At 74.0% G+C, this 56,289-nt stretch carries 51 protein-coding genes (1 of these 51 running past the window's edge); 38 read left to right on the top strand and 13 right to left on the bottom strand.

Annotated features, from left to right (window positions below):
- From allB to ACFQ8T_RS07300, 7 genes are all read left to right on the top strand, one after another.
- Positions 1-723, top strand: partial view of an allantoinase AllB gene (allB, locus tag ACFQ8T_RS07330; RefSeq protein ID WP_430545884.1) — the 3' portion only. 609 nt of this gene lie to the left of the window's left edge; only the last 723 of its 1,332 coding nucleotides appear in the window; the start codon falls outside the window, past its left edge; it ends in the stop codon at positions 721-723.
- 88 nt (positions 724-811) lie between these two features.
- Positions 812-1,288 carry a thioredoxin-dependent thiol peroxidase gene (bcp, locus tag ACFQ8T_RS07325; RefSeq protein ID WP_430545883.1) on the top strand — a complete coding sequence of 159 codons (477 nt, stop codon included), beginning with the start codon at positions 812-814 and terminating at the stop codon, positions 1,286-1,288.
- Between the two features lie 121 nt (positions 1,289-1,409).
- Positions 1,410-2,996, top strand: a complete 1,587-nt coding sequence (gene aceB / locus ACFQ8T_RS07320; RefSeq protein ID WP_430545882.1) for a malate synthase A — start codon at positions 1,410-1,412, stop codon at positions 2,994-2,996.
- A 159-nt stretch (positions 2,997-3,155) separates the two neighbouring features.
- Entirely contained in the window at positions 3,156-3,452 is a 297-nt protein-coding gene (gene gatC / locus ACFQ8T_RS07315) for an Asp-tRNA(Asn)/Glu-tRNA(Gln) amidotransferase subunit GatC (RefSeq protein WP_429731461.1), read from the top strand.
- A 1-nt stretch (position 3,453) separates the two neighbouring features.
- Complete coding sequence (gatA, locus tag ACFQ8T_RS07310; RefSeq protein WP_430545881.1) at positions 3,454-4,959, top strand: Asp-tRNA(Asn)/Glu-tRNA(Gln) amidotransferase subunit GatA; 1,506 nt, start codon at positions 3,454-3,456, stop codon at positions 4,957-4,959.
- An 18-nt stretch (positions 4,960-4,977) separates the two neighbouring features.
- A complete protein-coding gene (gene gatB, locus ACFQ8T_RS07305) occupies positions 4,978-6,483 on the top strand; it encodes an Asp-tRNA(Asn)/Glu-tRNA(Gln) amidotransferase subunit GatB (protein WP_430545880.1) in 1,506 nt (501 codons plus the stop codon).
- Positions 6,483-7,067, top strand: coding sequence for a GNAT family N-acetyltransferase (locus ACFQ8T_RS07300; protein ID WP_429763818.1), 585 nt, complete (start codon positions 6,483-6,485; stop codon positions 7,065-7,067). The genes gatB and ACFQ8T_RS07300 overlap by 1 nt, the downstream gene beginning before the upstream one ends.
- A gap of 28 nt (positions 7,068-7,095) precedes the next feature.
- On the opposite strand, the gene ACFQ8T_RS07295 is transcribed toward ACFQ8T_RS07300, so the two are convergent.
- A complete protein-coding gene (locus tag ACFQ8T_RS07295) occupies positions 7,096-7,830 on the bottom strand; it encodes an aspartate/glutamate racemase family protein (protein ID WP_430545879.1) in 735 nt (244 codons plus the stop codon).
- Positions 7,831-7,847: 17 nt separating this feature from the next.
- Positions 7,848-9,392, bottom strand: a complete 1,545-nt coding sequence (locus tag ACFQ8T_RS07290; RefSeq protein ID WP_430545878.1) for an NCS1 family nucleobase:cation symporter-1 — start codon at positions 9,390-9,392, stop codon at positions 7,848-7,850.
- Between the two features lie 269 nt (positions 9,393-9,661).
- Here ACFQ8T_RS07290 and ACFQ8T_RS07285 point away from each other — a divergent pair, with 269 nt between their 5' ends.
- The gene (locus ACFQ8T_RS07285; protein ID WP_430545877.1) at positions 9,662-10,501 is read left to right on the top strand and encodes a bifunctional allantoicase/(S)-ureidoglycine aminohydrolase; all 840 of its coding nucleotides are present in this window, start codon (positions 9,662-9,664) and stop codon (positions 10,499-10,501) included.
- Positions 10,502-10,516: 15 nt separating this feature from the next.
- Here the strand turns inward: ACFQ8T_RS07285 and ACFQ8T_RS07280 are convergent, their stop codons facing one another.
- On the bottom strand, positions 10,517-11,893 hold the full coding sequence (locus tag ACFQ8T_RS07280; protein WP_430545876.1) for a cryptochrome/photolyase family protein: 1,377 nt from the start codon (positions 11,891-11,893) through the stop codon (positions 10,517-10,519).
- A gap of 67 nt (positions 11,894-11,960) precedes the next feature.
- Between ACFQ8T_RS07280 and ACFQ8T_RS07275 the strand changes: the two genes are divergently transcribed.
- Positions 11,961-13,481 (top strand): peptide MFS transporter, encoded by a 1,521-nt coding sequence (locus tag ACFQ8T_RS07275; protein ID WP_430545875.1) that lies wholly within the window; start codon positions 11,961-11,963, stop codon positions 13,479-13,481.
- A 31-nt stretch (positions 13,482-13,512) separates the two neighbouring features.
- Here the strand turns inward: ACFQ8T_RS07275 and ACFQ8T_RS07270 are convergent, their stop codons facing one another.
- Positions 13,513-14,088, bottom strand: a complete 576-nt coding sequence (locus ACFQ8T_RS07270) for a DoxX family protein (RefSeq protein ID WP_430545874.1) — start codon at positions 14,086-14,088, stop codon at positions 13,513-13,515.
- Between the two features lie 245 nt (positions 14,089-14,333).
- Here ACFQ8T_RS07270 and ilvD (ACFQ8T_RS07265) point away from each other — a divergent pair, with 245 nt between their 5' ends.
- Genes ilvD (ACFQ8T_RS07265) through ACFQ8T_RS07230 form a run of 8 tightly spaced genes read left to right on the top strand, consistent with a single transcriptional unit; the run spans position 14,334 to position 22,959 of the window.
- Positions 14,334-16,196 (top strand): dihydroxy-acid dehydratase, encoded by a 1,863-nt coding sequence (gene ilvD, locus ACFQ8T_RS07265; RefSeq protein ID WP_430545873.1) that lies wholly within the window; start codon positions 14,334-14,336, stop codon positions 16,194-16,196.
- 33 nt (positions 16,197-16,229) lie between these two features.
- Positions 16,230-17,144: a tryptophan 2,3-dioxygenase gene (locus tag ACFQ8T_RS07260; RefSeq protein WP_430545872.1), complete on the top strand. Its 915-nt coding sequence runs from the start codon at positions 16,230-16,232 to the stop codon at positions 17,142-17,144.
- Complete coding sequence (locus tag ACFQ8T_RS07255; protein ID WP_430545871.1) at positions 17,141-18,154, top strand: hypothetical protein; 1,014 nt, start codon at positions 17,141-17,143, stop codon at positions 18,152-18,154. Before ACFQ8T_RS07260 ends, ACFQ8T_RS07255 begins: the two co-directional genes overlap by 4 nt.
- Positions 18,151-19,419 carry a kynureninase gene (locus ACFQ8T_RS07250; RefSeq protein WP_430545870.1) on the top strand — a complete coding sequence of 423 codons (1,269 nt, stop codon included), beginning with the start codon at positions 18,151-18,153 and terminating at the stop codon, positions 19,417-19,419. The genes ACFQ8T_RS07255 and ACFQ8T_RS07250 overlap by 4 nt, the downstream gene beginning before the upstream one ends.
- A complete protein-coding gene (locus ACFQ8T_RS07245; RefSeq protein WP_430545869.1) occupies positions 19,416-20,258 on the top strand; it encodes a PaaX family transcriptional regulator C-terminal domain-containing protein in 843 nt (280 codons plus the stop codon). Before ACFQ8T_RS07250 ends, ACFQ8T_RS07245 begins: the two co-directional genes overlap by 4 nt.
- The gene (ilvD, locus tag ACFQ8T_RS07240) at positions 20,255-21,979 is read left to right on the top strand and encodes a dihydroxy-acid dehydratase (RefSeq protein ID WP_430545868.1); all 1,725 of its coding nucleotides are present in this window, start codon (positions 20,255-20,257) and stop codon (positions 21,977-21,979) included. Before ACFQ8T_RS07245 ends, ilvD (ACFQ8T_RS07240) begins: the two co-directional genes overlap by 4 nt.
- A 59-nt stretch (positions 21,980-22,038) precedes the next feature.
- Positions 22,039-22,605, top strand: coding sequence for a pyridoxamine 5'-phosphate oxidase family protein (locus tag ACFQ8T_RS07235; protein WP_430545867.1), 567 nt, complete (start codon positions 22,039-22,041; stop codon positions 22,603-22,605).
- 39 nt (positions 22,606-22,644) lie between these two features.
- On the top strand, positions 22,645-22,959 hold the full coding sequence (locus ACFQ8T_RS07230; RefSeq protein WP_430545866.1) for a 4a-hydroxytetrahydrobiopterin dehydratase: 315 nt from the start codon (positions 22,645-22,647) through the stop codon (positions 22,957-22,959).
- Here ACFQ8T_RS07230 and ACFQ8T_RS07225 read toward each other — a convergent pair.
- Entirely contained in the window at positions 22,907-24,388 is a 1,482-nt protein-coding gene (locus ACFQ8T_RS07225) for a PLP-dependent aminotransferase family protein (protein ID WP_430545865.1), read from the bottom strand. The two genes, ACFQ8T_RS07230 and ACFQ8T_RS07225, sit on opposite strands and share 53 nt — an antisense overlap.
- A 45-nt stretch (positions 24,389-24,433) precedes the next feature.
- On the opposite strand from ACFQ8T_RS07225, the gene ACFQ8T_RS07220 reads away from it, so the two are divergent.
- From ACFQ8T_RS07220 to ilvC, 7 genes are all read left to right on the top strand, one after another.
- Positions 24,434-24,976 carry a carboxymuconolactone decarboxylase family protein gene (locus ACFQ8T_RS07220; protein WP_430545864.1) on the top strand — a complete coding sequence of 181 codons (543 nt, stop codon included), beginning with the start codon at positions 24,434-24,436 and terminating at the stop codon, positions 24,974-24,976.
- Between the two features lie 110 nt (positions 24,977-25,086).
- Positions 25,087-26,415 carry a VOC family protein gene (locus ACFQ8T_RS07215; RefSeq protein ID WP_430545863.1) on the top strand — a complete coding sequence of 443 codons (1,329 nt, stop codon included), beginning with the start codon at positions 25,087-25,089 and terminating at the stop codon, positions 26,413-26,415.
- 132 nt (positions 26,416-26,547) lie between these two features.
- Entirely contained in the window at positions 26,548-27,579 is a 1,032-nt protein-coding gene (locus tag ACFQ8T_RS07210; protein ID WP_430545862.1) for an ABC transporter ATP-binding protein, read from the top strand.
- Complete coding sequence (locus ACFQ8T_RS07205) at positions 27,576-28,664, top strand: ABC transporter permease subunit (RefSeq protein ID WP_430545861.1); 1,089 nt, start codon at positions 27,576-27,578, stop codon at positions 28,662-28,664. Before ACFQ8T_RS07210 ends, ACFQ8T_RS07205 begins: the two co-directional genes overlap by 4 nt.
- 289 nt (positions 28,665-28,953) lie before the next feature.
- Positions 28,954-30,792 carry an acetolactate synthase large subunit gene (locus ACFQ8T_RS07200; RefSeq protein ID WP_430545860.1) on the top strand — a complete coding sequence of 613 codons (1,839 nt, stop codon included), beginning with the start codon at positions 28,954-28,956 and terminating at the stop codon, positions 30,790-30,792.
- Between the two features lie 5 nt (positions 30,793-30,797).
- Positions 30,798-31,319: an acetolactate synthase small subunit gene (ilvN, locus tag ACFQ8T_RS07195; protein ID WP_429763835.1), complete on the top strand. Its 522-nt coding sequence runs from the start codon at positions 30,798-30,800 to the stop codon at positions 31,317-31,319.
- A gap of 86 nt (positions 31,320-31,405) precedes the next feature.
- Positions 31,406-32,434, top strand: coding sequence for a ketol-acid reductoisomerase (ilvC, locus tag ACFQ8T_RS07190; RefSeq protein ID WP_429763836.1), 1,029 nt, complete (start codon positions 31,406-31,408; stop codon positions 32,432-32,434).
- A 155-nt stretch (positions 32,435-32,589) separates the two neighbouring features.
- Here ilvC and ACFQ8T_RS07185 read toward each other — a convergent pair whose 3' ends face one another.
- Positions 32,590-33,024, bottom strand: a complete 435-nt coding sequence (locus ACFQ8T_RS07185; protein ID WP_430545859.1) for an NUDIX hydrolase — start codon at positions 33,022-33,024, stop codon at positions 32,590-32,592.
- Between the two features lie 26 nt (positions 33,025-33,050).
- Between ACFQ8T_RS07185 and ACFQ8T_RS07180 the strand changes: the two genes are divergently transcribed.
- From ACFQ8T_RS07180 to ACFQ8T_RS07165, 4 genes are all read left to right on the top strand, one after another.
- Positions 33,051-33,578, top strand: coding sequence for an ASCH domain-containing protein (locus ACFQ8T_RS07180; protein ID WP_430545858.1), 528 nt, complete (start codon positions 33,051-33,053; stop codon positions 33,576-33,578).
- Positions 33,579-33,672: 94 nt separating this feature from the next.
- Positions 33,673-34,716: a 3-isopropylmalate dehydrogenase gene (locus ACFQ8T_RS07175; RefSeq protein ID WP_429763839.1), complete on the top strand. Its 1,044-nt coding sequence runs from the start codon at positions 33,673-33,675 to the stop codon at positions 34,714-34,716.
- Between the two features lie 219 nt (positions 34,717-34,935).
- On the top strand, positions 34,936-36,108 hold the full coding sequence (locus ACFQ8T_RS07170; RefSeq protein ID WP_430545857.1) for a branched-chain amino acid aminotransferase: 1,173 nt from the start codon (positions 34,936-34,938) through the stop codon (positions 36,106-36,108).
- 24 nt (positions 36,109-36,132) lie between these two features.
- On the top strand, positions 36,133-37,311 hold the full coding sequence (locus ACFQ8T_RS07165; RefSeq protein ID WP_430545856.1) for a winged helix DNA-binding domain-containing protein: 1,179 nt from the start codon (positions 36,133-36,135) through the stop codon (positions 37,309-37,311).
- On the opposite strand, the gene ACFQ8T_RS07160 is transcribed toward ACFQ8T_RS07165, so the two are convergent.
- Positions 37,262-37,846: a hypothetical protein gene (locus ACFQ8T_RS07160; protein WP_430545855.1), complete on the bottom strand. Its 585-nt coding sequence runs from the start codon at positions 37,844-37,846 to the stop codon at positions 37,262-37,264. The genes ACFQ8T_RS07165 and ACFQ8T_RS07160 overlap by 50 nt on opposite strands.
- 277 nt (positions 37,847-38,123) lie before the next feature.
- On the opposite strand from ACFQ8T_RS07160, the gene cimA reads away from it, so the two are divergent.
- Complete coding sequence (cimA, locus tag ACFQ8T_RS07155) at positions 38,124-39,773, top strand: citramalate synthase (protein ID WP_430545854.1); 1,650 nt, start codon at positions 38,124-38,126, stop codon at positions 39,771-39,773.
- Positions 39,774-39,779: 6 nt separating this feature from the next.
- Here the strand turns inward: cimA and ACFQ8T_RS07150 are convergent, their stop codons facing one another.
- Both ACFQ8T_RS07150 and ACFQ8T_RS07145 read right to left on the bottom strand, forming a co-directional pair.
- Positions 39,780-40,664, bottom strand: a complete 885-nt coding sequence (locus tag ACFQ8T_RS07150) for a MurR/RpiR family transcriptional regulator (RefSeq protein ID WP_429763844.1) — start codon at positions 40,662-40,664, stop codon at positions 39,780-39,782.
- Complete coding sequence (locus tag ACFQ8T_RS07145) at positions 40,661-41,719, bottom strand: BadF/BadG/BcrA/BcrD ATPase family protein (RefSeq protein WP_430545853.1); 1,059 nt, start codon at positions 41,717-41,719, stop codon at positions 40,661-40,663. The genes ACFQ8T_RS07150 and ACFQ8T_RS07145 overlap by 4 nt, the downstream gene beginning before the upstream one ends.
- Before the next feature lie 91 nt (positions 41,720-41,810).
- On the opposite strand from ACFQ8T_RS07145, the gene ACFQ8T_RS07140 reads away from it, so the two are divergent.
- The 7 genes from ACFQ8T_RS07140 to ACFQ8T_RS07110 all read left to right on the top strand — a co-directional run bounded on the left by ACFQ8T_RS07140 (position 41,811) and on the right by ACFQ8T_RS07110 (position 50,113).
- Positions 41,811-42,887: a lipoate--protein ligase family protein gene (locus ACFQ8T_RS07140; protein WP_430545852.1), complete on the top strand. Its 1,077-nt coding sequence runs from the start codon at positions 41,811-41,813 to the stop codon at positions 42,885-42,887.
- Between the two features lie 327 nt (positions 42,888-43,214).
- Positions 43,215-44,519, top strand: a complete 1,305-nt coding sequence (locus tag ACFQ8T_RS07135) for a sugar ABC transporter substrate-binding protein (RefSeq protein WP_430545851.1) — start codon at positions 43,215-43,217, stop codon at positions 44,517-44,519.
- Between the two features lie 3 nt (positions 44,520-44,522).
- Positions 44,523-45,494, top strand: coding sequence for a carbohydrate ABC transporter permease (locus ACFQ8T_RS07130; protein WP_430545850.1), 972 nt, complete (start codon positions 44,523-44,525; stop codon positions 45,492-45,494).
- Positions 45,491-46,318 (top strand): carbohydrate ABC transporter permease, encoded by an 828-nt coding sequence (locus tag ACFQ8T_RS07125; RefSeq protein WP_430545849.1) that lies wholly within the window; start codon positions 45,491-45,493, stop codon positions 46,316-46,318. Before ACFQ8T_RS07130 ends, ACFQ8T_RS07125 begins: the two co-directional genes overlap by 4 nt.
- Positions 46,315-47,877, top strand: coding sequence for a glycoside hydrolase family 3 N-terminal domain-containing protein (locus ACFQ8T_RS07120; RefSeq protein ID WP_430545848.1), 1,563 nt, complete (start codon positions 46,315-46,317; stop codon positions 47,875-47,877). Before ACFQ8T_RS07125 ends, ACFQ8T_RS07120 begins: the two co-directional genes overlap by 4 nt.
- On the top strand, positions 47,874-49,142 hold the full coding sequence (locus ACFQ8T_RS07115; protein WP_430545847.1) for an anhydro-N-acetylmuramic acid kinase: 1,269 nt from the start codon (positions 47,874-47,876) through the stop codon (positions 49,140-49,142). Before ACFQ8T_RS07120 ends, ACFQ8T_RS07115 begins: the two co-directional genes overlap by 4 nt.
- The gene (locus tag ACFQ8T_RS07110) at positions 49,139-50,113 is read left to right on the top strand and encodes an N-acetylmuramic acid 6-phosphate etherase (RefSeq protein WP_430545846.1); all 975 of its coding nucleotides are present in this window, start codon (positions 49,139-49,141) and stop codon (positions 50,111-50,113) included. Before ACFQ8T_RS07115 ends, ACFQ8T_RS07110 begins: the two co-directional genes overlap by 4 nt.
- 135 nt (positions 50,114-50,248) lie before the next feature.
- Here ACFQ8T_RS07110 and ACFQ8T_RS07105 read toward each other — a convergent pair whose 3' ends face one another.
- Complete coding sequence (locus ACFQ8T_RS07105) at positions 50,249-51,022, bottom strand: YggS family pyridoxal phosphate-dependent enzyme (RefSeq protein ID WP_430545845.1); 774 nt, start codon at positions 51,020-51,022, stop codon at positions 50,249-50,251.
- Positions 51,023-51,156: 134 nt separating this feature from the next.
- Here ACFQ8T_RS07105 and ACFQ8T_RS07100 point away from each other — a divergent pair, with 134 nt between their 5' ends.
- Complete coding sequence (locus ACFQ8T_RS07100; RefSeq protein ID WP_430545844.1) at positions 51,157-51,555, top strand: YccF domain-containing protein; 399 nt, start codon at positions 51,157-51,159, stop codon at positions 51,553-51,555.
- A gap of 16 nt (positions 51,556-51,571) precedes the next feature.
- Here ACFQ8T_RS07100 and ybaK read toward each other — a convergent pair whose 3' ends face one another.
- Complete coding sequence (ybaK, locus tag ACFQ8T_RS07095) at positions 51,572-52,072, bottom strand: Cys-tRNA(Pro) deacylase (protein ID WP_430545843.1); 501 nt, start codon at positions 52,070-52,072, stop codon at positions 51,572-51,574.
- 31 nt (positions 52,073-52,103) lie between these two features.
- Between ybaK and ACFQ8T_RS07090 the strand changes: the two genes are divergently transcribed.
- Positions 52,104-52,859, top strand: coding sequence for a TSUP family transporter (locus ACFQ8T_RS07090; protein ID WP_430545842.1), 756 nt, complete (start codon positions 52,104-52,106; stop codon positions 52,857-52,859).
- 11 nt (positions 52,860-52,870) lie between these two features.
- On the opposite strand, the gene ACFQ8T_RS07085 is transcribed toward ACFQ8T_RS07090, so the two are convergent.
- Together ACFQ8T_RS07085 and ACFQ8T_RS07080 are read right to left on the bottom strand one after the other, a co-directional pair.
- On the bottom strand, positions 52,871-53,347 hold the full coding sequence (locus ACFQ8T_RS07085) for a hypothetical protein (RefSeq protein ID WP_430545841.1): 477 nt from the start codon (positions 53,345-53,347) through the stop codon (positions 52,871-52,873).
- Positions 53,348-53,435: 88 nt separating this feature from the next.
- Positions 53,436-56,171, bottom strand: coding sequence for a DEAD/DEAH box helicase (locus ACFQ8T_RS07080; RefSeq protein WP_430545840.1), 2,736 nt, complete (start codon positions 56,169-56,171; stop codon positions 53,436-53,438).
- Between the last annotated feature and the right edge of the window lie 118 nt (positions 56,172-56,289).

Genomic DNA, 56,289 nt, shown 5'->3' with positions numbered 1-56,289 from the left:
AAGAACTTCCTCGCCTCCCGGCCCGCCAAGGCCGAGTCCACGGCGATCGCCGCGCTCATCGACGCGGCCCGCGCCACCGGCGCCCGCGCCCACGTGCTGCACCTGTCCGACGCGGACTCGCTGCCGATGATCGCAGCCGCGCGCGCGGAGGGCGTGCGCCTCACCGTCGAGACCTGCCCGCACTACCTGTCCCTGGACGCCGACCACGTGCCCGACGGCGCGACGGCCTACAAGTGCTGCCCGCCGATCCGCGAGCACGACAACCAGGACCGCCTCTGGCAGGGTCTGCGCGACGGCCTGATCGACGTCGTCGTCACCGACCACTCGCCGGCCACCGCAGAGCTCAAGCAGCCGGCGTCGGGCGACTTCGCCGAGGCCTGGGGCGGAGTCTCGTCGCTGCAGCTCGGCCTCGCCGTCGTCTGGACCGAGGCGCGCCGCCGCGAGGTGCCGCTCGCGGAGGTCGTCGGCTGGATGTCCTCCGGCCCGGCCGCGCTGGTCGGCCTGGAGCGCAAGGGCGGCATCACGGTGGGCAAGGACGCGGACCTCGCGGTCTTCGCGCCCGAGGCGACGTTCGTCGTCGACCCGGCCCGACTCCACCACAAGAACCCGGTCACGCCGTACGCCGGCCGCGACCTCACGGGCACGGTCCGGCGCACGCTGCTGCGCGGGCGTCCCGTGGGCGACGAGCCCACCGGCACCCTGCTGCGCCGCGGCGAGGCCTGAGCAGGGCCCACGACGGGACCGACGACGAGACCGACGACGAGACCGACGACGAGACCGACGACGAGAACGACCACGAAGGACGACTGACATGACGCGACTCCAGCCGGGCGACACCGCTCCCGACTTCACCCTCCCCGACTCCGCCGGCACGCCGGTGTCCCTCGCGGACGTGCGCGCCGGGGCGGACAAGGGCGTGGTCGTGTACTTCTACCCGAAGGCGGGCACCCCCGGGTGCACCACCGAGGCCTGCGACTTCCGCGACAACCTCGCGTCGCTCGCGGGCGCCGGGTACGCCGTCGTCGGGGTCTCCGCGGACCCGGTCGAGGACGTCCGCGCCTTCGTGGAGGCCGAGCACCTCACCTTCCCCCTGCTGAGCGACGCGGACCACGCCGTGGCCGACGCCTACGGCACGTGGGGCCCGAAGACGATCGGCGACCGGACGTTCGACGGGGTGCACCGCTGCACCTTCGTCGTCGAGCCGGACGGCACGCTCCGCAGCGCGGAGTACGACGTCGAGGCCACCGGGCACGTGGCCGCGCTGCGCCAGCAGCTGGTGGGTGCCTGAGCACCCGTGACCCGGTAGGGTCGGCCTGGCAGGTTTCCGCTAGGCGTAATACGAATTCCGCTGTGCAAGGAACGCACGGCCGCAGCACACCCCCGTAGAACGAGAACAAGGAGGGACTGTCGTGGAGCTCCCCGACGGCCTGACCATCACCGCCGAGATCGGTGAGCGCGACACCGAGGTGCTCACCCCGGCCGCCCTCGACCTGATCGTGACCCTGCAGCGCGAGCTGGGCGCTCGCCGCCTGGAGCTGCTGGAGGCGCGGCAGCGTCGCCGCCAGGCGCTCGCCGACGGCGGCACGCTCGACTTCCTCCCGGAGACCGCGCACCTCCGCGCCGACGACTCCTGGAAGGTCGCGGAGCCCGCCCCCGGGCTGGTCGACCGCCGCGTGGAGATCACCGGCCCCACCGACCGCAAGATGACCGTCAACGCGCTCAACTCGGGCGCGAAGTGCTGGCTCGCGGACCAGGAGGACGCGAACACGCCGCAGTGGCGCAGCGTGGTCGGCGGCCAGCTCAACCTGCTCGACGCCATCGAGCGCCGGATCGACTTCACCAACGAGGCCGGCAAGTCCTACGCGCTGAAGCCCGACGACGAGCTCGCGACGATCATCATGCGGCCCCGCGGGTGGCACATGAGCGAGAAGCACATCCTGGTCGACGGCCAGGAGACCTCGGGCTCCCTGGTCGACTTCGCGCTCTACGTCGCCACGGCGGGCCTGCGGCAGATCGCCAAGGGCCTCGGGCCGTACTTCTACCTGCCGAAGATGGAGTCGCACCTCGAGGCGCGCCTCTGGAACGACGCGTTCGTCCTGGCCCAGGACGCGCTCGGCATCCCGCGCGGCACCATCCGCGCCACCGTGCTCATCGAGACCATCCCGGCCGCGTTCGAGATGGAGGAGATCCTCTACGAGCTGCGCGAGCACTCCGCGGGCCTGAACGCCGGCCGCTGGGACTACCTGTTCTCCGTGGTGAAGAACTTCCGCACCCGCGGGTCGGAGTTCCTGCTGCCCGACCGTAACCAGATCACCATGACGGTGCCGTTCATGCGGGCCTACACCGAGCTGCTGGTCCGCACCTGCCACAAGCGCGGCGCGCACGCCATCGGCGGCATGGCCGCGTTCATCCCGAGCAAGGACGCCGAGGCCAACGAGCAGGCCTACGCCAAGGTGAGCGCCGACAAGGCGCGCGAGGCCGGCGACGGCTTCGACGGCTCCTGGGTGGCGCACCCCGGCATGGTCGCCACGTGCAAGGAGGCCTTCACCGCGGTGCTCGGCGACCGGCCGAACCAGATCGACCGCACGCGCGAGGACGTGCGCGTCACGGCCGCCGACCTGCTGTCGGTCGACAAGACGCCCGGCACCGTCACCGAGGCCGGCCTGCGCAACAACGTCTCCGTCGGCATCCAGTACCTCCAGGCCTGGCTGGGCGGCCTCGGCGCCGTCGCCATCTTCGGCCTCATGGAGGACGCCGCGACCGCGGAGATCTCCCGCTCCCAGGTGTGGCAGTGGCTGCACAACGACGTCGTCCTCGCCGACACCGGCGAGAAGGTGACGCGGGAGCTCGTCGACCGCATCGTCGAGGAGGAGGTGGCCAAGCTCCCGGGCGGCGCCGCCGCCTTCGACGAGGCGCGGACCACCTTCATGGAGGTCGCCGTGGCCGACGAGTACATCGACTTCCTCACGACGGCCGCCTACGAGCGGATGGACTGAGGAACCCGGCACCGCTCGGCTGCGACGGGGGCGCCGAGCACCGCCGGTGCGTGACGGCCGGGACCACGTCCTGTGTGGCGTGGTCCCGGCCGTTCGTGTGCCCGCACCGTCATGCGGGGACAACCTCCCCGACACCTGCCGCCCACTAGACTGGCGGCCATGTCCACCATCTCCCGAGACGAGGTCGCGCGCGTCGCCGCCCTGGCCCGGATCGACCTGCGCGACGACGAGGTCGACCGGCTCGCCGGCGAGCTCGACGTCATAGTCGACTCCATCGCCCGCGTGCGCGAGGTCGCGACCCCCGACGTGCCGGCCACCAGCCACCCGCTGCCCCTGACGAACGTCTTCCGCGAGGACGTGCCCCAGCCGGCGCTGCCCGTGGCCGACGTGCTGGCCGCCGCGCCCGACGCGCAGGACGGGCGCTTCGCCGTCCCGCAGATCCTCGGGGAGGAGTGAGATGACGGACCTGACCCGCCTCAGCGCGGCCGAGCTCGCCGAGACCCTCGCGCGCCGGGAGGCCTCCAGCGTCGAGGCCACGCGCGCCCACCTGGACCGCATCGCGGCCGTCGACGGCGACGTGCACGCGTTCCTGCACGTGAGCGAGGACGACGCGCTGGCCACGGCCGCCGACGTCGACGCGCGCCGCGCCGCCGGCGAGGGGCTGCACCCGCTGGCCGGCGTGCCGATCGCCGTCAAGGACGTCGTCGTGACGAAGGGCCTGCCGTCCACGGCCGGCTCGAAGATCCTCGAGGGCTGGATCCCGCCGTACGACGCGACCCTCGTCGAGAAGCTCCGCGCCGCGGGCCTGCCGATCCTCGGCAAGACGAACATGGACGAGTTCGCGATGGGCTCCTCCACCGAGCACTCCGCGTTCGGCAACACCCACAACCCGTGGGACCTCGACCGCATCCCCGGCGGCTCGGGCGGCGGCTCCGCCGCGGCCGTCGCCGCCTTCGAGGCGCCGCTCGCGATCGGCACGGACACCGGCGGCTCGATCCGCCAGCCGGGCGCCGTCACCGGCACGGTCGGCGTGAAGCCCACCTACGGCGGCGTCTCGCGCTACGGCCTCATCGCGATGGCCTCCTCGCTGGACCAGGCCGGCCCCGTGACGCGCACCGTGCTCGACTCGGCGCTGCTGCACGAGCTCATCGGCGGCCACGACCCGCGTGACTCGACGTCGATCCCCGAGCCGCTCCCGCCGCTGGTCGAGGCCGCGCGCCAGGGCGCGCTGGGCGACCTGTCGGGCCTCAAGGTCGGCGTCGTCACGCAGCTTCAGGGTGAGGGGTACCAGCCCGGCGTGCTCGCGCGGTTCCACGAGTCGCTCGAGCTGCTGACCAAGGCCGGGGCCGAGGTCGTCGAGGTCTCCTGCCCGAGCTTCGACTATGCGCTCGCCGCGTACTACCTGATCATGCCGGCGGAGGCGTCGAGCAACCTCGCGAAGTTCGACGGCATGCGCTTCGGCCTGCGCGTCGAGCCGACCGACGGCCCGGTGACGGCCGAGCGCGTCATGGCCGCGACCCGCGGCGCCGGCTTCGGCGACGAGGTCAAGCGCCGCGTCGTCCTCGGCACCTACGCCCTGTCGGCCGGGTACTACGACGCCTACTACGGCAGCGCGCAGAAGGTCCGCACGCTCATCCAGCGCGACTTCGCCGCCGCGTTCGCGCAGGCGGACGTGCTGGTCTCGCCCACGGCGCCCACCACGGCGTTCAAGCTGGGGGAGAAGCTGGACGACCCGCTCGCGATGTACCTCAACGACGTCGCGACCATCCCGGCCAACCTCGCCGGCGTGCCGGGCATCTCGGTGCCCAACGGCCTGTCCGACGACGGCCTGCCCGTCGGGTTCCAGATCCTCGCGCCGGCGAAGGCGGACGACCGCCTCTACCGCGTCGGTGCCGCGCTCGAGTCGGCCCTCGAGTCCACGTGGGGCGCGCCCCTGCTGTCGCGCGCACCCGAGCTCGGCTGAGAACAGGAGACCATCACAGTGACCACCACGACCCCTGCTCTCGTCGCCTACGACGACGCCGTGCGCCGCTACGACCCGGTGATCGGCATCGAGGTGCACGTCGAGCTCGGCACCCGCACCAAGATGTTCTGCCCGGCCGAGCAGTCGTTCGGCGCCGAGCCGAACACGCAGACCACGCCGGTGTCGCTCGGGCTGCCGGGCGCGCTGCCCGTCGTCAACGGCACCGCCGTCGAGTACGCGATCCGCATCGGCCTGGCGCTCAACTGCCAGATCGCGGAGAGCTGCCGGTTCGCCCGGAAGAACTACTTCTACCCGGACGTGCCGAAGAACTTCCAGACGTCGCAGTACGACGAGCCGATCGCTTTCGAGGGCTGGCTCGACGTCGAGCTCGAGGACGGCACGGTGCACCGCGTCGAGATCGAGCGCGCGCACATGGAGGAGGACGCCGGGAAGAACACGCACGTCGGCGGCTCCGCCGGCCGCATCCACGGCGCCGAGTACTCGCTGGTCGACTACAACCGCGCCGGCGTGCCGCTGGTGGAGATCGTCACCAAGCCGATCACCGGCGCGGGGGAGCGGGCGCCCGAGGTGGCCCGTGCCTACGTGCAGGCGCTGCGCGACATCTTCCGCGTGCTCGACGTGTCCGAGGCGCGCATGGAGCGCGGCAACGTCCGCGCCGACGTCAACCTGTCGCTGCGCGCGACGCCCGAGTCGCCGCTCGGCACGCGCACGGAGACGAAGAACGTCAACTCGTTCCGGTCGGTGGAGCGGGCGGTGCGGTACGAGATCTCGCGCCAGGCCGCGCTCCTCGACGCGGGTGAGACCGTGATCCAGGAGACGCGCCACTTCCACGAGGAGGACGGCTCGACGTCGCCCGGCCGCGTGAAGTCGGACGCCGAGGACTACCGGTACTTCCCGGAGCCCGACCTCGTGCCCGTCGCGCCGTCGCGCGAGTGGGTCGAGGAGATCCGCGCGACGCTGCCCGAGCTGCCGCAGGCCCGGCGCCGCCGCCTGCACGACGAGTGGGGCTTCGCGGACGCCGAGATGCGCGACGTCGTCAACGCCGGCGCGCTCGACCTCATCGAGGCGACCGTCGCCGCCGGCGCCACGCCGGCCGCCGCGCGCAAGTGGTGGATGGGCGAGCTGGCCCGCCGCGCCAAGCAGGACGAGGTCGAGCTCGCGGACCTCGCGATCACGCCCGCGCAGATCGGCGAGCTCCAGCGGCTCGTCGACTCCGGCCGCATCAACGACAAGATCGCCCGGCAGGTGCTCGACGGCGTGCTCGCCGGCGAGGGCGAACCGGAGGCGGTCGTCGTGGCCCGCGGCCTGGAGGTCGTCTCCGACGACGGGCCGCTCCTCGAGGCCATCGACGCGGCGCTCGCGGCGCAGCCCGACATCGTGGAGAAGGTCCGCGGCGGCAACCAGGGCCCGGTCGGCGCCATCATCGGCTCGGTCATGAAGGCCACCCGGGGCCAGGCGGACGCCAAGCGCGTGCGCGAGCTGGTGCTGGAGAGGATCGGCTGATGCGGTCGCCCGTCCTGCACGGGGAGCTCGTGCGGCTGCGCCCGGTCGAGGCGCGGGACGCCGAGCGGCTGTGGGCGTCGCTGCGCGACCCGGAGGGCGGGCGCCTCACGGGCATGGGCACGAACGCCGCGTCGTCCCGGGCCGAGGTGGACGCCTGGGCCGCGAGCGCGGCCGACCTGCCCGGCCGGTACGACTGGGCGATCACCTCGGCCGCCGTGCGGGACGGGGAGCTCGTCAGCGACGACCTGCTCGGTGAGATCTCCCTCGACCGGGTGGACCTCGAGCTGCGGTCGGCGAACCTGCGCCTGCGGATGATGCCGGACTACCGGGGCCGCGGGTACGGGCGCGAGGCGATCGGGGAGGTGCTGCGCTTCGCCTTCGACGGCGGCGCCGGCCCGGGGCTCCACCGCGTGAGCCTCGCGGTGATCAGCATCAACCCGCGGGCGCGGGCGCTGTACGACTCGCTCGGCTTCCGCGAGGAGGGGCGCCTGCGCGACGCCTTCCGCGACGGGCAGGGCTGGGCGGACGCCGTCGTCATGAGCATCCTCGAGGACGAGTTCCGCGCCGGGGCCGGCACGGACTGAGGCGCAGCTCGCGCCGCGCCCGCCGCGATCACACCGCGGCGGGCACGGCGAACGGCCACCCGACGACGACCTTGGGCCGCGGCGGCGCGTAGGTGCGCACCTTCGAGGTGGACAGGCCGAGGCGTACGAGGCCCTCCGCGACCGCCACCGCCGCGCGCACGCCGTCGACGACGGGCACGCCGGTGGCCGCCGCGACGCGATCCTCGAGCTCCGCCATCCCGCCGCACCCGAGGCAGATCACCTCGGCCCGGTCCACCTCGACGGCGCGCCGGGCCTCGGCGACGATCGCGGCGACGGCCCGCTCGGGGTCGGCCTCGAGCTCCAGCACGCCGAGCCCGCTCGCGCGCACGGAGGCGCACCGCGCGTCGAGCCCCGCCAGGCGCAGCCGGTCCTCGATCAGCGGGACCGCGCGGTCGAGCGTCGTGACGACGGAGTACCGGTGCCCCAGGTACATCGCGGTCGACGCCGCCGCCTCGGTGATGTCGACGACCGGCACGTCGAGCAGCTCCTGGAGCCCCTCGCGCCCGTGCTCCCCGTACCCGGCCTGCACGACGGCGTCGAACGGCTCCGGGTAGGAGGTCACGGCGTCCATCACCGCGAGGGCGGCGAGATAGCTCTCGAAGTTGCCCTCGCAGGAGTCCGGGCCGAATCGCGGGGTGATCCCCACGATCTCGGTGCCGAGGGAGGCGACGGACCGTGCCGAGGCGGCGATCGCGTCGGTCATGGACGACGTGGTGTTGACGTTGGCGACGAGGATGCGCACGGGGTCTCCGGGTGGGGCTAGTGGGTGCTCGGCACGGCGAGGTGCTCGCCGTCCGCGTCGTGGAAGGTCTGCCGCCGGTCGGCGACGAGGAGGTACAGGACGACCCCCAGGCCTGCGCCGAGGAACCACGAGAACGACGAGACGACGGCGAACGCGGGGACGAAGGCGAGCAGCAGGGCCACGACGGCGGTCGGCACCAGCGCGAGCACGGCCCGCCGGTTGAACCCGCGGGCGTAGTGGTAGCTGCCGTCGGGGTCCTCGCGGTACAGGTCGGGCACGTGCACCCGGGCCCGGCGCAGCAGCCAGTAGTCGGCCATGATGATGCCGAACAGCGGACCGAGCAGGGCGCCGAGGCCGCCGAGGAAGTACGTGATCACGGCGGGGGAGCCGTACAGGTTCCACGGCAGGATGACGAGGCCGAGCGCGCCGGACAGCAGGCCCGCGCGGCGGAAGTTCAGCCTCCGCGGGAAGAGGTTGGTCAGCGCGTAGATCGGCGCGACGAAGTTGGCCATGAGGTTCACCGCGACGGTGAGCACCAGCAGGGCCAGGCACGCCAGCACGAGGAGCGGGGTGCTGGGGATCGCCCGCACCACGTCGGACGGGGACTCGATGATCGTGCCGTCGATGGCGAACTGGGCGCCCGAGAGCACCACGACGATCGCGCCGAAGACGGCCATGTTGAGCGGGATGCCGAGGAAGTTGCCCCGCACGATGGACCGGCGCGAGACGGCGCCGCGGGTGAAGTCGCAGAAGTTCAGCACGAACGTGCCGTAGATGGCGACCCACATGGCCGCCCCGCCCACGACGGCGAGCCACATGTCCGCGCCGTGCTTGGTGTCCGGGGTGCTCCAGGCGATCGTGGCGTCGGCCTGGAGGAACATCCAGACGGCGAGGGCCGCCATCGTCACCAGGATGACGGGCCCGGCGAACGCCTCGTACCGGCGGATCATCTCCATCCCGTAGCTGACGATGAGCAGCTGCACGCCCCACAGGGCGAGGAAGGTGATCCAGCCCAGCGTCGACAGACCGAGGACGGAGTTCCGGTCGAGGCCGGCGGCGGCGGGCACCAGCGCGACGACCAGGATCCGTAGCACCACGGAGGCGAGGAACGTCTGGATGCCGAACCAGGCGACCGCGACGGAGCCGCGGACGAGGGCGGGGATCTGGGCGCCCCGGATGCCGAACGCGATGCGGCTCATGACCGGGAACGGCACGCCGGTCTTCTCGCCCATGAAGCCGGACAGGGTGAGGAGGCCGAAGAGGAGGGCGCCGCCCAGCACGAGGGCGAGGAGGATCTGCCAGCCGCCGAGCCCGAGGGCGAAGAGTCCGATGGCGAACGCGTAGTTCCCGAGGGAGTGCACGTCGTTGGCCCACAGCGTGAAGATCGAGTAGGTCCGCCAGGTGCGACCGGCGCGCTGCGTCGGGGCGAGGTCGTGGTTGTAGAGGCGGGGGCTGAGCCCGGGCGGCGGCGTCGTCGCCGTGGCGCGGGGGGAGGTCGCGACCGTCGTCGGTGCGGCCAGGGCCTGCGGCGTCGCTGCCGCGGCCCGGTCGAGGGTGCTCATGGAGTTCGTCCTCCAGGTGCCGTACGGGCGGGTTTCGTCGAGCGAAAGCGCGCTTCCGTAGCGCGTTGGTATACCAATTTGGGCGGAGGTGATCCGCTTGTCAAGCCCGTCACGCGCGGCGTCGGGTCGTCGGCCGCGGCGGGCGCGGGCAGGATGAGGCTGCCGCTTGACCGCCGGGAGGCGGGCGCACTAATCTCACATCGCAGAAACTGAATTCCGTCTCACGAAAGACAGATGTTCAGCCGTCCATCACCACAAGGAGCGTGCCGATGACGCAGCCAGGTCCCCAGACGACCCGCTACTACACCCCGCAGGGCGGCCTGCCCGGGCAGGAAGAGCTGCTCACCGACCGGGCGATCGTCACGGAGGCGTACACCGTCATCCCGCGCGGCGTGCTGCGCGACATCGTCACCTCCAACCTGCCCGGCTGGGAGAAGACCCGCCTGTGGGTGCTCGCGCGCCCGGTCGAGGGCTTCGCGACCACGTTCGCGCAGTACGTCGTCGAGGTCTCCCCGGGCGGCGGCGCCGACCGCGGCGAGGTCGAGGACACCGTCCAGTCCGTCGTCTTCGTCACCGAGGGCACGCTGACCCTCACGGTCGGCGGCGAGGAGCACACCCTCGAGCCCGGCGGCTACGCCTACCTCGCCGCCGGCGACCAGTGGTCGCTGCACAACCGCTCGGACGCCAAGGCCGCGTTCCAGTGGGTCCGCAAGGTCTACGAGCGCATCGACGGCTACGCGGCGAAGACCTTCGTCACCCGCGAGCAGGACATCGAGCCGCGCCCCATGCCGGACACCGACGGCGCCTGGGCCACGACGCGCTTCGTCGACCCCGACGACCTGGCGCACGACATGCACGTCAACATCGTGACGTTCCAGCCCGGCGGCTCCATCCCGTTCGCGGAGACCCATATCATGGAGCACGGCCTGTACGTGCTGGAGGGCAAGGCCGTCTACCGCCTCAACGGCGACTGGGTCGAGGTGCAGGAGGGCGACTTCATGTGGCTCCGCGCCTTCTGCCCGCAGGCCTGCTACGCCGGCGGCCCGAAGCCGTTCCGCTACCTGCTGTACAAGGACGTCAACCGCCAGGTGAGGCTCGACCGCCGCTGACCCGCCCGGTCCCGCTCAGCGGCGCGCGCGCTCGAAGTCGTCGAGCGCGACGCGCCGCTCGTGCGCGTGGTCGACGATCGGCGCGGGGTAGCCCTCCGGCGGCGGGTCGAGGCGCCAGGGCTCCTGCACGCGCTTGCCCTCGACCTCGCGCAGCTCGGGCACCCAGCGGCGCACGTAGTCGCCGTCCGGGTCGAACCTCTTGCCCTGCGTCACCGGGTTGAACACCCGGAAGTAGGGGGCGGCGTCGTGGCCGGTGCCGGCCACCCACTGCCAGTTGAGCTGGTTCTGCGCGACGTCGCCGTCCACGAGGTGCGCCATGAAGTGCGCGGCGCCCCGCTGCCAGCGCACGTGCAGGTCCTTGACGAGGAACGACGCCACCACCATCCGCACCCGGTTGTGCATCCATCCGGTGGCGAGCAGCTGGCGCATGCCGGCGTCGACGAGCGGGAACCCGGTGCGGCCGGCGGCCCAGGCGTCGAACGCGTCCCGCTCCGCCGCCCCGTTCGCCCACGCGTCGTCGGGCACGACGGCGCGCAGCGACCGGCGCCGGGCGTCCGGCCGGTGGTGCAGGACGTCGGCGTGGAACTCCCGCCATGCCAGCTCCGAGCGGTACGTGGCGACCGCCTCGGCCGGGAGGCCGGCGGCCTCCGCGGCCGCCAGGTCGGCCAGCATCGTCCGCGGGTGGATCTCGCCCCAGCGCAGGTGCGCCGACATCTCCGAGGTTCCCGCCAGGTCGGGGCGGTCGCGGCCCTCGGCGTAACCGGCCAGGCCCGCGCGCACGAACTCGTGCCAGCGGCGCCGGGCCGCCGCCTCGCCCGCCCTCGGCAGGCGTGCGTCGCACGGCGGGGCCGCAGGGACGCCGTCGGACGGCAGCCGGGCCCACGGCACCTCGCGCGGCCGCGGCGCGGGGGCCCGCCAGCCGTGGGCGAGCCAGGCCCCGCGGAACGGGGTGAAGACCTGGTAGGGCGACCCCTGCCCGGTGCGCAGCCGCCCGGGGGACACGGCGTACGCCGAGCCGGTCCTGGTCAGGACGGCGCCCGCGTCGGCCAGGTTCTCCTCGACCGCGCCGTCGCGCCGGCGGCCGTAGGGCTCGTGCCCGGCCGCGACGTGCACGCCGCGCGCGCCCACCGACCGCGCGACCTGGGGGACGACCTCGCGCGGGTCGCCGCGCCGCACCACGAGCCGGCCGTCGCACGCGTCGTCGAGCATCGCCAGGGAGCCCGCCAGGTAGGCGAGGCGCGCCGCGCCGGCCCGCCGCCACAGCGCGTCGTCGAGCACGTAGAGACCGACGACGTCCCCGCCCGCGTCGCGCGCCTCCTCGATCGCGGCGAGGAGCGCCGGGTTGTCGTGCAGCCGCAGGTCTCGCCGGAACCACATCACGCTCGCCGCCATGCCGTCACCGTACGTGGCCCCGTGTTCCCCGGTCGCCGTCGTCTTCCGCCGGTGCGAGAGTTTTTTCATGACCGATCAGGCAGCGCCGCCGTCGCACCCGGAGCACGAGGGCGACCGCGCGTTCTTCGGGCACCCGCGCGGCCTCATGACGCTGGCCGGCACGGAGCTGTGGGAGCGGTTCAGCTACTACGGGATGCGCGCCATCCTGCTCTACTACCTGACCGACACGGTGGCCAACGGCGGCCTCGGGATGGACGCGACCACGGGCGCGGCGTTCGTGTCGATCTACGGCACGTCGGTCTACCTGCTGTCGGTGGTCGGGGGCTGGCTCGCCGACCGGGTGATCGGGGCGCGGCGCGCGGTGCTCTACGGCGGGATCGTCATCGCGGCCGGGCACGTGTCGCTCACGCTGCCCACGTACGGCTTCTCGATGCTGGGGATCGGGCTGGTCGCGTTCGGCACCGGCCTGCTCAAGCCGAACGTGTCGTCGATGGTCGGCGAGCTGTACTCGCGCGACGACGAGCGCCGGGACCCGGCCTTCTCGATCTTCTACATGGGGATCAACCTCGGGTCGTTCTTCTCCCCGCTGATCGTCGGCGTCGTGGAGCAGGCGTGGGGCTACCACGCGGGCTTCGCGGTGGCCGCGATCGGGATGGCGTTCGCGCTCGTCTTCTTCGTCGGCGGCTACCGGTACCTCGGCGCCGCCGGGACGGACGTGCCGAACCCGATCACGCCCGAGGACCGCCCCGCCGTCGTGCGGCTGGGGCTCTACGTGGTCGGCGCCATCGTCGTGGCGGCCGCGCTGGCCGCCGTCGTCGCCGGGGGCTGGGCCGTCGAGACGTTCATCGACGCCGTGTCGTACCTCGCGCTCGTGACGCCGGTCGTGCTGCTCGTCGTGATGTACCGCTCGAAGCGCGTGACGGCGGCCGAGCGGCCGCGCGTCGTCGCGTACGTGCCGCTCTTCGTCGCGGCGATGCTGTTCTGGATGATCTTCGAGCAGGCGGCGACGACGCTCGCGGCCTTCGCCGCCGACCGGACCCAGCTGCAGCTGTTCGGCATCGACCTGTCGCCGGCGTTCTTCCAGTCGGTGAACCCGGCGTCGATCATCCTCCTGGCGCCCGTGTTCGCGTGGATCTGGACGAAGACGGGGGACCGGCCGCCCACGGCGTACAAGTTCGTCATCGGCCTGACGCTCGCGGCCCTGTCGTTCCTGTTCCTCGCGGGGATGTCGGAGGTGTTCGCGGACGAGCTCGCCCCGCCGTGGGTGCTCATCGGGGTCTATGTGATCCAGACGCTCGGCGAGCTGTGCCTGTCCCCGGTGGGGATCGCGGCGACGACGCTGCTGGCGCCGCGCGCCTTCCGCGGTCAGGCGATGGCCCTGTGGTTCCTGTCGTCGGCCGCCGGCCAGGCGATCACGGCGCAGACGATCGAGGCGACCGAGGGGGCCTCCGACACCGCGTACTTCGGCGGGATCGGCCTCGTCGCCCTCGTGTTCGCGGGGATCCTGCTGCTGCTCGCCCCGTGGGTGACGCGGCACATCCGCCACGCCGACGAGCTGGAGCACACCCACAGCGCCGGCGCGGCCTGACCGCGCCGGCGCCGTGGGGTGCCCGGGCGCGTCAGCGCAGCCAGCTCGCGCTGCCGGGCACCGGCGACGCCGCCCAGGCGCGGCCGAGGCCCCAGGTGTCGCCGGCGCGGGTCAGCGCGAGGGCCGCCAGCAGCGCCGTGAAGACGAGGTGCTGGTCGACCAGCGGGTTCTGCGAGCCCGCGGCGAAGGGCCAGGTCGACAGCCACAGCGTGAGCATGAGCAGCCCGCCCGCCACGGCGGCCGCGCGCAGCCCGATCCCGAGCAGGAGCGCGAGCCCCGTCCCGAGCATCCCGAGCATGAACAGCCAGTCGACGACGGGGCCGCTCAGCGCGGCGAAACCGCCGGCCAGCGGGCTCTCGATCGAGCTCAGGTAGCCCTCCGTCGGCGAGCTGCCCGCCACCCAGGCCCGCTCGTCCGGCGTGGCGTACCCGAGGCCGAAGGTCTTGTCGGCCACCGGCCAGAGGAAGACCACGGCCAGGAGGATGCGACACAGCGCGAGGGCGCGCCGGGCGCCGGGCCGGGTGACGACGTCCTCGGCGTCCTCCCCGCTCCGGGCGCGGTCGGTGACGGTCGTGCCGGTCGTGCTGCCTGCGGCGGTCGCGGTCATGAGTGAGCTCCCTGATCGTGGTGCGCTGCGTGGGGATGGTTCGTCCGGTTTGAACGGATAACGGTTGAACCGTGGACAACATGCACACGTCGCCCGGGGCACCGCAACCGATCCGTGACCTTCGGAACGTTTCACCCGACAAACCGACCAGTGGGCGGACGGATGCCCGCGATGCGGGACGGCGGGCGTAGCGTGCTCGTGCGCGTCGTTCGCGACGCGCGGCAGAACTCGTCGAAGGAGCTGACATGAGCCGTCCCCTGCGCTCTCGGACGTCCACCCACGGCCGCAACATGTCCGGTGCCCGCGCGCTCTGGCGCGCGACCGGCATGGGCTCGGAGGACTTCGGCAAGCCGATCGTCGCGATCGCGAACTCGTACACGCAGTTCGTGCCGGGCCACGTCCACCTCAAGGACATGGGGGACCTCGTCGCCTCGGCGATCCGCGAGGCGGGCGGCGTCTCCAAGGAGTTCAACACCATCGCGGTGGACGACGGCATCGCGATGGGCCACGCCGGGATGCTCTACTCGCTGCCCAGCCGCGACCTCATCGCGGACTCGGTCGAGTACATGGTCAACGCGCACTGCGCCGACGCCCTCGTGTGCATCTCCAACTGCGACAAGATCACGCCGGGCATGCTCAACGCGGCGCTGCGCCTCAACATCCCGGTGATCTTCGTGTCGGGCGGGCCGATGGAGGCCGGCAAGGCGGTCGTCGCCGACGGCGTCGCGAAGACGCCCCTGAACCTCATCAACGCGATCAACTACTCGGCCGACGACAACGTGTCCGACGCCGCGCTCGCCCAGGTCGAGGAGAACGCCTGCCCGACCTGCGGCTCGTGCTCCGGCATGTTCACCGCCAACTCGATGAACTGCCTCACGGAGGCGCTCGGGCTGTCGCTCCCGGGCAACGGCTCCACGCTGGCCACGCACGCCGCCCGCAAGGAGCTCTTCCTCGAGGCCGGCCGCACCATCGTCGACCTCGCGAAGCGCTACTACGAGGACGAGGACGACTCGGCCGCCCCGCGCTCGATCGCCACGAAGGCCGCGTTCTCGAACGCCATGGCGCTCGACGTCGCGATGGGCGGCTCCACCAACACGGTGCTGCACATCCTGGCCGCGGCCCAGGAGGGTGAGGTCGACTTCGACCTCACGGACATCGAGGCGATCAGCCGCCGCGTGCCGTGCCTGAGCAAGGTCGCGCCCAACCACCCGGACTTCCACATGGAGGACGTGCACCGCGCCGGCGGCATCCCCGCGCTGCTCGGCGAGCTGGACCGCGCGGGGCTGCTCGACCACGACGTCACGTCCGTGCACACGCCCACGCTGCGCGCGTGGCTGGACGACTGGGACGTGCGGGGCGGCAAGGCCACCGAGCGGGCGCAGGAGCTCTTCCACGCCGCCCCCGGCGGGGTCCGCACCACCCAGGCCTTCTCGACGTCCAACGTCTGGGAGAGCCTCGACACCGACGCCGCGAACGGCTGCATCCGCGACCTCGAGCACGCGTACACCGTGGAGGGCGGCCTGGCCGTGCTGCGGGGCAACCTCGCCGAGGACGGCGCGGTCTTCAAGACCGCGGGCGTCGACCCCGACGTCTTCCACTTCGTGGGGAAGGCCCTCGTCTGCGAGTCGCAGGACGACGCCGTCGAGAAGATCCTCACCAAGCAGGTCCAGCCGGGCCACGTCGTCGTGGTGCGCTACGAGGGGCCGGCCGGAGGCCCGGGCATGCAGGAGATGCTCTACCCGACGTCGTTCATCAAGGGCCGCGGTCTGGGCAAGGTCTGCGCGCTCATCACCGACGGCCGGTTCTCCGGCGGGTCGAGCGGCATCTCGGTCGGGCACGTCTCGCCCGAGGCCGCGGCCGGCGGCACGATCGGCCTGATCGAGGACGGCGACGAGATCGAGATCGACGTCGACACCCGCCTCATCCGGGTCAACGTGCCCGACGAGGTGCTCGCCGAGCGCCGGGCCAAGATGGAGGCGCGGGAGAACCCGTGGCAGCCGCTGAACCGTGACCGCTACGTCTCCCCGGCACTCCAGGCGTACGCCGCGATGGCGACGTCGGCCGACCGCGGCGCCGTGCGCGACGTGTCGCTCATCGCGCGCCGCTGACGGGCGTCACGTTCGTGACATAAGCTCCGGGGCATGGTCGACCAGCCCGGGCCCGCCGTCGCGCGCGCCGAGACGAACGAGCGCGAGCTCGAGCCGGAGATCGTCACCGACCTGCGGGAGCGGATGACGTACGGCTCGTACCTGCACCTGGACACGCTGCTCGCGGCGCAGGAGCCGATCAGCGTTCCGGCGCACCACGACGAGATGCTGTTCATCGTGCAGCACCAGACCACCGAGCTGTGGCTCAAGCTGGTGCTGCACGAGCTCGTCTCCGCGCGCGACCTGCTCGCGGCCGACGAGCTCGGCGCGGCGCTCAAGCGCATCGCCCGCGTCAAGCACGTGCAGCGCACGCTCACCGAGCAGTGGTCCGTCCTGGCGACGCTCACGCCCAGCGAGTACGCCCAGTTCCGCGGCTTCCTCGGGAACGCGTCGGGCTTCCAGTCCTGGCAGTACCGCGCCGTGGAGTTCCTGCTCGGCAACAAGAACGCGCGGATGCTCGCGGTGTTCGACGCCGAGCCCGCGGCGCGCGCGGAGCTCGCGCGGCTGCTCGCCGAGCCGAGCGTGTACGACGAGTTCCTGCGCTACCTCGCGCGGCACGGCCACGACGTGCCGCGGCGGGTGCTCGACCGCGACGTCACGACCGCCCACACGCTCGACGACGACCTCGTCGAGGTGTTCCGCCGCATCTACACGGACCCGGAGTCGGACTGGTCGGCGTACGAGACGTGCGAGGAGCTCGTCGACCTCGAGGACAACTTCCAGCTCTGGCGCTTCCGCCACATGAAGACCGTGCTGCGCATCATCGGCACCAAGCGCGGCACCGGCGGCTCCAGCGGCGTCGGCTTCCTGCAGCGCGCGCTCGACCTCACCTTCTTCCCCGAGCTCTTCGCCGTGCGCACGGAGCTCGGCGCGACCGCGGGACCGAGCTCGACGACGGGCCGGTCATGACCGGTGCGCTGGCGGTGCCCCCGGGCGTCGCCCCGGTCGTCCTCCCCGCCGGCGTCCCGCCGGAGGTGCGGCGCCGGCTGGGGGAGTCCGGCACGCTGCTGCCGCCGTTCACCGACGCGCACGTGCACCTCGGCCTCGTGGACCCCGTGCCGCTCCGGGCCCGCGGCGTCGCGGCGGTGCACGACCTGGGCGGCACCCCGGCCGACGTCGCGGCCCTGGCCGGCGACCCCGCCCTCCCGCGCGTCGCGTACGCGGGCGCGTTCCTCACCGCGCCCGGCGGGTACCCGAGCGACCGGCCGTGGGCCCCCGCGTCCTGGGTCGAGGAGGTCGCCGACCCGGCGTCCGCCGTCGCCGCCGTGGACCGCCAGCTCGCGGCCGGGGCGTCGTTCGTCAAGGTCGCGCTGCACGCCGACGCCGGGCCGACGCCCGACGACGCCACGCTCGCCGCCGTCGTGGCGCGGGCCCACGCTCGGGGCCGCGCCGTCGTCGCGCACGCCGAGGGCGGCGGCCAGGCGGCCCGCGCGTCCGCGGCCGGCGTCGACCGGCTGGCGCACGCCCCGTTCAGCGAGCGCCTCGACGACGACCTGCTCGTGGCCATGGCCGCGCGGGGCACGACGTGGCTCAGCACGCTCGACATCCACGGCTGGGGCGACCCGACGCCCGAGCTCGAGGTCGCGCTCGACAACGTGCGCCGCTTCGTCGCCGCGGGCGGACGCGTCCGGTACGGCACCGACCTCGGCAACGGCCCGCTGCCGGTGGGGCTGAACGGCAGGGAGCTGGCGGCGCTCGCGGCCGCCGGTCTCGGACGGCGGTCGCTGCTGGTCGCGCTCGTCGGCGACGAGCCGCCCGCCGGCCTCGTGTCGTTCGTGCCGGGCCCGGCGCCGGCCCCGGCCGACCCCGGCGCCGTCCACGCCGCCTGGCTCGCCCGCGCCACGGTCCTCGCCGTGACCGACCTCGGCGACCCCGACTTCGTCCCGCCGACCGAGACTCCCTCCGGAGGATCCGCATGATCACCGACGCCCCCACCCGCCGCGACCGCGCCGCCGCGCTGGACGCCGCCGACCCGCTGGCCCGGTTCCGGTCGGCGTTCGTCGACTCGGACGAGGTGACGGCCTACCTGGACGGCAACTCGCTGGGCCGGCCCACGCGGGCGTCGGCGGAGCGCCTGGCCCGCTTCGCGACCGACGCCTGGGGCGCCCGGCTGATCCGCGGCTGGGACGAGGAGTGGTACGAGCTGCCGCTGCGCCTCGGCGACCGGGTCGGCGAGGTCGCGCTGGGCGCGGCGCCGGGGCAGACGTTCGTCGGGGACTCGACGACCGTCATCCTCTACAAGCTCGTGCGGGCGGCCCTGTCCTCCCCGCGGGTGGCCGGGCGCGACGAGATCGTCCTCGACTCGGGCAACTTCCCGACCGACCGCTTCGTGCTCGAGGGCGTGGCGCGCGAGCACGGCGCCACGCTGCGCTGGATCGCGCCGGACCACGACGGCGGGGTCACGCCCGAGCAGGTGTCCGCGCTCCTGTCCGACCGGACGGCGCTCGTCGTGCTGAGCCACGTCGCGTACCGCTCCGGGTACGTGAGCGACGCCGCGGAGATCACGCGGCGCGCGCACGACGCCGGCGCCCTGGTGCTGTGGGACCTGTGCCACTCCGCCGGGGCGGTGCCCGTCGACCTCGACGCGTGGGGCGCGGACCTCGCCGCCGGCTGCACCTACAAGTACCTCAACGGGGGACCGGGGTCGCCCGCGTTCGGCTACGTGCGCGCCGACCTCCAGGGGGAGCTCGTCCAGCCGATCCAGGGGTGGATGGGCAGCGACCGGCCGTTCGAGATGGGCCCCGCCTACGCGCCGCACTCCGGGGTGCGGCGGTTCCTGTCGGGCACCCCCGCCATCGTCGGGATGCTCGCGATGCAGGACATGCTCGACCTGGTCGCCGAGGCGGGGCTCGACGCCGTGCGCGCGAAGTCCGTGGCGCTCACGCGGTTCGCGCTCGAGCTGGTGGACGACCTGCTGGTGCCGCTCGGCGTGCGCGTCGCCTCGCCGCGGGACGACGACCGACGGGGGAGCCACGTCACCGTCGACCACGACGCGTTCGCCGACACCCTGCCCCTGCTGTGGGAGCGGGGTGTGATCCCCGACTTCCGCCGCCCGAACGGCCTGCGCCTGGGCCTCTCGCCGCTGTCGACGTCGTTCGACGAGGTGCGCGTCGGCGTCGAGGCGGTGCGGGACGCGCTGGTCGAGGTGACGGGGCACCAGGGGCCGGAGCACGGGGCCGCGTGATCCTCGACGACCTCGACGCCCGGCCCGGGAGCGCGACGTCGCTGCTGCGGACGGTCGTCGGCCTGTACGCCCGCGGCCTCGGCGGCCGGCTGGCGGCCGGCGACCTCGTCGCGCTGCTCGGCGCGGCCGGCGTCGGGCCGGGGGCCGCGCGCTCGGCCGTGTCGCGGGCCAAGGGCAAGGGCCTGCTCGAGGCCGAGGACGTCGGCGGCCGGGCCGGGTACCGGCTCGCGGCGGGCGCGGCCGCGATGCTCGAGCGCGGCGACCGGCGGATCTTCGGCTACCGGCAGCAGGGCGACGACGACCCGTGGTGCCTGGTGTCGTTCTCCATCCCCGAGGAACGCCGCGACGCCCGTCACCAGCTGCGGCGGCACCTGGCCGGCATCGGCTGCGGCACGGTCGCGACCGGGCTGTGGATCTGCCCCGGCCACCTCGCCGACGAGGTCGAGGGCGTCCTCGACGGGCTGGGGCTGCGCGACGCCGCGACCGTGTTCGTCGCGGGGACGCCGCGCGTCGCCGGGTCCCTCGCGGACGCCGTCGCCCGCTGGTGGGACCTCGACGGCCTCGCCGCGCGGCACCGCGGCTTCCTCGCGGCGCACCCGGACCCGGACGGGGACGCGGAGACGGCCGCCCGCGCACCGGACGAGGCGTTCGCCCGGTGGGTGCGCGCCGTCGACGACTGGCGCCCGCTGCCGTACGCCGACCCGGGGCTGCCGGCCGCCGTCCTGCCCCCCGACTGGCCCGGGACGGCGGGCGTCGCCCGGTTCGCCGCCCTGCGCGCCGCGTTCGCCGGCGCGGCCGCCGCGCACGTGCGCGGCGTCGTCCCTACGCTCGGGGCATGAGCGCCGACGCCCCAGCCAACCCGGACCTCGCCCCTGATCTGAAGCCCCGTTCCCGCCAGGTCACCGACGGCCTGGAGGCCACCGCCGCGCGCGGCATGCTGCGCGCCGTCGGCCTGGGCGACGACGACTTCGCGAAGCCGCAGATCGGCGTCGCGAGCTCGTGGAACGAGATCACGCCCTGCAACCTGTCGCTCGACCGGCTGTCGCAGGCGGTGAAGCACGGCGTGCACGCGGGCGGCGGGTACCCGCTCGAGTTCGGCACCATCTCCGTCTCCGACGGCATCTCCATGGGGCACGAGGGGATGCACTTCTCGCTCGTCTCCCGCGACGTCATCGCCGACTCCGTGGAGACGGTCATGCAGGCCGAGCGGCTCGACGGCTCCGTGCTGCTCGCCGGGTGCGACAAGTCGCTCCCGGGGATGCTCATGGCCGCCGCGCGCCTCGACCTCGCGAGCGTGTTCCTCTACGCCGGGTCGATCATGCCCGGCTGGGTGAAGCTGTCCGACGGCACCGAGAAGGACGTCACGATCATCGACGCGTTCGAGGCCGTCGGGGCCTGCGCGCGGGGTCTGATGAGCGAGGAGGACGTCGGCCGCATCGAGCGGGCGATCTGCCCGGGCGAGGGCGCGTGCGGCGGCATGTACACCGCGAACACGATGGCGTCGGCGGCGGAGGCGCTGGGCATGTCGCTGCCCGGGTCGGCCGCGCCGCCGTCCGCCGACCGCCGCCGCGACGCCTTCGCGCACGCGTCCGGCGAGGCGGTCGTGGAGCTGCTGCGGCGCGGCATCACCGCGCGCCAGATCCTCACCAAGGAGGCCTTCGAGAACGCGATCTCCGTGGTGATGGCGTTCGGCGGCTCCACCAACGCGGTGCTGCACCTGCTCGCCATCGCGCACGAGGCCGAGGTGGAGCTCACCCTCGACGACTTCTCCCGCGTCGCCGACCGCGTGCCGCACCTCGGCGACCTCAAGCCGTTCGGCCGGTACGTGATGAACGACGTCGACCGCATCGGCGGCGTCCCCGTGGTGATGAAGGCGCTGCTCGACGCCGGGCTGCTGCACGGCGACCAGCTCACCGTCACCGGGCGGACGGTCGCCGAGAACCTCGCGGACATCGCCCCGCCCGACCCGGACGGGAAGATCCTGCGGGCACTCGACCGGCCCATCCACCCCACGGGCGGCATCACGATCCTGCACGGGTCGCTGGCGCCCGAGGGCGCGGTGGTGAAGTCGGCGGGCTTCGACTCCGACGTCTTCGAGGGCACCGCCCGCGTCTTCGAGCGCGAGCGCGGCGCCCTGGACGCGCTGGAGGACGGCACGATCACGGCGGGGGACGTCGTCGTCATCCGGTACGAGGGCCCCAAGGGCGGGCCGGGGATGCGCGAGATGCTCGCCATCACCGGTGCGATCAAGGGCGCGGGCCTGGGCAAGGACGTGCTGCTCATCACCGACGGCCGGTTCTCCGGCGGCACCACCGGGCTGTGCGTCGGGCACATCGCGCCCGAGGCCGTCGACGCCGGGCCCATCGCGTTCGTGCGCGACGGCGACCGCATCCGCCTCGACGTCGCGAGCAAGACGCTCGACCTGCTGGTCGACGACGCCGAGCTCGCCGCGCGCCGGACGGCGGACTGGGCCCCCGTGCCGCACGGCTACACCCGCGGCGTGCTCGCCAAGTACACGAAGCTGGTGCAGTCCGCCTCCAAGGGCGCCGTGCTGGGCTGAGCGCCCACCACCCGGGCGTCCGTCGACCGGGGAGCGGGCCGGGCGGCAAGATGGCGCCCATGGGGAAGGTGCACGAGCGTATCGACGGCCGCCTGCGGAGCTTCGTCGAGTCCCAGCACGTCTTCTTCGTCGCCACCGCCCCGCTCGCCGGGGACGGGCACGTCAACGTCTCGCCCAAGGGGGTCGACGGGTCGTTCGTCGTGGTCGACGACCACACCGTGGCCTACCTCGACCTCACGGCGTCGGGCGCGGAGACCATCGCGCACCTGCGCGAGAACGGCCGGGTCACCCTCATGTTCTGCGCCTTCGACGGGCCGCCGAACATCGTCCGGCTGCACGGCCGGGGGCGCGTCGTGACGCTGTACGACGAGGAGTACGCGGCGTGGGAGCCGCGGTTCACCGAGCGCCGTGGGGCCCGCGCGGTGATCGTGGTCGACGTCGAGCGGGTGTCCGACTCCTGCGGGTACGGCGTGCCCCTGCTCGACTACGCGGGGGAGCGCGACCTGCTGCCGCCATTCATGGACCGCAAGGGCGCCGAAGGGCAGGCCGACTACCGCCGGCAGAAGAACCGCACGAGCATCGACGGCCTCCCGGCGTTCGACGACGACCCCCTGCCCGCCGGCTGACACCGGGCGAACGGTGCTCGGTCGGGCCATGCTGGGCGCATGACCGACTCGATCACGCCGCGACAGTTCGCCCGCTCCGACGGCGTCGGCGACTGGCACGCGGACGAGGGCTCCGCCTGGGCCGTGTTCCGCACCGGGTCCTTTGCCGCCGGGGCGCGGTTCGTGGACGCGATCGCGGAGATCGCCGACGCGGTGAACCACCACCCCGACGTGGACCTGCGGTACGGCACCGTCCTGGTCCGCACCTCGTCCCACGACGCCGGCGGCCTGACGACGCGGGACGTGGACCTGGCCCGGCGGATCAGCGACGCCGCCGCCGAGCTGGAGCTGCCGGTCGAGACGTCGCGGCACTGACGCCGCCGGTCACCGCATTGTCCACTGCGGCCACCAGCGCGTCGAGTGCCGCCTCGTAGCGGTGCCCGGGCGGGGCGCCGAACCCTACGACGACGTGCTGCGGTCCGTCCCCCCGCCCGCCGCCCGCCGCGTCGAGCTCCGCGAGGCCCGCGAGCCGCAGGCCGCGCGTCGCCGCGGCCCGGACGACCGCACGCTCCGGGACGCCGGCGGGCAGTTCCAGGAGGCCGTGCAGGCCCGCGTCCATGCCGACGAGCCGGCACCCCGGCATCCGCGCGTCGACCACCTCCTGCAGGCGCCGTCGCCGGGCGCGGTACACGGCGCGGCGGCTGCGCACCGTCTGGTCGTAGCCGTGGTCGTCGAGGAAGCGCGCCAGCGTGAGCTGGGCGAGGCGGTCGGGCCGCACGCCCGACAGCCGGCGCTGGTGCGCGAGGTCCGCCACCAGCGCCGGGGGCACCGCGCCCCAGGCCAGCCCGACCCCGGGGGCGAGCGCCTTGCTGGCGGTGCCCGCGTAGACGACGTGGTCCGGGGCCAGCGCCTGCACGGCGCCGACGGCCCGCCGGTCGTAGCGGAACTCCCCGTCGTAGTCGTCCTCGACGACGATCGCGCCGGTGCGCGCCGCCCACGCGACGAGGCTGCGGCGCCGGTCCGGGGCGAGCGCCACGCCCGTCGGGAACTGGTGCGCGGCGGTGACCAGCACGGCGTCGATCCCGGACAGCTCGGCGAGCGCGGCGACGTCCAGGCCGTCGCCGTCCACCGCGACCGGGACGACGTCGAGCCCGGCGGCCGCGACGACCTCGCGGTGCGCGGCGTGCCCGTAGCGCTCGACGGCGACGCGGCGCGCCCCGCGGGCGGCGAGGGCCCGGCACACCAGCGCGAGGAGCTCGCCGAACCCGTGCGTCACGACCACGGCACCCGGCTCGGTCCGCACGCCGCGCACCCGGGCCAGGTACGCGGCGAGGGCGTGCCGCAGCTCCGCGTCGCCGAGCGGGTCCCCGTACCCGAGGTGCGCCGTCGCGGCCTCGGTCGCCGCGCGGCGGGCGCTCGCGGCCCACGCGGCACGGGGGAACGCGGACGCGTCGGGGATCCCGGCGCGCAGGTCGAGGAGATCGGGCTCCGCGGCGGGAGGCGGCGCGACCGCGGGCGTGGCCCCCACGGGGGCCGCGACCCACGTGCCGGCGCCGACCCGCGAGTCGAGCCACCCCTCCGCGGCGAGCTGCGCGTACACCGCAGCGACCGTGCCGCGCGCGACGCCGAGGTCGGCCGCGAGCGCCCGCGTCGACGGCAGGCGCGTGCGCGGCGCGAGCCGGCCGCTCGTCACGGCGTCCCGCAGCGCGTCCTCGAGGCCGCGGCCGGGCCGCGGCGTCCCGAGCGCGAGGTGGAGGTCGAGACCGGAGGTCGCGGTGGGCGAAATGGACCAAGAATCTGCCATCGGATTGCACTGTAGCGCTGGGCCACTCGCCCGTAGCGTCGAGACATGACCACCGACACGACACCCACCCCCACGACGACGACCCGCACGACCGCCGGCACCGACTCCCGCCCGTCCTTCGTCCGCGTCCCGCGCCGCCTCGACGTGGACCGCCTGGCACCCGAGTTCTCCGCGGCGATGGGCCGCCTCGACGAGGCGGCCGCGGCCGACGCCGAGCGGGCCGGCGTGGACCCCGCCCTGCGCGAGCTCGTCCGCCTGCGCGCGTCCCAGCTCAACGGCTGCGCGTACTGCGTCGACGTGCACTCCCGGGCCGCCTCCGACGTCGGCGTCGACACCCAGCGCCTGCTGGCCCTGCCGGTGTGGCGCGAGTCGGGCTTCTTCACCGCGGCGGAGCGCGCCGCCCTCGAGCTGGCCGAGGCGGTCGTCCGCGTCTCGGCGGCTGAGGTCCCCGCCGCCGTGGTCGAGGGCCTCGTGGCCGAGGTCGGGGAGGAGGCGGCCGCCGCGGTGCTCGTCCTCGTCGTCACGGTGGTCGCCTGGAACGGCGTCGGCGCGACGGCGCGCTGCTGGTCACCGGCACGCCACGCCTGACGGGGCTGCCCCGGTGCTGCCCCGGTGCCGTCCGTCGCCGCGCGAGACGTGCGGCGGCGCGGCAGGGTGGACCAGGCGGGATCCGGGACACCGAAGGACGGGGGAGGGCCATGCCCGACGAGATCACGGCGGCCGGGTTCGAGTCCGCCGCGGGCACCGGCGACTGGCGCGCCCTCGCCCGGGGCGCGAGCACCCTCTTCCGCACGCAGGCACCCGGGCAGGGCGCCGTCCTCCTCGAGCGCGTGGGCGTGCTCGCGGGCGCCGCGAACCACCACCCGGACGTCGACCTGCGGCCCGACGGCGTCGTCGTGCGCGTGCAGTCCCACGACGTCGACGGCCTGAGCGAGCGCGACGTCGCCCTGGCCCGGGAGGTCTCGGCCGCGGCGGCGGACCTCGGCCTCGCCGCCGACCCGGCGGCCGTCCAGGAGGTCGAGCTGACCGTCGACGCCGCCGACCGCGAGCAGGTCATGCCGTTCTGGGGCGTGGTCCTGGGGCACAGCCGCTCCGGCGAGGACCTCCACGACCCGCACGGGCGGTGGCCGGGCCTCTGGTTCCAGGCCATGGACGAGCCGCGGCCCCTGCGCAACCGGCTGCATCTCGACGTCTTCGTGCCCCACGACGTGCGGCAATCGCGCGTCGACGCGGCGCTCGCGGCGGGCGGGCGCGTCACGACCGAGGAGTTCGTGCCGCAGTGGTGGACGCTCGCGGACGCCGAGGGGAACGAGGCGGACGTCATCGCCTGGGAGGGTTTCGAGGAGGACCTGCCCGACGGCCTGCTCACGCCCGCGGAGTTCCGGGCGGCCGGCGGCGTGGAAGACTGGCGGGTGCTCCAGGGCGCCAGCGCGTACTACGCGACGGGCGGCTTCGACGCGGGCGTCGAGCTGGTCGCCCGGGCGGCGCGCGCGGCGGACGAGGCCGGCGTGCCGCTGTTCGCCGACCTGCGGTACTCCGGCGTGACCCTGCGGGTCGGGCCGCCCGAGGACGGCTGGATCGGCCCCGCCCGGCTCGGGGTGGCGCAGCGGGCGCAGGCCGCCGCGCGCGACCTCGGGCTGCGCGCCGAGCCCGCCGTCCTGCGCGACGTCCAGCTCACGTTCGACGCGCTCGACGTCGACGCGGTGCGCCGGTTCTGGGCCGCGGCGCTCGGGTACCTCGAGCGCGGGTCGACGGACCTGTACGACCCGCTGCTGCGCGGCCCTTCGGTGTTCCTGCAGCCGATGGCCGAACCGCGCGTGCAGCGCAACCGCGTCCACGTGGACGTGTTCGTCCCCGCCGACGTCGCCGACGCGCGCGTGGCAGCCGCGGTCGCCGCCGGCGGCACGGTCGTGCGCGACGCGGAGGCGCCGTTCTGGCGCACGGTCGCCGACCCCGAGGGCAACGAGGTCGACATCGCCGTGATCCCGGGGCGTGCCGAACGCTGGGCGGGCGAGTCGGCCGGGTGAACCGTCGCGGCCGGGTCAAACTCGGGTAGCGGGGACCTTTCGCCCACGTCAAGGCTGCTCTATCCTCCCTGGCAGCGCCGTCGTCCGACGGGCGCGACCGACCGGCCGCGCCGCGGCCACGAGGAGGTGGCGGTGGCCGTGCTGGACGGTGCCCGGGGTGGTGGAGAGCTCGCGATCGAGACGCGAGGGCTCCGCAAGACGTACCGGAGCGTGCGAGGGAGGTCGGTCGGGGTCGAGGGCCTCGACCTGCAGGTGCCCGTGGGCGGTGTCCACGGCTTCCTGGGGCCCAACGGGTCGGGGAAGACGACGACGATCCGCATGCTCCTGGGCCTGGTCCGGCCCGACCGGGGCACCGCGACGATCTTCGGGCACGAGGTGCCGAAGCGGCTGCCCGAGGTGGTGGGCCGGGTCGGCGCCATCGTCGAGAGCCCCAAGTTCTTCCCGGCCTTCAGCGCCCGCCGCAACCTGCGCCTGCTCGCGGACGCGATCGGCGCGCCCGCGGGCCGGGTGGACGCCGTCATCGACGAGGTCGGGCTCACCGGGCGGGCCAAGGACAGGTACAAGGGCTACTCGCTCGGCATGAAGCAGCGGCTCGCGATCGCGGCGACCCTGCTCAAGGACCCCGACCTGCTCATCTTCGACGAGCCGACGAACGGCCTCGACCCCGCGGGCATCCGGGAGATCCGGCAGACCATGCGCGGCCTCGCCGACCAGGGCAAGACGGTGCTGGTGTCCAGCCACATCCTGGCCGAGGTCGAGCAGATCGCCGACACGGTCTCGATCGTGGCCCGCGGCCGCCTCGTCGCCGCGGGGCGGGTGGCCGACCTCATCGGTGCCGGCTCCGCGACCGGGTCGGTCAGGCTGCGCGTCGCGCCGGCCGACCTGACCATCGCGACCAGCGTGCTCGAGACCGGCGGGCTGCTCGTGCGGCGGGAGCACGACGCGCTCCTCGTCGACGGCGCCGCCGACCCCGCGGCAGTGAACCGCGCCCTCGGCGAGCGTGGCGTGTGGGTGCGCGAGCTCACCCCGCTCCAGGCCGACCTCGAGTCGGTGTTCCTCGGCCTCACGGCCGGGGAGGTCCCCGGCGGCGGCGACCGCGGCCCGGCGACGACGGCGGCGAGCACCGGGGCCGGCACCGGGACGACGACGGAGGTGGACGCATGAGCCGCCTGCTGCGGGTCGAGCTGCGCCGGCTGTGGGCCCGCCAGGTGACGCGGTGGGCGTGCGTCGGAGTTCTCGCGCTGGTCGTCCTCAGCGGAGCGGCGACGTACCTGTCGGCGCCCCCGCCGAGCGACCAGGACGTCGCGAACGCGCAGGAGATGTTCGCCGCCGACCAGGAGCAGTGGGAGAAGGACGGGGAGCAGCAGGTCGCCGACTGCGAGGCCGGGGCCGAGGCCGAGGGCGCCACCCCGCAGGAGTGGGGCTGCGACCAGATGGCCCCCCGCCTGGACTGGTACCTGCCGCCGACGCAGACGTTCGTCCCCGACGCGGCCCAGGGCGAGATGCTGTTCGGAGAGTCCGAGGTCAACGCGCAGGACGACGCGACCCGGGCCGCCGTGGCGGACATCCAGGGCTCGGTGTGGAACGGGTGGTCGGGCCTGGCGTCGCTGGACGACCTCGCGGTGCTGCTGCTCCTCGTCGTGCTGGTGGTCGGGGTGAGCTTCGTGACCGCCGAGATCAACAGCGGGTCGCTGGGGATGTGGCTCACGTTCGAGCCGCGCCGGCAGCGGGTGTACTGGTCGAAGGCGGTGGCCGCCGCGGTCGGCACGGTCCCGGTGGTGCTGGTCGGGTTCGCGCTGCTCGTCGGCGCGTCGTACGCGGTGTACGCCTCGTACGGCACGCTCGGCGAGCTCACCGGCGCCGTCTGGCTCGAGGTCGCCGCGTTCACCGGGCGCCTCGTCGCGGCCGGGGCGGTGCTCGCCGCGCTCGGCGTGGCGCTCGGCACCCTGTTCAAGCACGCCGCCGCCGCGGTCGGCCTGGTCGGCGTGGTCGCCTGGGCCTGCCTGGTCTTCGGCTACTCGTTCGGCGAGCTGCAGCGCTGGCTCCCGACGACGGCGCTCTCGGCCTGGCTGCAGGGCGGGCTCGTGTTCCAGACGGAGCGGTGCACGCCGAGCGCCGACGGCGTGTTCGAGTGCGTCCCGGTGGACCACGTCGTGACCACCGCGCAGGGCGGGCTGACGGTGGCGGCGCTCGCCGTCGTCGTCACCCTGCTCGCGGTGCTCGTGTTCCGGCGTCGCGACGCGAGCTGACCGACGCCGTCGCGGCGCAGGTCGTGAGCCCGGTGACCCCCATGCTGTCCGCATGATGGGACACCGGGCTCACGACGTGACATCGAGGAGACGCGGGCGTAACGTTCGATCCGTGCAGACGATCCTCGTAGTACTTCTTCCCGGGCGCGCCGACTAGGCCCACGCACCAGGCTTCGTCAGCGCGCTCACCCCTCGTCAGTCCCGTCATCCCGGGACCGGGGGGTTTTTCATTGCAGCGACACCCCTCGCCAGACCCTTCGCCCGCAAGACCGACCGGCAGGAGAGACCGATGGTCCAGCCGAACCCGACCCCCGCCCAGGTGGCCGCCCGCACCGCGTCGCGCAGTGCTGACGGTGCCGCCGGCCGAACCGTGTCCGGTGAGGAGGTCACCGGCGCCGAGTCGATCGTCCGCTCGCTCGAGTCGGTCGGCGTCGAGAACGTCTTCGGCATCCCGGGCGGCGCGATCCTCCCGCTCTACGACCCGCTCATGGACTCGAAGCAGATCCGCCACGTGCTGGTGCGGCACGAGCAGGGCGGCGGGCACGCGGCCCAGGGCTACGCCCACGCCACCGGCAAGGTCGGCGTGACGATGGCGACCTCGGGCCCGGGCGCGACCAACCTCGTGACGCCTATCGCCGACGCGCACATGGACTCCGTCCCGCTGGTCGCGATCACCGGCCAGGTGGCGCAGTCCCTGATCGGCACCGACGGGTTCCAGGAGGCCGACATCGTCGGCATCACGATGCCGATCACCAAGCACTCCTACCTGGTCACCGACCCGGCGGAGATCCCGCGCACGATCGCGGAGGCGTTCCACATCGCGTCGACGGGCCGGCCCGGCCCGGTGCTGGTCGACATCGCGAAGTCCGCCATGCAGGCCACCACCGAGTTCTCCTGGCCGCAGGAGCTGTCGCTGCCCGGGTACCACCCCGTGACGAAGCCGCACGCCAAGCAGATCCGCGAGGCCGCGAAGCTGCTCGCCACCGCCCGCCGCCCGGTGCTGTACGTGGGCGGCGGTGTCATCCGCTCCGGCGCGTCGGAGGCGCTGCGCCGGCTGGTCGACACCTCGGGCGCGGCCGTCGTCACGACGCTCACCGCCCGCGGCGCCGTCCCGGACAGCCACCCGCAGCACCTGGGCATGCCCGGCATGCACGGCACCGTCCCGGCCGTGGCCGCGCTGCAGAAGGCCGACCTGGTGGTGGCCCTCGGCGCCCGCTTCGACGACCGCGTCACCGGCCGGCTGTCGAGCTTCGCCCCGAGCGCCGCCGTCGTGCACGCCGACATCGACCCCGCGGAGATCGGCAAGAACCGCCCGGTGGACGTGCCGATCGTCGGCGACCTGCGCGAGGTGATCGCCGACCTGGTGCCGGCCCTCGAGGCCGAGCACGCCAAGGTGGGCAGGCCCGACCTGGCGGCCTGGTGGCACCAGCTCGACACCTGGCGCGAGACGTACCCGCTGGGCTACTCGCCCACGGACGACGGCCACCTGTCGCCGCAGCACGTGATCTCCCGCCTGGGCGAGCTGGCCGGCCCGGACGCGATCTACGCCGCGGGCGTGGGGCAGCACCAGATGTGGGCGGCGCAGTTCATCCGCTACGAGCGCCCCCGGACCTGGCTGAACTCCGCGGGCCTCGGCACCATGGGCTTCGCGGTCCCCGCCGCGATGGGCGCCAAGGTCGGTGAGCCCGACCGCGAGGTGTGGGCCATCGACGGCGACGGCTGCTTCCAGATGACCAACCAGGAGCTCGCGACCTGTGCGATCAACGACATCCCGATCAAGGTGGCGCTGATCAACAACAGCTCGCTCGGCATGGTGCGGCAGTGGCAGACGCTCTTCTACGACGAGCGCTACTCCAACACCGACCTGCACACCGGGCACGGGACCCGGCGCATCCCGGACTTCGTGAAGCTGGCGGACGCGTACGGCTGCGAGGGCATCCGCGTGGAGCGCGAGGACGAGGTCGACGCCGCGATCAAGCGGGCGCAGGAGATCGACGACCGCCCCGTGGTCATCGACTTCCAGGTCTCGCGCGACGCCATGGTGTGGCCGATGGTCGCCGCCGGCGTGCCGAACGACGACATCCAGTACGCGCGCGGCATCTCGCCGGCGTGGGACCGAGAGGACTGAGACCCATGTCGCGTCACACCCTGTCCGTGCTGGTCGAGAACAAGCCCGGCGTCCTCACCCGCGTCACCGCGCTGTTCGCGCGCCGCGCGTTCAACATCCACTCCCTGGCCGTCGGGCCCACGGAGCACGAGGAGATCTCGCGCATCACCGTGGTGGTCGACGTCGAGGAGCACCCGCTCGAGCACGTGACGAAGCAGCTCAACAAGCTGATCAACGTCATCAAGATCGTCGAGCTCGACCCCGAGTCGTCCGTGCAGCGCGAGCTCCTGCTCGTCAAGGTGCGGGCCGACCAGGCCACCCGCGCGGGAGTGCTCGAGGTCGTCGACCTCTTCCGCGCCCACGTCGTGGACGTCGTCCCCGACACGGTCGTCATCGAGGCGACCGGCACCGCCGCCAAGCTCTCCGCGCTGCTCGGCGCGCTCGAGCCGTACGGCGTCCGCGAGATCGTGAAGTCCGGCACGCTCGCCGTGGGCCGCGGCTCGCGGTCCATCACCGACCGAGCGCTGGAGCGCGTGCGCACGGCCTGACGCCGTTCGCGTACCGTCACCCCCGCGGGTGACCACATACCGACCTGTAGTGACGAACGCAGTACCGAGAACCGAGGAGCATCACCGTGGCTGAGCTGTTCTACGACGACGACGCCGACCTGTCCATCATCCAGCAGCGCAAGGTCGCGGTCATCGGCTACGGGAGCCAGGGCCACGCGCACGCGCTGAACCTGCGCGACTCGGGCGTCGACGTCCGCGTCGGCCTGCGCGAGGGCTCCGGCTCCGCGAAGAAGGCCGAGGACGAGGGCCTGCGCGTGCTCACCGTCGCCGACGCCGTCAAGGAGGCGGACGTCGTCGTCATCCTCGCGCCGGACCAGGTGCAGCGGCACGTGTACCGCGACGAGATCGCCCCGAACCTCAACGAGGGCGCGGCGCTCGTCTTCGGGCACGGCTTCAACATCCGTTTCGGCTACATCAAGCCCGAGGCCGGCCACGACGTGCTCATGGTCGCCCCCAAGGGCCCGGGCCACCTCGTGCGCCGCGAGTACGTCGACGGCCGCGGCGTGCCCGTGATCGTCGCCGTCGAGCAGGACGCGTCGGGCTCCGCCTGGGAGCTCGCCCTGTCCTACGCGAAGGGCATCGGCGGCCTGCGTGCCGGCGGCATCAAGACCACCTTCACCGAGGAGACCGAGACCGACCTGTTCGGCGAGCAGGCCGTGCTGTGCGGCGGCGCCTCGCAGCTGGTCCAGTACGGCTTCGAGACGCTGACCGAGGCGGGCTACCAGCCCGAGGTCGCGTACTTCGAGGTGCTGCACGAGCTGAAGCTGATCGTCGACCTCATGGTCGAGGGCGGCATCGCCAAGCAGCGCTGGTCGGTCTCCGACACGGCCGAGTACGGCGACTACGTCTCCGGCCCGCGCGTCATCGACCCGCGCGTCAAGGAGAACATGAAGGCCGTCCTCGCGGACATCCAGAACGGCGCCTTCGCCGAGCGCTTCATCGCGGACCAGGACGCGGGCGCGCCCGAGTTCACCGCGCTGCGCGAGAAGGGCGAGGCGCACCCGATCGAGACCACCGGGCGTGAGCTCCGGAAGATGTTCTCGTGGATCAAGCCCGCTGACTCCGACTACACGGAGGGCAGCGCCGCTCGCTGACCCACACCGTCAGCAGCGACGCGCGCGGCCGTCGTCCCCCACCCGGGGGCGGCGGCCGCACGTGCGTCCCGACCATGCCGAGGTAGGACGGGTCCCGCCGAGGTAGTACCGAAGCCGGCGAGGTAGTACCCGGACCGCCGAGGTAGTTCGGCCGGTCAGCCGAGCAGTCCCGCCCACGCCCGGACGACGTCGACGAGCTCCACGCGGTCGAGCGCGTCCACGTCGGACAGCCTGTGCCACGCGACGTCGTCGGTGGTGCCGTCGGCCTCCTTGGTGAGCTCGCCGCCGACGACGTGCGCGCGGTAGACGATGCGGATGCCCTGCAGCGCCACCGCGTGGTCGGTGCCGTCGACGACGCCGCGGCCCTCGGGCGGGATCACGATGCTGTCGACGCCGAGCAGGCCGTCGAGCTCGACGTGGTACCCCGTCTCCTCCCGCAGCTCGCGGACGGCCGCGTCCTCGGGGTGCTCGCCGGGATCGATGCCGCCCCCGGGCATCGTCCAGCCCGATCCGGCGTCGCCGGACCAGTGGGGGAGCAGGATCTTGTCGCCCTCGAGGACGAGGGCGTAGGCGGCGACGCGGGTGTCCATGCCGGGCATCCTGGCAGGATGGACCCATGACCGACGACGTGACCCCCGGGCTGGACTCCGAGCAGGCCGACCTCATCACGCAGTTCTGGGACGTCGCGCGCCCGAGCGCCGGCCGCACCAGCCACGGCGGCGCGGTGGGGGAGCGGTCGGAGAACGTGGTGCCGCCGCCCGCCTGGTCGTTCGGCGACTCGTCCGAGTTGGCGGACGAGCTGCTCGGGCTGGTGCTCGACGGAGTGAAGACCGGCACCGCAGCCGCCGTCTGGGAGTACGAGGCCGCCGACGAGCCGCTGCCGCGCAAGGGCGACCTGTCGATCGTGCTCGACGGCGCGGGCGAGCCGCGCCTCCTCATCCGGACCACGCAGGTCGAGACCGTCCCGTTCGAGGAGGTGACCGCCGAGCACGCCGCCGCCGAGGGCGAGGGCGACCGCACCCTGGCCGACTGGCGTGCCGGGCACGAGCGCTACTGGCGCCGCACGCTTCCGCAGATCGGCCGGGAGTTCGACCCGTCGATGCCCGTGGTCTGCGAGCGGTTCAAGGTGCTCTACCGCGCCTGATGCACGTCCCGCTGACCTGCGAGGTCACGAGCTTGGCTGTCCGAAGCGTGAGATCTGTGTCCGCATCATGACCGGAGGGGCTTAGGCTCGGCCCATGACGCGGAGCATCGACCTGGCAGTGGTGGCCGGCGACGGCATCGGCACGGAAGTCGTGGAGCAGGGCCTGGCGGTCCTCGAGGCGGCCGTGGCCGGCTCGGACGTGAAGATCTCCACCACCGAGTTCGACCTGGGCGCGCGCCGCTGGCACGCGACCGGCGAGACGCTCACGGACGCCGACCTCGAGGCCATCAAGCAGCACGACGCGATCCTGCTGGGCGCCATCGGCGACCCGAGCGTGCCGTCGGGCGTGCTCGAGCGCGGCCTGCTGCTCAAGCTCCGCTTCTCGCTGGACCACTACGTGAACCTGCGCCCCGGCAAGCTGTACCCCGGGGTCACCAGCCCGCTGGCCAACCCCGGCGACGTCGACTTCGTCGTCGTGCGCGAGGGCACCGAGGGCCCGTACGTGGGCAACGGCGGCGCGCTGCGCGTCGGCACCCCGCACGAGATCGCGACCGAGGTGTCGGTCAACACCGCGTTCGGCGTGGAGCGCGTCGTGCGCGACGCCTTCGCCCGTGCCCAGGCCCGCCCGCGCAAGCACCTCACGCTGGTGCACAAGCACAACGTGCTGGTGCACGCCGGGCACCTGTGGCGCCGTACCGTCGAGGCCGTCAACGCCGACTTCCCCGACGTCACCACGGACTACCTGCACGTGGACGCCGCCACGATCTTCCTCACGACGAACCCGTCGCGGTTCGACGTGATCGTCACCGACAACCTGTTCGGCGACATCCTCACGGACCAGGCCGCCGCCATCACCGGCGGCATCGGCCTCGCCGCGTCGGCGAACATCAACCCCGACCGCACCGCGCCGTCCATGTTCGAGCCGGTGCACGGCTCGGCCCCGGACATCGCGGGCCAGGGCAAGGCCGACCCGACCGCCACGGTCCTGTCGGTCTCGCTGCTGCTCGACCACCTCGGCCTCGCCGAGGAGAGCAAGCGCGTGGAGGCGGCCGTCGCGGCCGATCTCGTCGAGCGCGGCGACCGAGTACGCACGACGGCCGAGGTCGGGCGCGACCTCGCCGCACGCGTCAACGGCTGACGACAACCCCACCGTCGTCATCCGGACGGCGCGGCGCCACCCGCGCCGCGCCGTCGGACGTGTCGTCCGAGCCACCGCCCGCCCCGGCCGTCATCCCCCTGTCGATCACCCGACATCCACTTCAGTCCGGGTGACCGCTGTGGTCGGAGCGACGCCGGTGCCCACGAGGTGCACGGTCGTGGAAAACTACAGGGGTCACCCGGTGAAAGGCCCCCGATCATGACCACTTCCAGCACCTCTCCGTCCGCAGCGAGCGCTACGCCGAGCACCGGCGGGTCGGACATCCTCCCCGCCGAGCTCGAGGACCTCGTCGCCCTGTTCGACGTGCGCGCCACGGACTCACCCACCCCGGACGCCGAGCGCGAGGCCGCGCTGCGGTCCCCGAAGTTCGGCACCGTGTTCACGGACCACATGGCGCGCGTCAGCTGGCGCCAGGGCGACGGGTGGCTCGACCGCCGCGTCGAGAAGTACGGGCCGCTGCAGATCGACCCCGCGACCGCCGTCCTGCACTACGCGCAGGAGATCTTCGAGGGGATGAAGGCGTACCGGCACGCGGACGGCTCCGTCTGGACCTTCCGCCCGGACGCCAACGCGGCCCGGTTCGCGCGCTCGGCGCATCGCATGGCGCTGCCCGCGCTGTCGGTGGACGACTTCATCGGCTCGATCGCGGCGCTGGTGCGCACGGACATCGACTGGGTGCCGTCCGGCGAGGACTTCAGCCTCTACCTGCGGCCCTTCACGTTCGCGTCGGAGGCGTTCCTCGGGGTGCGTCCCACGAACGAGGCCGAGTACCTGGTCATCGCCTCGCCCGTCGGCCCGTACTTCGCGGGCGGCGTCAAGCCGGTGTCGATCTGGATCGACGAGCACTACCACCGCTCCGGGCCCGGCGGGACGGGCGACGCGAAGTACGGCGGCAACTACGCGGCGAGCCTCCTGCCGCAGCGGCTCGCCGGGGAGAAGGGCTTCGACCAGGTCTGCTACCTCGACGCCGTGACGAACACGTCGCTCGAGGAGCTGGGCGGCATGAACGTCTTCGTCGTCATGGCCGACGGCTCGGTGCACACCCCGGAGCTCACCGGGACCTTCCTCGAGGGCGTCACGCGCTCGTCCATCCTGCAGCTCGCCACGGACCGCGGGCACCAGGCCGTGGAGCGGCGCATCCCGCTCGCCGAGGTCGTCGCCGGCCTCCGGGACGGCACCGTGCGGGAGATCTTCGCCTGCGGCACGGCGGCGGTCATCACCCCCGTCGGCCGCCTCGCGGGCGACGAGTTCGACCTGCAGGTCTCGGGCGGCGAGCCGGGCGAGCTCACCATGGCGATCCGCGAGGAGCTCACCGACATCCAGTACGGTCGGGCCGCGGACCGGCACGGCTGGATGCGCCGGCTCGCCTGATCAGACAGGGAGGTCCCCCGCGCGATGCCCACCACCCCGATCACGGCGGACGCGCTCAACCGGACCACGCTCGCGCGCCAGCAGCTGCTCACCCGCTCCGGCGACGACGTCCCCGCCGTCGTCGGGCGGGTGGGCGGCCTGCAGGCGCAGCACGCCGACATGCCGTACATCGCGCTGTGGGCGCGACGCTCCGGGCAGACGATCGGGGGGCTCGAGGAGGCCCTGACCGACGGCGAGGTCGTGAAGGCGACCGTCATGCGGTCCACGCTGCACGTGGTGCCCAGCGCGGACTGGCCGCTGCTCGACGCCGTCTCCGCGGAGCAACGGCTGGCGGCGTGGCGCGCGAGCGCCCGGCGGGCGGGCGTCGACCTCGTGGGCCTCAACGCCGCCGTGCGCGCGTTCTGCGCCGAGCCCCGCACGCTGGACGAGGTGGAGGCGTTCGCTGCCGAGCAGTACCCCGGGGTCGACGCCGTCGCGGCGATCCCGGGCGGCGTGAGCCGCGCGTGGTGGCGGCTCGCGAGCGCGGGCGGCGGGCTCGTGCACGTGCCGCCGAGCGGGCTGTGGGGCTCCCACGTCGCGGCGCGCTACCAGGACGGCGCGCGCTGGCTCGCCGACCGCGTGCCGCACCCGCTGCCCGAGACCGCCCCGGACGAGGCGCGGGCCCGCGCCGTCGAGAAGTACCTGCGGGCCTTCGGGCCGGCGTCCGCCCGCGACGTCGCCCGCGGTGTCGGCATCCGCGGCGTCGGGGCGCTGAAGCGGGCGCTCGCGCTCCTCGAGCTGCGGGCGTACGCCGCGCCCGACGGCCGCGAGCTGGTCGACCTGGCCGACGCCGACGTCGTGCCCGGGGACGTGCCCGCGCCGGTGCGGCTCCTGCCGCGCTGGGACCAGCTGCTCGTGGCGCTGGACGAGCGGTCACGGATCGTCGACCCCGAGCACGCGCGGCTCGTCTACCGGCGGAACGCGGACGTGCTCCCCACCCTCTGGGTGGACGGCCGGGTGGCCGGCACGTGGACCCTGGACGTCGACGCCCGCCGGGCGACCGTGCACCTCGAGCCGTTCACCGGAGACGCGTGGGCGCACCACCGGGCCGAGGTGGAGGCGGAGGCCGCCTCGCTGCTCGATCTCGCCGCGGTCGACGCCCCGGAGCGCGAGGTCACCTGGGCGGCTGAGGCTGCACGAGAGTCCGGCCGAGCACGCCGTTGAGCATCGCCGAGACGGCGACGCCCATGACGATCCACACGAGCGCGGTCACGAGCGCCGAGGCCGCGTCGCCGGGGCCCGTGAACGCGAGGGCGGCGAGGATCACGGTGACCAGCGCGACCAGCCAGCCGAAGAACATCCGCGGCCGCGGCACGACGCGCACGAGCGCCTGGAGCACCACGGCCGCGAGCAGGGCGAACAGGGCACCGGTCAGCGCCCACGCCAGCCCGGGGGCGCCGGGCACCAGGCGGGACGGGCCGAGCAGCCCGACGTCGAACGCGCTGTCGAAGACCACCGACGCCGCGAGCCCCAGGACGGCGCAGACCACGACGGTGACGGCGGCGCCGGACCAGTAGCGGCCGCGGTCCAGCGCGAGCAGCCGGCGCGACGTCGCGGCCGGGGCGTCCCAGGTGTCCGCGGGCTCCGCCGTGGGCACCACGGACGGGGGCGGCGTGATCCCGCCCGGGGTCATGCCGGGCGTCCACGCCGTCGGGTCGCCCGGGTTCGTCGGGCCGCCTGGGGGCCGCGTGTCGGTCATCGGTCCTGCCTCCTGACCTCGGTGACGGTGACAGCCGACCACACCCCGGGTCCGGTCGCACGGGCGGGACGTCCCGTGCCACGCCGTGGACGGCCTGTCCGGCCTGCGCGCGGGTGTGGCACCATGTGGCCCATGACACGCCTCGCGCACCAGCGTCGCTCGCTCATCATTCGGTAGCGCGTCCGGCACACCCGCCGGACGCGCAGACCTTCCGTACCCCGGGGGGTCTTTTTTGTTGACCAGAACGCCCAGAGCTTCTCGACGTGGGGAGTCCCGCATGACCGCCACCCCGTTCCACGTGTACGACACCACCCTGCGCGACGGCGCGCAGCAGGAGGGCATGAACCTCTCCGTGGCGGACAAGCTGGCCATCGCGCCGCTGCTGGACGAGCTGGGGGTCGGCTTCATCGAGGGCGGCTGGCCGGGCGCCGTGCCCAAGGACACCGAGTTCTTCCGCCGGGCGGCGAAGGAGCTGGAGCTGAGGAACGCCGTGCTCGCGGCGTTCGGAGCCACCCGCAAGGCGGGCACCCGCGCGTGGGACGACCCGCAGGTGCGGGCACTGCTCGACTCCGAGGCACCGGTCGTGACGCTGGTGGCGAAGTCGGACGTGCGGCACGTGGAGCGCGCGCTGCGCACCACCCCCGACGAGGGCCTCGCGATGATCGCGGACACGGTGGCGTTCCTCGTGGGCGAGGGCCGCCGCGTCGTGGTGGACGCCGAGCACTTCTTCGACGGCTACCGGTTCGACCCGGTGTGGTCCCGGGCGGCGGCGGAGGCGGCGTTCGAGGCGGGCGCCGAGGTGGTCACGCTGTGCGACACGAACGGCGGCATGCTGCCGCACTGGGTGAGCGACGTCGTGACCGAGGTGCGCGAGTCCCTGGGCCTGCCGCACGGGCGCGACGCCGTCGCGGGGGACCGGCTGCTCGGCATGCACGCCCACAACGACTCGGGCTGCGCCGTCGCGAACACGCTCGCGGCGGTGGCCGCCGGCGCGTGGCACGTGCAGGGCACGGTCAACGGCTACGGCGAGCGCACGGGCAACGTGGACCTCGTCACCGTCGTCGCGAACCTCGAGCTCAAGCACGGCCTGCGCACCCTCGCCGGCGAGGGGCTCGAGGACGCGACCCGCATCGCGCACGCGGTCGCCGAGATCACCAACATCTCCCCGTACGCGCGCCAGCCCTACGTGGGAGCGAGCGCCTTCGCCCACAAGGCGGGCCTGCACGCGAGCGCGATCAAGGTCGACCCGGACCTGTACCAGCACATCGACCCCACCGCCGTGGGCAACGACATGCGCATGCTCGTGTCCGACATGGCCGGGCGCGCGTCGATCGAGCTCAAGGGTCGCGAGCTGGGCTACGACCTCAGCGGCCAGGCCGAGCTGCTCACCCGCGTCACGACGCGGGTCAAGGACGCCGAGGCGCAGGGCTACACCTTCGACGCCGCCGACGCGTCGTTCGAACTGCTGCTGCGCGAGGAGCTCACCGGCACCCGGCAGACGTACTTCCGCGTCGAGAGCTGGCGGACCATCGTCGAGACCGTCGCCGGCGGGCCCGGGCACGACGCGTCGAGCCGGGAGGCCGACGCGGTCGCCGAGGCGACGGTGAAGCTGCACGCGGGCGGCGAGCGCGTGGTCGCGACCGGCGAGGGCAACGGCCCCGTGAACGCGCTCGACCAGGCGCTGCGCAGCGCGCTGACGCGCGTGTACCCGCAGATGGAGAAGTTCGAGCTCATCGACTTCAAGGTGCGCATCCTCGACGCGCAGCAGGGCACCGACGCCACGACGCGCGTGCTGGTCGAGACCACGGACGGGCAGCACTCGTGGTCGACGGTGGGCGTGGGCCCGAACGTCATCGAGGCCGCGTGGGAGTCGCTCATCGACGCGTACGTGTACGGCCTCGTGCACGGGGGTGTGGAACCGCGCTGAGCCGGGCTACCGCGGCGGGCGGCCGTTCGTCAGGCGGTGCGGCCGGACGGCCTCGTACGTCGCCTTGAGGGCGGCGGTGGTCCGGTCGTAGCGGCGCTGCGCCACGCGCACGAAGAGGAAGTCGACGACGGCGAGCTGGGCGATGCGGCTCGACATGGCGCCCGAACGGAACTGGGTCTCGCGCGCCGTCGTCGCGAGGACGACGTCGGCGAGCTCCGCCAGGGGTGAGGCCGGGAAGTTCGTGACGGCCACGGTGGTGGCGCCCGCGTCGCGTGCCAGCGTGAGCGCCTGCACGGTCTCCACGGTGGTGCCCGTGTGCGAGACCGCGACGGCGACGCAGCCCTCGCCCAGCAGCGCCGCGGACTGGAGCTGGCCGTGCAGGTCCACGGGCGCGAAGCAGGCGATGCCGATGCGGGTGAGCTTCTGGCCGAGGTCCTGCGCCGTGAGGCCGCTCGACCCGGCGCCGTAGACGTCCACGCGGGGTGCGGAGGCCACGGCCTCGACGGCGTGCTCCAGGGCGTCGAGGTCGAGCATGCGCGCCGTCTCCTCGATCGTCCGTGCCTCGTGGAAGGCGATCTTGGACACGACGTCGGTGGCGGTGTCGGTCCGGTTGATCTCGCCCTCGGCGATGCCGGAGCGCTCCAGCTCGACGGCGCGACGGCTGGTGGCCTGCGCGAGGTCGATGCGGAACTCGGGGTAGCCGGCATAGCCGACGGCGCGGCAGAACCGGACGACCGTCGCCTGCGACGTCCCCGCGCGGGCGGCGAGCTCGGTGATGGTGGCGCCGACGACGCCGGGGGGGTCGTCGAGCACGACCGCGGCGATCCGCGCCTCCGCGGGGCGCAGCGTGGGCAGCGCCTGGCGGAGCCGGACGAGGACGTCACCGTTCATGCGCGGATCTCCTTCCCGGCGGACGCCGGAGACGGGTGGGTGGTGGCCCGGACCGTGAGCCAGGTGTCGTGCGGTTCCACGAGCTCGCCGTCGCGGGGGTCGACGAGGGAGCGGGCGAGGCGCAGCGCGCCGTCGAGGGGGCTCCCGTCGGCGGGGACGAGCCGCACGTCGGGACGCAGGGCGGACAGGCGGGCCTTGAGGGGCGTGGTCACGGGGGCGCCGATCTGCAGGACGCCGCCCGTGACCGCCGCGAGCGGCGGGATCCCGGGGCGCAGCGCGGCGGCGAGGCTCTCCGCGAGGTGGGTCCCGGCGTCGTGCAGGATGCCGCTCGCGACGAGGTCGCCCGCGGCGGCGGCGTCGGCGACGGCCGGCGTGAAGGACGCGAGGACGTGCGCGCGGTCGGGCCGCCCGTACAGCGCGGCGGGCCAGCCGTCGACCGGGCCGAAGCGCTCGAGCGCGGCGGCGAGCAGCGTGGGGGAGGCGGGCCCGGGGCGCTCGTCGTGGGTGGCGACGGCGGCCCGCAGGCCGTGCGCGCCGATCCACGACCCGGAGCCGAGGTCGCCGAGCAGGTGGCCCCAGCCGTCCGCGCGGTGCCACCGGCGCCGCAGGTCGGTGGCGAGGACGATGGCGCCCGTGCCGACCGCGGCGACGGCGCCGGGTCGTCCGCCGAGGGCGCCGAGGTGCGCGGCGAGCGCGTCCGCGGCGACCGCCGTGGCGGGGGCGCCCGCGGCCTGCAGCACCGCGTGCAGCGCGCCGGGGTCGGGGACGAGCGACGGGAGGCCGGTGACCGACACGGCCGCCGCGGCGACGCGCAGTCCCGGCTGCCGTACGGCGAGGGCGTCCACCAGCTCGGCGACGACGTCGGCCGCGTCGCTCCCGGAGGCGGTGATGCGGACCGGGCGGCCGGTGAGCGTGATCGGGGCGCCGCCGGGGTCGGCAGCGCCGTCGGTGCCGTCGGTGCCGCGCGCGGGCACGGCGACGAGGCGGGCGCCGCTGCCGCCGACGTCCACGGCGACGACGTGCTCGGGCACGAGGGAGACGTCCGGGCCGGTCACGGGACCCAGTGTGGCAGCGATTTTCTCAGGTTGGGCACCTCACAAAAAGAATCTCGCCCACGAGGCGTCCCGGCCCCGCTACCGTGGAGACGTGCATGGTGAGTACAAGGTTCCCGGTGGCAAGCTCGTGACGGTCGACCTCGACGTGCGCGACGGGTTGCTCGCCGACGTCAGGCTCAGCGGCGACTTCTTCCTCGAGCCGGACGACGCCCTCGAGGTCATCGACTCCGCCCTCGCCGGGCTGCCGCGCGAGACGTCGACGAGCGAGCTCGCGCGCGCCGTCGACGACGGGCTGCGCATCGCCGAGCAGGACGGTCGCGTCGCCGGCGCCGTGACGATGGTGGGCTTCGACGCCTGGGCCGTCGCGGTCGCGGTCCGCCGCGCGCTGGGGCTGGCCACCACGTGGGACGACCACACCTTCGAGGTGCTGCGCCCGGGCCCGCTGCCCCCGGCGACGCTCGCCGCCCTGGACCAGGTGCTCACGGAGGAGCTGGCCGAGGGCCGCCGCGGGCCCACGCTGCGGTTCTGGGACTGGAACGAGCGCGCCGTCTTCATCGGGTCGTTCCAGTCGCTGCGCAACGAGGTGGACCCGGCGGGCGTGCGCGAGCACGACGTCACGGTGGTGCGCCGTATCTCCGGCGGTGGCGCCATGTTCATGGAGGCCGGCAACTGCGTGACGTTCTCGCTGGTCGTGCCGGCGTCGCTCGTCGACGGCCTGTCGTTCGAGCAGTCGTACGCATTCCTCGACTCGTGGGTGCTGGGCGCGCTGCACGACGTCGGCGTCGAGGCGTACTTCTCCGGCATGAACGACGTCGCGTCGCCCGCGGGAAAGCTGGCGGGCTCGGCGCAGAAGCGCCTGGCCGGCGGCGCCGTCCTGCACCACATGACGATGGCGTACGACATCGACAACGCGAAGATGCTCGAGGTGCTGCGCATCGGCCGCGAGAAGCTCTCCGACAAGGGCACCACCAGCGCCAACAAGAGGGTGGACCCGCTGCGCTCGCAGACCGGCATGTCGCGCGACGAGATCGTCGACGCGTTCGAGGCGCACTTCAAGGCACACCACCGGACCGTGGACTCCGCGCTGCGTCCCGACGAGCTGGACCGCGCCGAGGAGCTGGTCCGGACGAAGTTCGCCGACCCGGCCTGGATCAACCGCGTGCCCTGAGCTCCACCGCCGCCGCCCCCGCACCGACCGCGACGCGCCGAGAGGTCACCGTCCTGTCACGAATTGGTGCGGGGGCTTTCGTTATCCCCGCTCGGTCAGTTATCTTCCTCGTGAAGCGATGCCCCGGAACTTCCTTTCAAGCCGGGGCGGCGCTCGCGATCACCACGGCGATCAGCATGACAAGCGAGACGACGACGTCACGCCGGACGACGAGGACGTCGGCAGGACATGACCGCGAGAACGGCGCGCGACCGCGACAACGGCGGCGCCGCGCACCACGGAGGGCGGCCCAGCGGCCGCCGGGGGAGGACGACGATGCGTCGAGACATGTGGACCCGCAGGAACGTGGGGGCCGTGGCCACCGCGGCGCTGGTGGCGCTCGGCGTCGCCGCGTGCGGCAGCGGCGGCTCCGGCGACGGGGGCGGGGACGGGACGGTCGACGGCGAGGGCAAGACCCTCGACGTCTGGATCATGCAGGGCACGAACCCCAGCGCCGACGCCTTCTTCGACGAGGTCGGGAAGGCCTTCACGGAGGAGACGGGCGCGGAGCTGAACGTCGAGTTCGTCGAGTGGGCGGACGCCCACGACCGGTTCGTCACGTCGATCGCGGGCCAGACCACGCCCGACGTCGCGGAGACCGGCACCACGTGGACGCCGGAGTTCGCCGACGCCGGAGCGCTCGCGCCGCTCGACGACTACGTGGCGGAGGCCGGCCTGGGCGACGACCTGGTGGACGGCCTCGTCGAGGCGGGCACCTACGACGGGCAGCTGTACGGCATGCCCTGGTACGCCGGCGTCCGCTCGCTCGTGTACAACACGGAGAACTTCGAGGAGGCCGGCGTCGAGCCGCCCACGACCTGGGCGGAGATCGAGTCGGCGGCCAAGGCCATCAAGGAGAAGTTCCCGAAGAAGACCGCGATCGCGGTGCCGGGCGACGCCGAGTTCACGGTGTACCCGTGGGTGTGGGGCGCCGGCGGCGAGGTCGCGACGCTCGACGGCGACACCTGGACGTCCGGGCTCGACAGCCCCGAGGCGCAGGAGGGCCTGAGCTTCTGGACCGGGCTCGCCGCGGACGGCTACTCGTCGGCGGGCGCCACCACCTGGCGCGAGACCGACGTGCTCGACGCGTTCGCCCAGGGCGACGTCGGCATGGCGATCATGGGCTCCTGGACTCCGGGCGCCATCGTCGAGGCGAACAAGGACATGGACGGCAAGTTCGCCGCCGTCCCGATCCCGGGCAAGGACGGCGGGATGTCGCCGTCGGTCCTCGGCGGCTCGCACCTGTCCGTGTTCGAGACCGCGGAGGACAAGGACCTGGCGTTCGCGTTCGTGGAGCTCATGACGACCGGTGAGTTCGCCACGAAGTGGGGCGAGCAGGCCGGCTACTTCCCGGGGCAGAAGTCGCTCCTGGACGAGACGCTGAAGAGCACCGACCCGCTCGTGGCCCCGTTCGCGCAGCAGTTCGTCGAGGGTGGCGCGTCCGTGCCGGTCTCGCCGAACTTCGGGGCCGTGCAGGCCAAGCTCACGACCAGCACGATGATGCAGTCGATCCTCTCCGGGAGCGAGGACGTGCCGACCGCCAGCACGAAGGCGGCCGACGAGATGACGTCGCTGCTCAACGGTGGAAGCTGACGCATGACGAGCACCCTCCCCGTCGCGGTCCCCGCCGGGCCCGGGCAGCAGCCCGGGCCCGGCGGGCGCCGCCCGCTCGGCAAGTCGCTCCTGGCGCGGGTGCGGCCGTGGATGCTGCTGACGCCCGCGCTGCTCGTGCTGGCGGTGCTGCTCCTGTGGCCGCTGGTGCGGGTCGGGCTGTTCTCGCTCCAGGACTACGGGCTGCGGGAGATCGTCTCCGGCGAGCCGAACTGGATCGGCCTCGCCAACTACGTCGAGGTGTTCACGTCCGAGCAGCTGTGGGCCGTGGTGCTGCCGAACACGGTGGTCTTCGCCGTGCTGTCGGTGTCGTTCACGGTGGTCTTCGGTACGGCCGTGGCCGTGCTGCTCGCGTCGCTCGGCCGCGTCTGGCGCACCATCGTGTCCAGCGCGATCATGGCGGCCTGGGCGATGCCCGCCGTCACCGGCACGTACGTCTGGGTCTGGATCTTCGACGCCGACCGCGGCGTGTTCAACCACGTGCTGCAGTCGCTCGGGCTGCAGGACGCGCCCGTCAACTGGTTCACCGACCGCTGGTCGTTCTACGCGATCGTGCTCCTCAACGTGGTGCACCACGGCTTCCCGTTCGTCGCGATCACCGTGCTCGCGGGCCTGCTCGGCGTGCCGAAGGAGCTGCTCGAGGCCGCGGAGATCGACGGCGCCGGGCCGTGGCGCCGGTTCTTCTCGGTGATCGTGCCGCAGCTCAAGCAGATCTTCGCCGTCGTGATCATCCTGTCGACCATCTGGGACTTCAAGGTCTTCGCGCAGGTCTACCTCATGCCCGGCGGCGCCGGCAGCAACCGCGAGGTGCTCAACCTGGGCGTCTGGTCGTACACCGAGTCGTTCGGGCAGAACCGGTACGGGTTCGGCGCCGCGATCGCGGTGCTGCTGACCCTGCTGCTGCTCGCCATCACCGTCGTGTACGTCCGCACGATCCTGAAGGAGGAGGAGCTGTGAGCCGGCCGACGACCGCGACGCGGGTGGGCAAGGGGGTCGCCGTCGCGCTGCTCCTGGCGTTCACCCTCTTCCCGGCCTACTGGATGCTCGTCAGCGCGCTCGACGGCAAGGCGGGGCGCGGGTCGTCCTTCGTCCCCGCCGACCCGACGCTGGAGCACTTCGAGTTCGTGCTCACGGACGGCGGCTTCGACGTCTTCCTGCGCAACTCGCTGCTCGTGGCCCTCGGGACGGTGCTCGTCTCGTCGCTGCTCGCCCTGCTGGCGTCGGTGGCGGTGGCGCGCTTCCGCTTCAAGCTCCGCACGCAGGTGCTCATGCTCGTGCTGATCGTGCAGATGGTCCCGCTCGAGGCGCTCGTCATCCCGCTGTTCGTCCAGGTGCGCAACCTGGACCTGCTCGGCACGCTGACCGGCCTGGTCGTGGTGTACGTGGCGCTCGCGCTGCCCTTCGGCATCTGGATGCTGCGCGGCTTCGTGGCCGCCGTGCCGGTGGAGCTGGAGGAGGCCGCCTACCTCGACGGCGCCACCTGGGGCCGCATGTTCCGGTCCATCCTGCTGCCGCTCGTCGCGCCCGGTCTCGTGGCCACGAGCATCTTCAGCTTCATCACGGCGTGGAACGAGTTCGTCTTCGCGATGACGCTGCTCGGCGGCGAGACGCAGAACTACACGGTGGCCATCGGGCTGCGCTCGTTCTTCGGGCAGCACTCGAACGACTGGGGCGCGATCATGGCGGCCTCGACGATCATCACCGTGCCCGTGATGATCTTCTTCATCGTCGTCCAGCGCCGGCTCGCGTCCGGGCTGACGTCCGGGGCGGTGAAGGGGTGAACGACGTCCGGAGGGCCGTGCACGGGGTGCTGCTGCCCGGCTTCACCGGGACGACGCCCCCTGCGTGGCTGCTCGACGCCGCGCGCGACGGGCTCGCCGGAGTGGTGCTGTTCGCGCACAACACGCCCGACCCGGCGACGACGGCCGCGCTCACGGCACGCCTGCACGACGCCGCGCCCGACCTGCTCGTCGCGACCGACGAGGAGGGCGGCGACGTGTCGCGGCTCGAGGCCGCGACCGGGTCGTCGCTGCCCGGCGCCGCGGCGCTCGGTGCGGTGGACGACGTGCGGCTCACCGGGGCCGCGGGCGAGGCGCTGGGCCGCCTGCTCGCGGCCGCGGGCGTCGACCTCGACCTCGCGCCGGTGCTCGACGTCGACACGCCCGGGAACCCGGTCATCGGGGTGCGGGCGTTCGGCACCGACCCGGAGGCGGTCGCGCGGCACGGCGTCGCGTTCGCCCGCGGCCTGCAGCACGGCGGCGTCGGCACGTGCGCCAAGCACTTCCCGGGGCACGGGTCCACGACCGTCGACTCGCACCTCGCGCTGCCCGTCGTGGAGGCCGACGCCCGGACCCTGCGCGGCCGCGACCTCGTGCCGTTCGCCGCGGCGTTCGCGGGCGGTCCCGGCGACGAGGGCCCCGCGGCCGACGCCCTCATGACCGCGCACGTCGTCGTGCCCGCGCTCGGGCCCGCTCCGGCGTCTCTCGAGCCCGCCGTCGCGGCGCTCGCCCGCGAGCTCGGCCACGCCGGGCCGATCGTCACCGACGCCCTCGACATGCGCGCCGTGTCCGACGGCGCCGACGTCGGCGAGGCCGCCGTGCGGGCGGTCGAGGGCGGCGCGGACCTGCTGTGCCTGGGCACGACGACCGGACGGGACGACGAGGCGCTGTTCCGCTCCGCCGCCGACGCCCTCGTGGCCGCGGTCGACGCCGGCCGGGTGAGCCTGGACCGGCTCGCCGCGTCCCGGCGACGCACCGACGCCCTGGTGGGCCGGCTGCGCGCCCGGCGGGTCGCCGCCGCGCCGGCCCCGGCCGAGGAGGCGCTCACCGCGCTCGCGGCCGTGGGGGCCGAGGTGGCGCGCCGGGCGGTGCGCGTCATCGGTCCGTCGCCGGCGCTCGCGGGAGCGCCCGACGTCGTCGACCTGCGGCTGCGGCTCGACCACGCGGCCGGTCGCACCGCGCAGCACGTGCAGCGCGCCGTCGCCGCCCGCTGGCCCGACGCCGTCGTGCACCCCGCCCTCGATGACGCCGGGCTCGGCGCCCTGCTGCGCGGGCTCCCCGGCCCGGCCGACGGCGGCGAACGGCCTCTCGTCGTCGTCACGCGCGAACCTGTCCCGGGCGGCGACGAGCACGAGCGCCTGGCGCGGCTGCAGCGGGCGCGCCCGGATCTCGTCGTCGTGCACACGGGCGCGCCGGCCGCGGGGGAGCGGTGGCTCGCCGCGCTCCCGGGCGGGCTGCCCGCGACCGTCCTGGCCTGCGGCACCGGCCGGGCCAACGCCGAGGCCGCCGTGGCCCTCCTCGCCGGGGAGCTCGCCCCCGAACCCACGGAGGTGGCGCGATGATCGTCATCGGCATCTCGTCCGGCACCAGCGTCGACGCGATCGACGCGGCGGCGGCGGACCTCGACCTGCGCCCCGACGGCACGCTGTCCCTGCGGCCGCTGGGTCACGCCGAGTACGCCTGGCCCGACCACCTGCGCCGGCGCATCCTCGCGGCGCTGCCGCCCGCCACCGCGGACCTGGGCGAGGTGTGCCAGCTCGACACGCTCGTCGGGCAGGAGCTGGGCGCCGCCGCCCGGCGCGCCGTCGACGACCTCGCGGGCGGCGACGCCGACCTCGTGGCGTCGCACGGGCAGACCCTGCACCACTGGGTGGTGGCGGGCCGCGCGCGCGGCACGCTGCAGCTCGGCAACCCCGCCTGGATCGCGGAGCGCACCCGACGGCCGGTGGTCAGCGACTTCCGGGTCGCCGACGTCGCCGCCGGGGGGCAGGGCGCGCCGCTGGTGAGCGTGCTGGACGCGCTGTGGCTCGGGCACGACGGGCCCGCCGGCACGAGGTACTCCGCGGCGCTCAACATCGGCGGCATCGCCAACGTCACCGTCGTCGGCGCGCACGACGAGCCGGTGCTCGGCTGGGACACCGGCCCCGGCAACTGCCTGCTCGACGCCGCGGTGCAGAGGCTCACCGGGCAGCCGTTCGACCGCGACGGGGAGCTCGCGGCCGGCGGCGTCGTGGACCACGAGGCGCTGGACGCGCTGCTGGACGAGCCGTACTACGCGCTGCCCGTGCCGCGGTCCACCGGCCGCGAGCTCTACGACGGCGAGTACGTGACGACGCGGCTCGCCGCCGCAGGGGTGCGTGCCGACCGGCTCAGCACCCCGGACCTGGTCGCCACGCTCACGGAGCTCACCGCGACCACCGTGGCGCGGTCGCTCGCCGACCACGCGCCGGGCGGGGGCGTCGAGCGGGTCGTGATCTCCGGCGGCGGGGTCCGCAACCCCGTGCTCCGCGACCGTCTGCGGGCGCTGCTCCCGGCCGGCACCGCCCTCGAGACCGCGGACGATCTCGGGTTGCCCGCGGACGCCAAGGAGGCGTACCTCTTCGCGCTGCTCGGCTTCCTCGGCGTGCACGGGGTGCCCGGCACCGCACCCGGCCCGCACCGGCGGCAGGCCACGGGGGCCCGCCGGCCGGTGGTGCTGGGGTCGCTCACGCCCCCCACGCCGCTGCCCGTGGAGGCGGTCCGCACCCCGGTGCGGCGCCTCGCGCTCACCACGGCACCGAGCGTCCCGACCACTGCGCGCGACCTGACGAGAGGAAGCACCCGATGAGCGGAGCGACCGTGCCCGACCCCTCCGTGCCTCCGGACGCCGGCCCCCCGGACGACGTGCTCGACGTCGCGCGCCTCGTCTCGCCGACGGAGGAGCGCAACCCGCGCACCACCGACATCGACCTGCTCCCGCCGGCCGACGTGGTGCGCCTCATCCTCGACGAGGACGCCGGCGTCGCCAGCGTGGTGCGCGCGGAGCGGTTCCGCGTCACGCAGACGGTGGAGCTCGCGGTCGAGGCGATCCGCGCGGGCGGGCGGGTGCACTACGCCGGTGCGGGTACGTCCGGCCGCCTCGGCGTGCTGGACGCCGTCGAGCTGCTGCCGACCTACGGTGTCGGCCCCGAGTGGTTCGACGCGCACCTCGCCGGCGGTCCCGACGCGATGACCGTCTCGGTGGAGGGCGCGGAGGACGACGCGGAGGCCGGTCGGCGCGACCTGGACCACGTGGGCCCGCACGACCTCGTCGTCGGGCTCGCGGCCAGCGGTCGCACCCCGTACGTGGGCGGGGCGCTCGACCTCGCCCGCGAGCGCGGGGCGCGCACCGCGCTCGTCAGCGCCAACCCGGCCGCGCCGCTGGCCGACCGGGTGGACGTCGCGATCCTGCTCGACACGGGGCCCGAGGCCGTCACCGGCTCGACCCGGATGAAGGCCGCCACCGCGCAGAAGATCGTGCTCAACACGTTCTCGACCGCCACGATGATCCAGCTCGGCAAGACGTACTCGAACCTCATGGTCGACGTCCGCGCGTCCAACGCCAAGCTCCGCGCCCGGCTCGTGCGCCTGCTGAGCCAGGCGACCGGTCTCGCGCCGGAGGTGTGCGCGCCCGTGCTGGCCGACGCCGGTGGGGAGGTGCAGGTGGCGCTGGTCATGCTGCTGGCGGGGGTGGACGCCGCGGCGGCGCGCGGCGCGCTCGCCGGGGGAGACGGCGTCCGCGGGGCCCTCGGCCGTCTCGGCGCCGCCCCGCCGAGGTAGTGCCCGAACCCGCGAGGTGGTGCGAATTCTCGTGAAGTAGTACCTGAGTGCGCCAGGTAGTCCAGGCAATCCGGACAATTCGCGCATCCCGTGTACTACCTCGGCCGGCTTCGTACTACCTCGGCGCGATGGGTGCTACCTCGCGGGGGTAGGGCGGGCGCCGAAGACGGCGGTGCCGACGCGGACGACGGTCGCGCCCTCGGCGACGGCGAGCTCGAGGTCGGCGGTCATGCCCATGGAGAGCTCGCGGGCGTCGTCCGTCCCCGGAGCCCCGCTGACGAGCACGGCGTCGCGGATCGCACGCAGCCGGGCGAAGCCGGCCCGCACGAGCGCCTCGTCGTGGTGCTCGCCCAGGCGCGCGCCGATCGTCATGAACCCGGTCAGGCGCAGCCCCGGCAGGGCCGCGACGTCGAGGGCGAGCGCCGCCGCGTCGTCGGGCGCGACGCCGGACTTGCTCTCCTCGCCGGAGACGTTGACCTGCACGAGCACGTCCAGGGTGCGGCCGTCGCGCTCGCAGCGCGTGGACAGGGCGCGCGCGAGGGCGGGGGAGTCCACCGAGTCGACGGCGGTGGCGGCGCCGAGCACCTGGTTGACCTTGTTCTTCTGCAGGTGGCCGATGAGGTGCGCCTCGACGCGTCCCGCGGCGACGAGGTCCGCCAGGGCGGGCGCCTTCGCGACGAGCTCCTGGACGCGGTTCTCGCCGACCAGCACCGGCCGGTCGTCGCCCTGGGCGGCGGCGAGGTCCAGCGCGGCCCGGACCCCCGCGAGCATGGTCTCGGCCTCCTGCGTCTTGGTGGCCAGCAGCACGCGGACCTCGCGCGGGTCGCGCCCCGCCGCGCGGGCGGCGGCCGCGACGCGGTCGTGGACGGCGGCCAGGCGTGCGGGGATCCCGGGACACTCGGTGGGCATGGTCGCCAGTCTACGAACGCCGTCGGTGGTCCTGGGACGCGACGCGGGGCCGTGACCGAGACTGCGGCGGACCAGGGTCGCGTCAGGGGGTTCCCGGGTGGTGCCGCGCTCGCGCGGCGGGCGAGGATGGTCGGGTGAAAGCCCTGCTCAACATCATCTGGCTCGTCTTCGGCGGCTTCTGGCTCGCGCTCGGCTACGCCGCGGCGGGCATCCTCTGCTGCATCACGATCGTGGCGATCCCGTGGGGCATCGCGTCGTTCCGGATCGCCGGCTACGCGCTGTGGCCGTTCGGACGCACGGTCGTCGACAAGCCGGGCGCCGGCGGCTGGTCGGTGCTGGGCAACGTCATCTGGATCGTCTTCGCCGGCATCTGGCTCACCATCGGGCACATCACGACGGCGGTCGCCCAGGCGATCACGATCATCGGCATCCCGCTGGCGATCGCGAACCTCAAGATGATCCCGGTCTCGCTGCTGCCGCTCGGCAAGGACATCGTGCCCAGCGACGCCCGGTACCCGACGTACCAGCACTGACCGTCGGGCACCGGCCTCACGGGCGGCCGATCGGCGCCGTCGTCCCGCCCGTGAGGCGCAGCAGGTCGTCGGGGGCGAGCGACACGTCCAGCCCGCGCCGGCCGCCGGACACGTAGACGACGTCGAAGCCCGCCGCGGACTCGTCGAGCACGGTCGTGTGCCGCTGCTTCTGCCCGATCGGCGAGATGCCGCCCACCACGTAGCCGGTGGCGCGCTGCGCCGCCGCCGGGTCGGCCATCGCGGCCCGCTTGCCGCCGACGGCGCGGGCCAACGCCTTGAGGTCGAGGCTGCCGTCCACCGGCACGATGCCGACCACGAGCCGCCCGTCGACGTCCGCCAGGAGCGTCTTGAAGACCTGCGCGGGGTCGGCGCCGAGCGCCTCGGCCGCCTCCAGGCCGTAGCTCAGGTCCGACGCCGGGTCGTGGTCGTAGGTGTGCAGCCCGTAGGCGATACCGGCCCGGTCGAGCGCGACGACGGCCGGCGTCCCGTGCGAGGCGTGCGGCTTCTTCTTCGACACGCCGCCGATTGTGCCTGAGTAGGGTGGTGCGGTGCTCCTCCTTCTCGTCCTCGCGATCCTGGTGGGAGGGGCGCTCCAACGGGTCACCGGCATGGGCTTCGGGCTCGTCGCCGGCCCGTTCATCGTGCTCCTGGTGGGCCCGCTCGAGGGCGTGCTGTTCGTGAACCTGGCCGGCGCGATCGCGTCCGCGCTCATCCTGGGCCGCGTCGCGCGGGACGTGGACTGGCGGCGCTACGCCTGGCTCGCCGTCACATCGGTGGTCGTCATGGTCCCCGCCGCCCTGCTGCTGCGCGACGCGAGCCGTGCGGCGCTCGAGGTCGCCGTCGGGGCCCTCGTCGTCGTCGCGATGACGCTGGCCGTCGTCACGACCCGCCTGCGCCGCGGCGGCCGGCACCCCGTCCGGCCCGAGGCGCGCGCCCCGCTGGTCGCGACCGGCGTCGCGAGCGGGGTCGGGAGCGTGGCCGCGGGCATCGGCGGCCCGCCCGTGGCGATCTACTCCGTGCTCAGCGGCTGGGACCCGCGCGGCTTCGCGGCGACGGCGCAGCCGTTCTTCGCGACCAACGCGCTCGCCGCGCTGATCGCCAAGCTCACGCTCACCGACGCGTCCTTCCCGCCCTTCGCCGCCTGGCAGTGGCTCGTCGTCCTCGCCGCGATCGTGGCCGGGCTCGTCGTCGGCGACTGGCTCACCCCGCGCGTCCCTGCGGTGGCCGTCCGGCGCGGGCTGATCGTGCTCGCGTACGTCGGGGGCGTCGCGACCCTCGCCCAGGGGCTCGCGCACCTGGGCTGAGGAGGTAGGGCTCAGACCGGCCGGTCGCCCTCGTCACGACGCGGGACGTCGGCGGACCCGTCCGCCGGGCCGTCCGCGCGGTGCTCGGGAGCGTGCCGCCCAAGCGCACCCGGTGCGTCCCCTCGGTCGGGGTCCAGCTCGTCCGCGCGGCGCAGGCGCTCGTCGACGTCGGCCCGGCGCTCGTCGAGGCTCGCGTCGCGCCGCCGGGCCTCCTCCTGCAGACGGGCCGCCTCGGCGGCCTTCTGGTCGGCCTCGGCCTGGGACATCCGGGCCTCGGCGTCGAGCTTCGCGGACGCCGCCTCGCGCTCCTGCACCGCGATCCGGTCGTGCTCCGCCTGCCGGCGCAGCTCGGCGGCCTCGTCGCGCCGTTCCTCGCGCCGGCGCGCCTCGGCGGTCCGGGAGCGGCGGGCGAGGGCCACGGCGACGAGCACGAGCAGCAGCACGACGACGACGGCGACGACGATCCAGACGATGGTCGTGGTGTCCATGGCGGACTCCTGACGTCGGGGGTGCCGGGGGCGGCACCCTGGGTCGATCACACGACCGACCCCGGATGCTTGCAACCGCCGCGGGTGCTCAGATCCGGCCGACGTCCACCACGGTGAGCGCGACGGCCCCGGCCTCGTCGCTGGCCGCCAGGTCGACGACGGCGGTGACGGCCCAGTCGTGGTCGCCGTCGGCGTCGTCGAGCACCTGCCGCACCCACCACGTGCCGGCGGGCACCTCGGCCACCTCGACGCCGTCGCGCGTGGTCGTGGTCGCGCCGCCGGGCAGCTGGGCGCCCGGCTCGAGGATGGTCAGCAGCCCGGCCGCGCGGGCGGCGGGGCCGATGCCGACGGCGTCGTCGCCCTGCGCCTCGAACAGGGGGTCGAGCGCGGCGGCCCAGGCGTCGCCGTCCCAGCCGTGCGCGCCGTCGAGCGCCCCGAGCGCGTCGTAGTCCTCGCGAGCGGCGAGCTCGACGCGGCGGAACGTCGCGTTGCGCACCAGGCGGCGGAACGCGCGCGGGTTGCCGGTGACGGGCCGTGCGGGCGCCTCCGCGCCCGCCTCGGCGAGCTCGCCCTCGACGACGAGGTCGGCGTCGTCGTCGACCGGGTTCTGCAGCCGCTCCCACTCGTCGAGCAGCGACGAGTCGACGCCGCGCACCAGCTCGCCGAGCCACTCGACGACCTCCTGCACCTCCTCGGTGCGGTGCTCCTCGGGCACCACCTGGCGCAGCGCGCGGTAGGCGTCGGCGAGGTAGCGCAGCACCACGCCCTCGGTGCGCTCCAGCCCGTACACGCTGACCAGCTCGGCGAACGTCATGGCCTGCTCGAGCATGTCGCGCACCACGGACTTGGGCGCGAGCTCGGCGTCGGCCACCCACGGGTTCGACCGCTTGTACGTGGTGAACGCGGGCTCGAGCAGGTCGGCGAGCGGCCGCGGCCAGGTCACGTCCTCGAGCGCCTCCATGCGCTCCTCGTACTCCATGCCCTCGGCCTTCATCGCCGCGACGGCCTCGCCCTTCGCCTTGGACTGCTGGGCGTAGAGGATCTGGCGCGGGTCGTCGAGGGTCGCCTCGATGACGGAGACGACGTCGAGCACGTGCGTCGGGCTCTCGGTGTCCAGGAGGTCCATGGCCGCGAGCGCGAACGGCGACAGCGGGGCGTTGAGCGCGAAGTCGCGCGGCAGGTCGACGACGAGCCGCACGCTGGGCCGGTACCCGGCCGGGCGCGACGCGTCGGGCACGCGGACCTTCTCCACCACGCCCGCGACCCGCAGCGACCGGTAGATGCGGAACGTCTGGCGCACGTGCTTCGCCTGCTGCGCCTCGGTGTCGTGGTTCGCGGTGAGCAGGTGCCGCATGGCCTCGACGGGGTCGCCGCCCGAGCCCGCGGAGTCACGTGCCAGCACGTTGAGCACCATGGCGTGGTTGACGTGGAACTGGCTGGTCAGGGGCTCGGGGTCGGCGTCGCGCAGCCGCTCGAACGTGGAGTCCGTCCAGTTCACGGCGCCGGCGGGCGCCTTCTTGCGCACCACCTTCTTGAGCTTCTTCGGGTCGTCGCCGGCCTTGGCGAGCAGCTTGCGGTTCTCGATGACGTGCTCGGGCGCCATGACGAGCACCTCGCCCACGGTGTCGAACCCCGCGCGCCCGGCCCGGCCGGAGATCTGGTGGAACTCGCGCGCGGTGAGGTGGCGCATGCGCTCGCCGTCGTACTTCACGAGCGACGTCATGAGGACGGTGCGGATCGGCACGTTGATGCCCACGCCGAGGGTGTCGGTGCCGCAGACCACCTTGAGCAGGCCGCGCTGCGTGAGCCGCTCCACGAGGCGGCGGTACTTCGGCAGCATCCCGGCGTGGTGCACGCCGATGCCCGCGCGCAGGAACTTGCTCAGCGTCTTGCCGAAGCCCGTGCCGAACCGGAAGGCGCCGATCTCGGCCGCGATCGCGGCCTTCTCGTCCTTGGAGGCGAGGCTCGTGGACAGCAGCGCCTGGGCGCGCTCGACGGCGTCCTTCTGCGTGAAGTGCACGACGTAGACGGGGGCGCGGTGCGTCGTGACGAGCTCGGCGATGACGTCGGTCAGCGGCTCGACGACGTAGGAGAACGTCAGCGGCACCGGGCGCTCGGCGCCCGCGACCTCCGCGACGGGGCGGCCGCTGCGCTCCTCGAGGTCCTCGCGCAGCCGGGTGGTGTCGCCCAGGGTGGCGGACATCAGCAGGAACTGCGTGCGCGGCAGCTCCAGCAGCGGCACCTGCCACGCCCAGCCGCGCTGCCGGTCGCCGTAGAAGTGGAACTCGTCCATGACGACCTGGGCGATGGCGTCGTCGTCGGCCGTGCCGTCCGCGCCGACGCCGTCGTCGTCGGCCCCGCGCCGCAGGGCGAGGTTGGCGAGGATCTCCGCGGTGCAGCAGATGATCGGGGCGTCGGCGTTGACGGCGGAGTCGCCGGTCATCATGCCGACGTTGCGCGACCCGAACGCGGCGACGAGGTCGAAGAACTTCTCGCTCACCAGCGCCTTGAGCGGCGCGGTGTAGAACGTGCGCCCGCCGCGGCCCGACCGGCGGTTCGCGAGCGCCGCGAACTGCGCGCCCATCGCGACCATCGACTTGCCCGACCCCGTGGGCGTGGCCAGCACCACGTGCGAGCCCGTCATGAGCTCGAGCAGCGCCTCCTCCTGGTGCGGGTACAGCGGCCGGCCCGTGCCGGTGGCCCACTCGCCGAACCCCTCGAAGAGGACGTCGGGGTCCGGCGCGCCGCCCGTCGGGGCGGGCAGGTACGGCAGCAGCGTGCCGGCGGGGCGGGGGGCGGCGTCGGGGGAGCTGGGGGAAGTCATGGTCCGGACATTCTCCCAGGCCGCGCCGACAGCAACGAGCGTGGTGGTTTTAGGAAACTGAAGACCCGCAGGGGGGGGAATACGGCACCCCGTTGGGGGGGGGGAGGGGGACCACGGG

It is taken from the genome of Isoptericola sp. NPDC056618 (genome assembly GCF_042792715.1).
GTDB lineage: Bacteria > Actinomycetota > Actinomycetes > Actinomycetales > Cellulomonadaceae > Isoptericola > Isoptericola nanjingensis.
Note: the sequence above shows the minus strand (reverse complement) of the source record. Positions and strands in the feature narration are given on the sequence as shown.

Coding starts and splice junctions, on each gene's coding strand:
- bcp (WP_430545883.1), top strand. CDS start 812: ATGACGCGACTCCAGCCGGGCGACACCGCTCCCGACTTCACCCTCCCC.
- gatC (WP_429731461.1), top strand. CDS start 3,156: ATGTCCACCATCTCCCGAGACGAGGTCGCGCGCGTCGCCGCCCTGGCC.
- gatA (WP_430545881.1), top strand. CDS start 3,454: ATGACGGACCTGACCCGCCTCAGCGCGGCCGAGCTCGCCGAGACCCTC.
- ACFQ8T_RS07300 (WP_429763818.1), top strand. CDS start 6,483: ATGCGGTCGCCCGTCCTGCACGGGGAGCTCGTGCGGCTGCGCCCGGTC.
- ACFQ8T_RS07290 (WP_430545878.1), bottom strand. CDS start 9,392: ATGAGCACCCTCGACCGGGCCGCGGCAGCGACGCCGCAGGCCCTGGCC.
- ACFQ8T_RS07285 (WP_430545877.1), top strand. CDS start 9,662: ATGACGCAGCCAGGTCCCCAGACGACCCGCTACTACACCCCGCAGGGC.
- ACFQ8T_RS07280 (WP_430545876.1), bottom strand. CDS start 11,893: ATGGCGGCGAGCGTGATGTGGTTCCGGCGAGACCTGCGGCTGCACGAC.
- ACFQ8T_RS07275 (WP_430545875.1), top strand. CDS start 11,961: ATGACCGATCAGGCAGCGCCGCCGTCGCACCCGGAGCACGAGGGCGAC.
- ACFQ8T_RS07270 (WP_430545874.1), bottom strand. CDS start 14,088: ATGACCGCGACCGCCGCAGGCAGCACGACCGGCACGACCGTCACCGAC.
- ilvD (WP_430545873.1), top strand. CDS start 14,334: ATGAGCCGTCCCCTGCGCTCTCGGACGTCCACCCACGGCCGCAACATG.
- ACFQ8T_RS07260 (WP_430545872.1), top strand. CDS start 16,230: ATGGTCGACCAGCCCGGGCCCGCCGTCGCGCGCGCCGAGACGAACGAG.
- ACFQ8T_RS07255 (WP_430545871.1), top strand. CDS start 17,141: ATGACCGGTGCGCTGGCGGTGCCCCCGGGCGTCGCCCCGGTCGTCCTC.
- ACFQ8T_RS07250 (WP_430545870.1), top strand. CDS start 18,151: ATGATCACCGACGCCCCCACCCGCCGCGACCGCGCCGCCGCGCTGGAC.
- ilvD (WP_430545868.1), top strand. CDS start 20,255: ATGAGCGCCGACGCCCCAGCCAACCCGGACCTCGCCCCTGATCTGAAG.
- ACFQ8T_RS07235 (WP_430545867.1), top strand. CDS start 22,039: ATGGGGAAGGTGCACGAGCGTATCGACGGCCGCCTGCGGAGCTTCGTC.
- ACFQ8T_RS07230 (WP_430545866.1), top strand. CDS start 22,645: ATGACCGACTCGATCACGCCGCGACAGTTCGCCCGCTCCGACGGCGTC.
- ACFQ8T_RS07225 (WP_430545865.1), bottom strand. CDS start 24,388: ATGGCAGATTCTTGGTCCATTTCGCCCACCGCGACCTCCGGTCTCGAC.
- ACFQ8T_RS07220 (WP_430545864.1), top strand. CDS start 24,434: ATGACCACCGACACGACACCCACCCCCACGACGACGACCCGCACGACC.
- ACFQ8T_RS07215 (WP_430545863.1), top strand. CDS start 25,087: ATGCCCGACGAGATCACGGCGGCCGGGTTCGAGTCCGCCGCGGGCACC.
- ACFQ8T_RS07205 (WP_430545861.1), top strand. CDS start 27,576: ATGAGCCGCCTGCTGCGGGTCGAGCTGCGCCGGCTGTGGGCCCGCCAG.
- ACFQ8T_RS07200 (WP_430545860.1), top strand. CDS start 28,954: ATGGTCCAGCCGAACCCGACCCCCGCCCAGGTGGCCGCCCGCACCGCG.
- ilvN (WP_429763835.1), top strand. CDS start 30,798: ATGTCGCGTCACACCCTGTCCGTGCTGGTCGAGAACAAGCCCGGCGTC.
- ACFQ8T_RS07185 (WP_430545859.1), bottom strand. CDS start 33,024: ATGGACACCCGCGTCGCCGCCTACGCCCTCGTCCTCGAGGGCGACAAG.
- ACFQ8T_RS07180 (WP_430545858.1), top strand. CDS start 33,051: ATGACCGACGACGTGACCCCCGGGCTGGACTCCGAGCAGGCCGACCTC.
- ACFQ8T_RS07175 (WP_429763839.1), top strand. CDS start 33,673: ATGACGCGGAGCATCGACCTGGCAGTGGTGGCCGGCGACGGCATCGGC.
- ACFQ8T_RS07170 (WP_430545857.1), top strand. CDS start 34,936: ATGACCACTTCCAGCACCTCTCCGTCCGCAGCGAGCGCTACGCCGAGC.
- ACFQ8T_RS07165 (WP_430545856.1), top strand. CDS start 36,133: ATGCCCACCACCCCGATCACGGCGGACGCGCTCAACCGGACCACGCTC.
- ACFQ8T_RS07160 (WP_430545855.1), bottom strand. CDS start 37,846: ATGACCGACACGCGGCCCCCAGGCGGCCCGACGAACCCGGGCGACCCG.
- cimA (WP_430545854.1), top strand. CDS start 38,124: ATGACCGCCACCCCGTTCCACGTGTACGACACCACCCTGCGCGACGGC.
- ACFQ8T_RS07150 (WP_429763844.1), bottom strand. CDS start 40,664: ATGAACGGTGACGTCCTCGTCCGGCTCCGCCAGGCGCTGCCCACGCTG.
- ACFQ8T_RS07135 (WP_430545851.1), top strand. CDS start 43,215: ATGTGGACCCGCAGGAACGTGGGGGCCGTGGCCACCGCGGCGCTGGTG.
- ACFQ8T_RS07130 (WP_430545850.1), top strand. CDS start 44,523: ATGACGAGCACCCTCCCCGTCGCGGTCCCCGCCGGGCCCGGGCAGCAG.
- ACFQ8T_RS07115 (WP_430545847.1), top strand. CDS start 47,874: ATGATCGTCATCGGCATCTCGTCCGGCACCAGCGTCGACGCGATCGAC.
- ACFQ8T_RS07110 (WP_430545846.1), top strand. CDS start 49,139: ATGAGCGGAGCGACCGTGCCCGACCCCTCCGTGCCTCCGGACGCCGGC.
- ACFQ8T_RS07105 (WP_430545845.1), bottom strand. CDS start 51,022: ATGCCCACCGAGTGTCCCGGGATCCCCGCACGCCTGGCCGCCGTCCAC.
- ACFQ8T_RS07085 (WP_430545841.1), bottom strand. CDS start 53,347: ATGGACACCACGACCATCGTCTGGATCGTCGTCGCCGTCGTCGTCGTG.
- ACFQ8T_RS07080 (WP_430545840.1), bottom strand. CDS start 56,171: ATGACTTCCCCCAGCTCCCCCGACGCCGCCCCCCGCCCCGCCGGCACG.